Raw genomic sequence first — 57,671 nt, 5'->3', positions numbered from 1 at the left:
GAGGGGCTTATTTTCAATAATAATTATTTAGAGGAGCGGGGGAGTAATGGAATTCACAGTTCGTAAGATAAGAACAAAAATATTTACGGGTTCCCCAAGTGATGTCGAAGAACAGGTTAATGTTTTTTTAAATACAATTGAACAATTAAATTATGTGGATATTAAGGTGACCACTTCTGATGTCGGCAGGATTTCAGTAGTTGTCGTTTACAAGGTTGTACAAAAACTTTAACGGGTCTGAGGGACTATTTCTTAGTCCCATCTGTACCTTGTTTTTTTGACAGTGACTTCAAATTAAGAACAACTTATGACCTTATATGTACACCCCGGCATGAGGATTTCTGTTTGTTGATACAAGCTGCGCAGCAGGTGTGGATGCATATGAAAAAGATTATTATTCAAGGTGCTTTGAGGATTCTATAAATCGGTTTTTTCCAGGTAACGGGATCCATTTGGGTGCTTTGGGGATTTTTCCTATAGGCTGCATTTGTTGTTTGTATCGGGTAAAATCAATGGTTTATTTTTACCGCTTGCCTCCCTTTCTCTTCTCTTCGGGCAAATTCAACGCTTCTTTTTTTCCGCTGACTTCCTTTCCTCTTCTCCTTCGGGTAAAATCAGACCTCTTTTTTTCCCGCTGAACTCCTTTTCCTTCTCTCTCGGGTAAAATCAGTATCCCATTTTTACCGCTAGCTTCCTTTTCTCTTCTCTTCGGGCAAAATTAGGCCTCTTTTTTTACCGCTGAGCTCCTTTTCCTTCTCCTTCGGGTAAAATCAGCACCCCATTTTTACCGCCGGCTTCCTTTCCTCTTCTCTTCGGGTAAAATCAGACCTCCTTTTTTACCGCTGAACTCCCTTTCCCTCCCCCTCGGGTAAAATCAGCACCCCATTTTTACCGCCGGCCTCCTTTCCTCTTCTCTTCGGGTAAAATCAACGCTTCTTTTTTTACCGCCGGCCTCCTTTCCTCTTCTCTTCGGGTAAAATCAACGCTTCTTTTTTTACCGCTAGCTTCCTTTTCTCTTCTCTTCGGGCAAAATTAGGCCTCTTTTTTTACCGCTGAGCTCCTTTTCCTTCTCCTTCGGGTAAAATCAGCATCCCTTTTTTACCGCTGACTTCCTTTCCTCTTCTCCTTCGGGCAAAATCAACGCTCCTTTTTTACCGCTGACTTCCTTTCCTCTTCTCTCCGGGCAAAATCAGACCTCCTTTTTTACCGCCGGCATCTTTCCCGCTTTTCTCTCAGGTAAAATCCCCGCTGTTCAAATTATCTAAAAAAGGCCCACAATCAACAATATGCCGGGGAGCCATCTCACTAATTCACATTTGTTTTATATTTTTCTCAATGGTTTTCTTCGTTTGTTCCAATGTTTTAACACTGAGGTCATTTAAATCTTTCTCTAACTCGTCTAAACTTTTTCCAACGAAATTATCCATGGCCTTATCTTTTTCCTGCAGGTAATTTTCCTGCTCCTTCGTAATCAGATCCTTGATAAACAATTCTTCAATAAATGAATCCAGGTTGTTTCCTTGGTTTAATTGCTTAAGGTACCAGTCATTTGACAATCCTAAAACTTCAAAATATCTTTCTGTTTCTTGTGAATCTGCATCTGACATGGCCTTGTCTTTCCATTCTTTCCAGTGTTCCAAAAGTTCCTTTGCTTTATCGAACTATTGCAGCAGTTCCTTTTGATTATTGACTGTTGTGTAAATACCATCGGCTGCATCTGCTACTTCCCGCATCTGCTTTTGACCTTCTTCATCTACATCAAAACCAATGACATTTACAATTGGGGCAATCTTTGATTCCGCTAACTGTTTTGCAGCGGACACAGGATTGCCGCCGCAGGTTTCAATCCCATCACTTACTAGAAAAACTAGATTGGTATTAGTCTTACTATCAAATGGGGCTAAATCTTCCTTTGCCTTTTTTAAAGAATCTGCAATGGGCGTCCAGCCGGTTGGTTGGAACTTTGCGAGTGCATCCCCAAACTCGTTTTGGTTATATACCTTTGAGCCATATATCAACTCAGTGCTGGAGCAGGATAATTTCTTATCGGTATCCGTATTTGACCCCTCATGTCCATATACGCGCAACGATACTTTGGCATCTTTGGGTGCAGCCGCAAGAAAATGATTAATCGCCTCTTTCGCAAGCTCCATTTTGCTCTTTCCATTCACCTTTGCTGCCATGCTTCCGCTCGCATCCAGAATAATTTCGATATGATTATTTTCTTTAAAATGATACCGGTCATCCGGCAGATTGGGGTTCCCAAAGGAATACAGCTGCCATTTTTTAATAATCGTCTCAGGATCAGGATAGTCTTCGGCAACGAGACTGTACATATAATTAAACAATTGATCAAGGTCTTGTTCCGACGCATCTTTAGGAACAGGTTTGAATTCCTGTATCTTTTTCTCAAGATCAGCCTTAAGGGTATTGGAATAAACTCCATCACCTGAAAATGGGCCGGCATATTGGTTAATCAAATCATTTATGTTTTTTGGAATTTGAGGAGCCTCTGTGATTTCCTTCTCAATTATGGATGTGCTGGCTTCTGCTGATTCTGTCGTTTTCTTATCGGGAGATTGTTCTTTTGAAACTTGAACAGCATTCGTATCGGCCTTCTTTGGCTCTTCTTTATTAGAGCAGCCTCCCATTAAAAAGAAACCCGCAGCCAATACTAGAAAAAACCTTTTCAATCTTAACACCCCATAGTACATAGCAATATTCTTCGATGTTCATAATTCTGGCATAACTGCCAACGGATGGTATAGTTAAATCCTCCTGTTTCTGCAAATATTTAAACTATATGACGAAATCAAAATCCCCAGGCTGCTTTTAATAATTGAATTCCCCTATCAATCTCAAATTCTGTTAAACCTCCAAAACCCAATAAGATTTTAGAATCCGGGCTGCCTTGGGTATCGTGAAAATAAGTAGACAAAGGATATACTTTAACGCCCGAGGCTATTGCTGACTCAATTAATGGTGCCTCTCCTATCTGTTTCTTTATTTCTAAAACAATATGAAGCCCTGAATCAGCACCAATGACGTTTACATTTTTTCCAAAATACTTCTCAACTGATGACATCAATAAAGCATGCTTTTTCCGGTAAAGAGTTCTCATCTTATTCAAATGACTCTGCCAGTATCCATCCTTCATAAAATAATAAAGGGTTTGCTGATGGAGGCGGGAGGCTGTCTGCTTATAGATCGTAAAGTGTTTCCTGTATCTTTCCAGCAAAATCGGAGGTAAAACCATATAGCTGATGCGGAGAGATGGAATCAATGATTTGGAAAACGTCCCTAAATAAATAACCTTTCCTTTTCCATCTAACCCCTGCAGCGAAGGTATCGGATTCCCTTTATATCGATATTCTCCGTCATAATCGTCCTCAATTATATAACCATCGTTTTCTTCCGCCCATTTTAACAATTCCATCCGGCGTGAGATAGGCATGATCATGCCATAAGGGAATTGATGGGATGGTGTCACATACACAACGCTTGCATTGCTTTGTTTCAATTTACTCAGGTTTATTCCATCTGAATCAAGGTCTATAGGAATGGTACGGACCCCAAGGTCTTGCAGCACCATTCTTGTTCGGTGAAATCCGGGGTCCTCCAACGCATAAATTTGCTCTTTTCCAATTATCATACCTAGTAATCCAATCAGCATTTGTGTCCCTGCACCAATGATAATTTGATCAGGTGAACACCTCACACCTTTTGAAGCAAATAGGTATTTTGCAATCTGCTCCCTTAAAACCCTCTCCCCTTGACGATTTCCATTGTAAAATAACTCGCCTTGATCCTCATATAATGATTGAATGGTTAATTTCCGCCATATCGCATATGGAAAATGGACCAGGTCAACTTTACCGGAATTGAAATCAATCAACACACGGTTCGTTTCCTTTTCCTCTTCAATTAGGAATGGCTGTGAATAGGGATAGTCAAACTCCAGCTCTTCTTCTATCACTGCTGCATATAATCCTTGCCGCGGTTTGCTGACTATAAATCCCTCTGCACTCAATTGGTCGTAAGCAGCCAGCACTGTATTGACACTTATCCCAAGATATTGGGCTAAAGATCGCTTAGATGGCAGCTTTTCATTCGATTTGATTCTGCCGGATAAAATTTCTTGCTTTATATAATTTGATAACTGCATATACAACGGTTTTTCACTATTTCTATCTAAAAAAGGGGTCATTTCAATCATTCCGGGTTCCTCCAATCATACTGGTACCATCTAAATAGTAAAATCTGATTCTTTTAATTATACCAGTTTACAGGTAAATTTTTGTAAAAAGGAGGGGTTTTGATGAATGCAAAGATTGATTACAAACTGAATACATCGATTACAGCGAAGGAACTTTCACAGCTTTTCAAAGCTTCAGGTATTAAAAGACCTGCAGATGATTTGCCAAGACTGCAAAAAATGATTACCAATGCAGATCTAACCTTTAGCGCATGGGATGGCGAAAAACTAGCGGGGATTGCGAGGGCGATAACGGATTTTAGCTATTGTTGCTATTTATCCGATTTAGCCGTTGACAAAGACTATCAAAAATGCGGAATTGGAAAAAGATTAGTAACATTACTACGAGAGGAAATTGGGGATGAGGTCACATTACTCCTTCTTTCTTCCCCTATTGCCATGGAATACTATCCACGAATCGGTTTTGAAAAAGCAGATAATGGATTTAAAATTATGAGGAGACGATGAACACAAACAGATGGTACCAAAAGAATTTCTTCTCAAACAAAAGAACCCTATAGGACAAGACAAAATATCCTGCCTATAAGGTTCTTTCTTCTCTTCTTAAGCTCCTTATTTCTTAAGCACTTGGAACGTTCGGAAGTAAACCATGAAGAGATTGGAGAAGGTTGTTAATAATGGTTGTTTGCTGCGTATTAAGCGCCCCGGTACCGTCTGTAAATACACTTACACAGACTGGACAAACTTCAACATGAATTCCCAGCAGGTTAATAGCTAGTCCACCCGGAATGTCAACAGTAAGAATCGGTGTTGAACCTTCAGGAGGAGTACACGTTTCACAGTCAGTTAATACCGCCATAAAGTCACCCCCTTTCATTCAAACTACTATATACGTATGAAAAAAGGATGGACAAGGTATAGGTATTTGGACAAGCCTTTCGAAAATAGATTTTCACCTATACCAGGAACAAGAATATGAAAAATAAAGCGGACTGCCATCCCATTTGGCAGTCCGCTTTATGGACAATATTATTTATTCAACGCTTGTAACGCCTTTCTCCTAAACCCGCATTGTTCCATTGCTTCTGAAAGCTCTGCTCTTAACTGTGCCAAATCAGCATCCGCTAATTTCTTCCCTGACACAACCTGTTTTCCATCGATAAATACGTCTCTAACATTACCGGCATTAGCGGAGTAAACCAACGCAGAATAAGGATCATAAATCGGAAACATGTTAACCGAATCGGTTTCTACCAGAATGAAATCAGCTTGTTTCCCTGCTTCAATCGTGCCGATTTGTTCTTCCAAACCTAAAGCTTTTGCTCCCCCAATGGTCGCAAGCTTTACAATCTGTTCAGCAGGGAAGGCGCTGCGGTCGTGTAAATACGTTTTATGGAAGTTTGCAAACATCCGCATTTGGCTGAATAGATCCAATGTGTTCCCGCTGCTTGGACCGTCTGTGCCCAGTCCAACAATTACACCGGCATTAATTAAATCCCGGACCCGGGCCACACCTTTTGCCGATTTCGTATTCGCACCAATGCAATGAGCCACTTTCACATCATATTTCTTCAACAGTTCAATATCATGGTCTGTCAAATGTATACAATGCGCCGCCACCAGCCTTGAACTCAACACCCCAATCTCTTCTAAAAATTCAACAGGGGTTTGGTTTCTTTCCTTCCGATACTTTTCTAGTTCAAAATCCATTTCACTGACATGCATCATCCACGGAACATCGTATTTTTTGGATAGAGCATCTGCCTTCTGCAGTACTTCAATGGTATTCGAATAGGGCGCATGCGGGCCTATAGATGCTTGAATACGATGATGTCCCTGCCATTTTGGCAGGAACTCTTCGGCGTATTGTAAACCTCCCATTGGATCCGGCACATCTACCGTTACCGTATCAATCACTGATTCCGCCAAAAGGGCACGGCTATGCATTTCATCTGCGGCTTCAGCCAGCTGCTGTTCAAAATAATACATATCAAAGAACGTTGTCACACCTGCCAGCTGCATTTCCGCAATGGCATATTTTCCGCTTGTATAGGCAAGCTGTTCATTCATACATTCATTTTCCAACGGGAATAAGAATCGGCGGAGACGGTCCGGATAGTCATCCCCTAATGATCGGAATGGAATCATGCCGATATGTGTGTGCGTATTAACCATGCCTGGCAGCAAAATTGCTCCCTTGGCATCAATACACCGATCATATGAAACAGCCTTTGGCAGGGAATCCATCGTGCCTGCTTCTGAAATTTTTTCATCGTCTACCATTAAGTAGCCATTTGGAAACTGCTCCATTTGTTCATTCATGGTTAAAACCCAGGCGTTTTTAATCAATGTCTTCATTTTTACTCACCCTCCACCAATGGAATCATCATTTGTGAACGGACATCCATCATTCCTTTGTCGGTAATTTTAATGACTGGTGAGACCGGTAAAGACAGAGTCGAAAAGGACATAATCTCATTAGTGTTGCGGTACCCCAGAGCAATCATGGCTTGGCGGACATCCTTTAATTGGGTGCCCAATTCTTGTATTGGCGCATCACTGATAATGCCCCCGACCGGCAGCGGACACACGGCCTGTACCTTTTCATTCTGTGTCACGACATAGCCGCCCTGCATGTCCAATAACTGCTTTTGTGCTGCTAAAATATCAGCTGCACTGGTTCCCATCACCATTAGATTATGATGGTCATGTGCCCAAGTAGCAGCGACAGCCCCTTTTTCTTCTAACGCATTTTCTACGAACCCGAAAGCAATATCACCTGTTTTTCCGTACCGCTCCATAACCACAATCAAGGACAGCCCGCTATTCTCCCAATCTAGATATCCATCAACCACCCTCATCTTCCGCTGAACATGCTCAGTAAACGTACCAACTTCTGCAATTTTGATCACATTAACAATGGCCTTTTCTGATTGCTTTACCTTGATACGTAAATCTTCCGGCGTTAAGGGTCGACATTGGATAGATTGATAAAAATGCGCAGGAAAATGAGGTTTTTCAGCAGGATACTGGATTTCCCTTCCACGTTCATGCACTAATTTCCCATCCTTATACACTGCAGCAATATCCAGGGTTTCAACGTCATCCAGCAAAAGAAAGTCTGCTTTAAAACCGGAGGCAATTGCTCCGCGGTCCTGAAATCCCATCCGTCTCGCCGGTGTATAGGTAGTACAGTATATGGCTTGTTCAGCCGGCATACCGTTTGATATCGCCAAACGAACATTTGCATTTAAATGTCCATTTAACAAGTCATCTGCCATCACATCATCCGTAATAATAGCCACATATTCATAGAAGTTATTTTCCACAACCATTCGGACATTTTCCGGCGTGATCGATTTTTTTTGGAATTCTAAAAACATTCCACTTGTGACCTTCTCATAGATGGATTCTGGTGTCTGATGTGTATGATCAGCTGTTAAGCCAGCATATAAAAATTTAGCTAAATCTAACCCAGAAACCCTTGGTATATGGCCTTCTAAAGGCATAAATGGCCTTTCGGTCTGAACCGTTCGTAAAATTTGCCGAATTAAAGAATCCGGTTCATTGACAATGCCATTGAAATTCATTGCCTCTCCTAAAGCAATTACTTTCGGATGCTTTAAAAGCTGTTTTACTTCCTCCACACCTATAAAACCGCCCGTCGTTTCTAATTCCGGTATTGTAGAAGGAACAGAGGAAGGAATGGCAAAGTAAATATCCATCGTACTTGGCTGTGAAAAAAACGCCCCCAGCCCTTCCATGCCAAATACATTGGCAATTTCATGGGCATCTGCCACAACTGTAGTCACCCCATGTGTTAACACGGCTTCGGAAAAAATAGCCGGAGAGGTCATGGAGCTCTCAATATGCATATGGATATCGATTAAACCCGGAGTCAAAAATTTATTGGATGCGTCCACAATTGTATCAGCCTCTAAATTTTCAAATTCATCGGCCGTAATATAATAAAATTTGCCGTCCACAACAGAAACATTTTTCTTTTCAAATTTTTTGGTGAAAGTGTTGAAAACTTGCCCATTGATAATGGCTAAATCAACTTTCATTACCTTAATCCCCCCATCTCTATGACTGTAATGGCAGAGAAAAAGGCCAAGATTTTCCCTCAGCCTTTCTCCTTACATTTTTTATTTATTTAAGATCCGATTCCATTGATTAATCCATGATGCCAGGTTTTTATTAACAAATGCTGAATCGACTTTGTTTGTGCGTTTGGCAACGTCGCCATATGTCTTATTCTGCGCTGTTTTATCATCTAATACTACTTCTTTATTTGTAGGAGCTTCGTTGAGAGAAACTGCTGTCTTTTCTTGGATTTCTTTACTTAAGCGCCAGTTAATATATTTATAGGCCAAGTCTTTATTTTTAGAGTTTTTGTTGATATTAATGGTATTAAAGTTTGCATATGTTCCTGATTGCGGAACAACATAGGCTACATCTGGATTGGCTTGTGAAATAATCGGAATCGCAAAGTCACCTACAACCGCTGCGACAATTTCTCCCGATTGGAACATGTTAGCTAAATCAGATGATTTGCTATATGTTTTGACAACGTTTGGTGCTAAATCAGTGATTCCTTTGAAAGCTGCTTTTCCATTATCTGTTGTAATATCAACATTCTCATGCTTACTTGCGACATAAAGCATGGCCGGGCCAAATGTAGAGGCAATATCAGGGATAGAGATTTTTCCTTTCAGTGAAGGATCCCATAAATCATCCCATTCCTTAATTTCCTTGCCAACTGCTTTTTTGTTGTAGATAATCCCGATACTGTTTAATGTATAGGCAGGACCTGAACCATCCGCTGCTAAATCCTTCGCACTGTCAATTAACTTTTCCATATTAGGGATTTTAGAACTGTCAATTTTTTCAAACACTCCTGCTCCTACGCCTTCTGCTGCATTGGATTGAGATAATTCAATGACATCAACCGTTGAATTCGGATTGCTTTTTAACTTAGTATAGCGCTCTGAGCTTGTCCCAGATTCTAATACAATATCTACATTGTATTTTTTCTCAAACGGTTTGAAAACATCCTGCTCCATTTTGTCTTGTTCCAAACCAAAAGTGGAGATGACTAATTTTTTCTGTTCTCCCTTTCCATTGCCGCTGTCACCGCCGCCGCATGCAGCAAGCACACTGGCAGATAAAAGTGTTACCCCTATTAAGCCTATTCTTTTCTTCATTTTTTCCTCTCCCTTTTTTCATATAATATAGAATTTATTTGCTTTGAAAATTGTCTAGCGCAAGCGCCCTAGCGGCTGGTATCCTTCGCTCTCCGCCCTGCGATAAGTCAAGCACGGATGCGCCTGCGGCTCCCCGTGTTTCCTTTATCTCAGCTGGAGCGTTCCACAAGGAAAGCCCGGCAGCATAAGCATCGCACGAAGAAAATGCGATAGCTTTTTCGAGGAGGCCATACGCCGCTGACCAGGGCGCTTCCGCTTTTCTAATTTTCATTACACAATAATGAGCTTATGGGATGGAATCGACAAGGTGATGGTATCCCCAACTTGATAGATTACATCATCCACTTCATTAACCAGTAAGGTTCCAATAGACGTTTCCACTTCATATTGGTAGGACTTTCCTAGGAACGTACGAACTTTAATTGTTCCAGATACGGTATTGGCGTCACCAGCTTCTGACACAATTTCAATATCGTCCGGCCGGATCGTTCCGGTCTTTTTTTCTTCTTCCCATTGGCGGGTACTTAGAAAAATGGTTCCATCAACAGCTTTATATTTCCCTTTTTCTATTAATGTTAGATCAAAGAAATTTTCAAAGCCGATAAAGCGGGCGACGAATTCCGTTTTTGGGTTTTTGTAAATCTCTTCAGGTGTGTCAAACTGTTCAATCACTCCTTTATTCATGACAGCAACTTTGTCGGAAATAGAGAAACATTCCTCCTGGTCATGCGTCACGAATACGGATGTAATTCCTAATTGGCTTTGGATTCGTTTAATCTCAATCCTCATCGCAATCCGCAATTTAGCATCCAAGTTACTCAGCGGCTCATCCAACAATAATAACTTAGGTTCAATTACTAAGGCCCGTGCTAAAGCGACGCGCTGCCGCTGTCCGCCGGAAAGCTGCTTTGGATAACGGTCACCTAGTTCTTCTAAGCCTGTAATCGCTAGAATATCTTTTACCTTTTGATCGATGACACTCTTTTTTTCTTTGCGTAATTTCAAACCAAATGCCACATTTTCCTTAATCGTCAAATGGGGAAACAATGCATAGCTTTGAAATACCATCCCAAATTCACGCTTATGAACCGGCACCTTTGTTAAGTTATGACGATCAACCAAGAACTCGCCGTCATTTGGTTGAATTAAGCCTGCAATCACACGCAGGGTGGTTGTTTTTCCACAGCCGGACGGACCTAATAAAGAAACCAGCTCACCTTTTTCTATTGATAGATTCAAATCTTTTAATATATCAGTCTTATTATCATAACTCACACGAATATCTTTTAATTCCACATAAGACATGATGTTTATTCATCCTTCCTTACTGTTGTAGTCTAAAGGTTTCTATGAAATACTTGCTAACCCTAATGTCTTTTCGATAATAAACATCAGAACAATCGTGCCAAGCATCAAAACAACTGATAACGCCGAAACGGATGGATCATAATTGTACTCAATATAATTCATTAAGCTTGTTGGAAGCATGGTTACACCCGGTCCTGATAAAAACTGTGACACTGGGATATTATTGAAAGAGTTGATAAACGCCAGCATAAAGGAAGCAAAAATTCCTGATGTAATGTTTGGAATAACGATTTTGAAAAACGTCTGTAATTTTGTACAGCCTAATGTCCATGAAACCTCTTCAATTGAAAAATCCAGCTGCTCTATTGTCGAACCAACCACCCGAATGACGTAAGGAAGACAAATTAGAAAGTGCCCAAGCATCAACCCCTGCAGAATAGGAAATTGAAATTGGATCACGACAAATTGGTATACAGCATAACCAACTACTAATCCCGGCACGATAGTCGGTGAAAGGAAAAAGCTTTTGATCCAATTCCGTCCGAACACCTTATGACGGGCTAAAGAATAAGCGGCCGGCACACCTATAATCAATGCAGCGAGTGTCCCTATAAAGGCTACTTCTAAACTAAGAACAAAACTGTCCATAAACGATTCATTTTGAAATACTTTGCCATACCAGTTAAACGTAAACCCTTTAATTGGAAATTGAATCGTTGAATTGGTTCCAAAAGAAGTTATGACAATAATGAGCAATGGAATTAATAGAAAGGCAAACACTAACCAAGCAAAACTTTTCAAACCGATATTTTTACGCACTTGCCTCACCTCTCTTATCCATGCGCTTAGCGACCCAGTCAAATAGCTTCATAACGATAACCGTTGCTGCGATCATAATCAGCGCAATCACACTTGCCCCTTTCCAGTTCCCTAATGCTGTAGCATTTTGATACAGGAAGGTAGCTAACATGATGTTTCGGTTTCCTCCTAATAATTGCGGGGTGGTATAGGCCGTCATGCTTCCCGTGAAAACTAAAATACTGCCGACAATAATCCCTGGTACACTTAATGGCAATATTACCTTCATAAAAGCAATAAAACGGTTGGCCCCTAATGTTTCTGCTGCCTCCATCATTTCAGAATCAATGTTTTCTAAAATCCCTACTAAAGTAATGACCATTAATGGTAAAAACAAATACACAGAGCCAATGATGATAGAAAACTCTGTATAAAGTAATGTAAGCGGCTTTGAGATGATGCCAAAATTCATTAAAGCAGTATTGATAATCCCGCCCTGTCCTAAAATGGTGATCCACGCAAAACTGCGCACCACTGAATTTGTTAACAACGGAAACAAGGTAATGGACATTAACAAACCGCGCCATTTCTTCGGACTTTGTGAAATATAATAAGCGGTCGGCACCCCTAATAATACACACACCAAAGTCGCTATCAGGGAAACACGGAGCGTCCGCCAAAAAATACCCAAATTATACTCATCCTTGAAAAACGAGATATAATTCGCGAAGGTGAACCCGCCATCAAAAAACGTAGGAAAAATGATGGAAATTAGCGGCAGCACCAAAAATAAAATCAATAGAATCATTCCCGGAGCCAGGATGATATATGGAAGTCTTCGTTGAGTCATATCCGTCCTCACTTTCCGTTTTTTCATTCTTACACAGTAAAACCTTCAAATATTCGACTATATTCACCAAATTTCGTTCTATTTCATTATAATTAACACCATCCATTTTGGCAATACAAAATACGAATAAAAAAAATAAAATCTTATACAATATTCGTGTTTTGGCTCCTGCTTATCTTTTATATTTAATAACCATCTCTAACTTATATTATTTTACGAAAGTTACTTTTAGTTACAGACTTTTCAGACTCTTATTTTAATAAAAGTGATTCTAAACCTTTCAGCCCTAAAAATGGGGGACTTTCATTCATCTTCCAAGGCAGTTTATGAACATTCCCTCAGCCTTTATTCACGTATAAAGAATGAAATTTCGTATATTATAAAAACAATTACGTTAGATACATACGAGGAAATAAAAAATGAAGATTCGGTTTGGCTATGTTGCAAATGCATTAGGATTATGGAATGCAAGTCCCTCAAAAACTGTAACTTTTACCCGCTATTCTGCTCTTCCGAAACATGAACGGATGGAAAAGCTTAGGGCGATTACTGCGGAGAATTTACTGCATACGAAGAGGATTTTATATTATAACATCGCACATGAGATTAAATTATACCGCCTTTCAAGTTCACTTGTCCCCTTAGCTACCCATCCAGAAGCCAAATGGGATTTCATTACTCCATTTAAAAAAGAATGGGAAGAACTTGGGGAAATCATCCAACAGGCCGGAATTCGGGCGAGCTTTCACCCCAACCAATTTACTCTTTTTACCAGTCCGAAAGAAGAAGTGACAATGAATGCCGTAAAGGACATGGAATATCATTATCAAATGCTCAAAGCGATGGATGCTCTAGAATTGGGACTTATTAATATCCATATTGGCGGGGCTTATGGGGATAAAAGCAGTACCTTGCAAAGATTCCATCAAAATCTAAAACAATTACCTAGTGAAATTAAAAGGGTTATGACACTTGAAAATGATGATAAAACCTATGATGTTCTAGAAACACTCATGACTTGTGAACGTGAAAACGTTCCTATGATTCTGGATTATCATCACCATATGGCGAATCCTGGAGAGGTTGACCTCCCTCTATATTTGCAAAGAATATTCCAAACGTGGAAAACACGTAATCTTATTCCAAAAGTCCATCTCTCTTCACCAAAGTCAGACCAAGCCTTTCGTTCCCATGCCGGCTTTGTTTCCATTGACTTCGTGCTCCCCTTCTTAAAAATGGCAAAGGAACTGAATCAAGACTTTGATATTATGATTGAAGCAAAACAAAAGGACTTGGCGATGCAAAGATTGGTGGAAGAAGTAGCATCAATTCGGGGAGTAAAGCGTATTACGAGCTCATCAGTGGAATGGTAAAAGGGAACCGCAAATTTATACCTTACGTCATAAGGGGTGAAAAAAATGACAATTGTCCGTCTTGGTTATGTTGCAATGAGTATGGAACTAAAAAACGCATCCCCCTCCAAAACCATGACATTTGCTCAATTTCAAAAAATTGAGGACCGAGAGGCAGCCATTCGCAAATTGGAACGGATTGCACAAACGAATTTACACAATACATTAAGACTGCTGAAACATAATGCTGCTTCTGACATCCATTTTTATCGCTTGACCTCGCGTCTTATTCCATTAGCTAACCATGAAGAGCTGCTTGATTGGGATTATATAAAGCCATTAAGGGGCCTACTTCGCGAAATTGGAGATTTTGCAAAAGAACATAACATAAGAGTTGATTTTCATCCAGATCACTTTGTTCTTATAAATTCAATGCAAAAACACATTTTTAAAAATTCTATAAAAACGTTAAAACTTCATTACCTGCTATTAAAAGCGATGGGGATTAACCCAGTCCATCGTTGTGTTATGCATGTAGGCGGGAATTACAAAGAAACTGAAAAATCACTGGAACGTTTTATTGATAATTGGATGGAGACCCCAAGGGCTATTCAAAAAATGATTATGCTTGAAAATGATGATACTTCTTTTACATTAAAAGACACCCTTTACTTATGTGAAAAACTAGACATACCCCTTGTATTTGATTATCATCACCATCTTGCTCATCATCAAGATCTAAATTGGGAAGCGGACTGGGAGCGGGTGGTGCAAACTTGGAGACATTCTCCTCTCCCCATTAAAATGCATATATCAAGTCCGAAGAGTGAAAAGGAATTTCGCCATCATGCAGATTATGTCAACAGTGAAATGTTTTTTGAATTCTTAAAGGTTATAAACGGCAGTGTCCCGCAAATTGACTGTATGATTGAAGCGAAGAAAAAGGATGAAGCCCTTTTTACACTAATGGAGGATATCAAAGCGAGGAAGGATATAAAATTAATCGACGGTTCCTCTTTCTACTTAAAGTAACACCACCTATGGATTAAAAGGTGCAGCAGCCAATACCGGTGAAGCCCCCGGCGTTACTGGCGGAGAATAATTTCCTAATACTTTGGTTTTCCCTTCATCCCAATCCCCCAAAAAAGAACCACGTTCATATGAACTGGTTCCTTTTTTGGATAGAATTATTATACTCCGTACCAATTTAAATCTGCTTCGCGTACTCTAGCCAATCATTTTTTTGTTTCTGTCTACATATCCATTGCCTGAATATCTAGTTTTCTTCCAAAACCGCTTTGTTTACTGCCGCCAAATGGGGCCGCGCCATACTAAAAACAGGACCTGCCTTTAATACCTTTGCCATACTATTTACCCACTTCCAATCATTTGTCCATACTCTAAAGGCTAAACCATGGAGGGTATCATTTGCCTTTCGAAGAGCATCCTATACATCCTTAAAACAAATGACAGATAAAAGATTTCCGCCCTGGCAATTGTCGTTTCATTAGTGACATTTTCAAATACAGTTGGTGTAAAGAAAGTTTCTGTTGCCATCCTCTCTGTTCCGCTGGCCGTCGATTACAAGATTCGCTCCTTCTTCCAGCCTTCAAGCTTCATATCGTTGAATTCTTTCTAATTGCTGTAATAAAACTATCTATGATATTTAAAAATAGATTGACCAATTACTTTCGGTCATATTGGATCCTCAATAGTTAAAAACATGAAACAGCCCGCCCTTTATATTCACCATTAACATTTCTCTTCTTTACCTCTATATATTAAATGTAATTTTTTAACACTAATTAATTGCATGAATCTATGATTTAGATATAAAATTACTGAGTATATTGAAGAATCAGTAATCTTATATCTAATAGATTTAGGAGGATCGTTATGTTTTTGATTAAAGAATTATTAGAGGGTTATGCGGGCAAAAAGTTTTCACCCGTGGAAATCACCAGGCAGTACCTTGATCGTGCCAACGAATATTCTCATTTAAATGCTTTTATCACGATTACTGAAGAAATTGCTTTACAACAGGCTAAAATTGCCGAAAAAAGATGGATGCTGGGAGAAGCAGGACGCCTGGAAGGAATTCCAGTTTCGTATAAGGATAATATTCATACAAAAGGAGTACCAACTACAAGCGGGTCCATAATTGATCGAGAGTTTGTCCCGAATAAAAATGCGAAACTGGTAGAGAACTTAAATCGAGAAGGAGCTGTAATGATTGGTAAAGCGAATATGCATGAATTTGCCTTTGGCATCACGAATAACAATCCGTTTTATGGCCCTTCAAGAAACCCATGGAATTTAGAACTTATTTCTGGCGGATCCAGCGGCGGTGGTGCAGTATCTGTTGCAGCTGATTTAGTATCAGCTTCAATCGGAACGGATACTGGGGGTTCGGTTCGAATTCCCGCTTCATGTTGCGGGTTATTTGGTTTAAAACCGACTCACGGATTGTTAGATAGTAACGGAGTAACACTTATTTCCTGGAATCTAGACCATCTTGGCCCGATTACCCGCAATGTATCTGATTTGGCGATTATGGTGGAGGCTTTGACAGGTAAAAATGTAACAACGAATCTTTTAAATTCTCAAATTACAAATTTACGAGGTTTGAAAGTTGGAGTTCCTATCAACTACTTTACAGATCATATTGAGGATGAAGTATTACATCTGTTCAAACGTACATTGCAGCAGTTTGAAGAACTAGGGGCAGTCCTAATTGATGTGGAGGTTCCTTATGCCGAGGAGGCCTTGCCGCTAACCTTTACCTTAGCTGCAGCAGAGGCTGGCTTCGTGCATAAAGAACGGATGGCGTTACATATAGATAGGTATGGTCAAGATGTTCGTCATGTGTTGGAATCAAGCTCAAGCATTTCTGCAGTAGATTATATTGAAGCACTACAAAGAAAACAAGAAATTACCAAGGCTTGTGATGAACTGCTTGAAAAAATTGATGTGCTGATCACGCCTGCTTTACCTGCGTTACCTAAACCAATCGGCCAGGAGGAAGTGATCATAAATGGTCAATCAGAACCAATCTTTAATTGTATGATCCGTTATACCTCTTACTTTAATTTAACGGGACATCCGGCCTTATCCCTTCCTGCGGGTTTAACTAACAGCAAGCTTCCGGTCGGAGTGCAAATCGTTGCCGGCAAAAGGAAGGAAAAACAGTTAATAGAAGCGGCCAAGGTTTATGAAGAGCATTATTTAGATGAGTTTTATCAACAAAGACCGCACAAAAGTCTTATTTTATAAATTTCAGAACTGCTAAAAGATAAAAGGCGCTGTTGATTGTTTGATCATCAACAGCACCTTTATTCAGCACTCTAATTTCTTTTTTAATAAATAAAAACATAAAAAAGATGCTTTCCAAAGTTTGCTTAACCTAATGGAAACCTTATATTTTGGATTTATTTTCCTTAGAAAGGGAATTATAATTTTTTAACTGCGGAGGCAGCTTTTTCTTTTTTAAATATTTTTCGTTAAGTACAAGTACTTTCCCATCCTCTGCGATATCGTATTTTCGATAAACAGATTTATATTTTTCAAATGCAAGGTTTCCTAAAATATAAGTGGGTAAAATCATGCACAGGAGAATGACTAATTGAATCATCAATTTTAATTCTTTCTCGAAGATATAAGTTGTCATGACAGCATTTGCTGCAAAAGATACCATTAAGACAATTACGACGTTACATATATGAAAAGGGAGAACAGCTTTTTTTTCATGAAACAGCTGCTCTAGTTCAAGCTTAACCAAAAGTGTCGTAAATACTGATATTGTCATCACAAAAAGAGTAAATAAATATGTAATAACAGTGGACAACTTTTACACCCCCGAACTACAATTTTATCCACATTATAACCCATTACAGAGGTTAGAATCATATTACCTTTATAAATGAGCTCTGTAAAAGTATTATCCCTCCCTAAGCCGAGATGATCTTTTACTAATTCCCTATTTTATAAATCATTACTTTATTTAAAAATATGAGAAAAAATCATTTTACATACGGTATATAGGGTGTAAGAGATTTTCACTAATTAAGGGGCATGGTTCACAATACAAATCTTATACAGCGCCTGCAGCGGTAAGACGAAGATACACTATAGCAATATCCAGGGGGACCTATAAAGTTTCTTGTCCCCTTAATAACAATGGCTTCATGGAGAATGTATCAATGATATTATGCTATCAATCTGGAGCAATTCAAAAAGGTTTAACCGAAAGGCAAATGATTTCAAGAAATGGGTCTGTCATCGTCAAATTAAAAGCGATTGATTATTACAGAAAAACCAAAGAAGAATTCAACTCAAATAAAATGGACTTGAATCCAGATAAATCGGCGGAAGATGAACTTATAAAGTTCGAAGAGCTGTCTTAGTCTTTAGAATTAAAATGAATCCCAGACAAAATATAAGGAACTGCTGACTTAATAAATTCTTCTTCAGGTACCTCTAGACCCTTTCTTCTCCATTCTAAGGAGACTCCGTAAATTCCCCAGCTTAACATGACAGCAGTAATTTTTAAGGATTCATCCTCTTCCTTTGCATTTCGTTTTAATAACATTCTGTATAAAATAACTTCGAGCTGTTCCCTAATAATACGGGCAATAGTATCCTCGTAACCCCTGTAACAGCGATTGGATAAGGACTTTTGGAAATTCGTGATTGAAATGAACATACTGACAATTGTTTCTTCATTTAGTTCATTTTCCTCGAAGATCTCAACATCTAAATTAATCATCAATACTTCTGATAGTACTTTTTCCAATAAATCATATATATCCTCAAAATGATAATAAAATGTTGCACGGTTAATCATAGCCTCTGTTGTAATATCCTTTACGGTAATATCCTTAAATTCCTTTTTACCCGAAAGTTCTATAAAAGAATCCATGATTAATTTGCGGGTGCGCTGAACCCGGGGATCCGTTTTCGATTGAGGCATTTCATTTCCCTCCACTTTTTCAACAATTTTTACAATGTGTTGGATAAACGACAAATTCAATAAACTATTGGTATTGAGTATTCTCATTATTTACTAAAATACAATTGTAGCAAATAGAAGGCTTTATTTGAAATTTAAATGTGTCCAAACAATATCTAGGAGGAGAATGAAATCGATGAACAAGAATAATATGATTTGTGATTTGGAAACAGGTGTATGCGGCGTATCCAGCGAGGCGGAGATGGAGATGATTGACTTTATTCAATCAAAAAAGTCCATTGATGTTTATTATGTAACGGATCCCATTTGCTCTCATTGCTGGGCGCTGGAACCGGTTCTCCGCCGCTTTGTTGAGCAGTATAGTCATTATTTCCATTTCCATACAGTGATGGGCGGCCTGCTGGAAAAATGGGGCGGGGGCCCGGTTGATCCTGCAAACGGTATTAGTGGACCAGCTGACGTTGCCGGCCACTGGAGGGAAGTCGGTGAATACTCCCGTATGCCGATTGATGGATCACTCATGATTGATAATCCTGTTCAATCATCTTACCCTCCTTCCCGCGTTTTTAAAGTGATCCAAAAAAATCATCATGATGAAATGGCATATGAATATTTACGCCGTGCAAGAGAGGCACTTTTTGCATTTAATCAAAATATCTCTGACCCATCCATTATGATTAAAATCGCAAATAAACTGGGACTCGATGGAGAAGCCATTGTAAAGGAAGCAGAGCAGCCAATTGGGCAGGAATTATTGAATGAAGATTTTAGTCTTGCAAGGAGCCTGGGGGTCAGAGGATTTCCAACCATTATCATGATAAATGAAGAAAACAAAGGCGTAAAAATTGTTGGCGGCCGCCCGCTGGAAAACTATGCTGAGGGACTAAAGCAAGTACTAAACAAGGAAAATCTGCAGCCAAAACAGCAGCCATCCCTTTCCATCCTTCTTGATAAAGAAAAACTTTTGTTTTCAAAAGAAATTGAAGTCATGTATGATGTTGAAAAGTCGGAAATTCCCTCATTTGTTGAAAAAGAATTACCATCAGGCAGTTTTGAAGCAAAAGAATTGCTTGGAGAAACCTATTTAGTAAAGAAGTAAATAGGATGTACAGTAAAAACCACTTCATTTTTCGGAAGTGGTTTTTACTATTATTATATGGCTGTCTTCTGCTGCATGGCTTTTGTTTTTCTCGCCTTACCCGCTTTCCTGCTCAGCCATTGATACATGATTGGGATCACCAATAAGCAAATCAGAGTAGAACTAATCATGCCTCCTACAACTACAACACCAAGTGTTTGCGAGACAATGGTATTAGCGTTGCTGGAGAAGGCTAACGGGATTAAGGTTAAGATAGTTGTTCCGGCTGTCATGAATACCGGCCTTACCCGGGAAGCCGTTCCTTGCAGGATCGCCTGCATAGCCTCCATACCGCTTGCAAGGTTTCGCTCAATCTTATCAACCAGCACAATCCCGTTAGTAACAACAATCCCTGCCAGCATTAAGATTCCGATTAACGCTGCCAGATTCCATTCCAACTCGAAAATGGCCATGCTCCATACTGACCCAATAAACGCCAGAGGGATGCACATCAGTACAGCAGCAGGGGCATACCAGCTGCGGAACACGCTGCTTACAATCATTAACACAAGCAGAATCGATAATGCCAGTGCAAGACTCATCTCAACCACCATTTGCTTCACCTGCTGTGAAATGCCTCCAAGTGAATATTCTACACCTTCCGGAAGATCCAAATTGTTCATAGCAGCTTTCACTTGTTTGGTGACCTTGCCAATATCTCTTGTGATAATATTACCCGTTACAGCTGCAAATGGACGGCCATCCCGTTCACTGATGACTGTTTGGCTGCTGGTTTCCAGCGTGGTGATTTCAGCCAGCGAGACCTGCGAGCCATCCTTTGCAGCAAACATTTCATGACCCATTTCCGATAAAATCGTTGTTTCAGGGCTTGGGTCTGCTGCACTAAGCTGGAATTCCTTATTGTCCAGTTTTATTTCAATTGGCGTTTGGATGCCGCCGGAGGAGACAGTTATCCTCACATCCTGCGGCAAATAATTTTGAACCCGTTCAAGAACTTCATCAACATTCAGACCTAAACGTTGAATTTTTTCCTGATTGAGCGACAGATAATGTTTGATTGGTGCGTCGGCATCATTTGCCGCTCCTTCGATACTTAGCCCGGGAATCATCTGCAGCTTGCTTCTCACTGAAATGCTTGCTTTGTTTAGCGCTTCCTGGTCAGCTCCCGTTAAAATCACCTTTAACCGGGAATCGTCACCGGAAATGTTTTGGTTTGAAACCGTATAAACAGCTGTAGTAGATAATCTTCCAATCTCTCCTCGCAGCTCTTTTACAAACAGATCAATATCAATTCCGTCCTTAAGTCCGGCATTCACATAGGCAATATTTTGCTTTTGCATCCAGCCGCCGCCTTCGTCAAACACATCATCAAACATTGGTGTAAAGGTCGAACCAAGTGTGGAAGAATAGGTTTTGACATCCGGATTATCTTTTAAAATGGTTTCGATATTTTTAACCTCGGCATCCACTTCTGAAAGCTGGGCCCCTTCCGGAAGCTCAATCTGGATGGCCACATCCTTCGAGCTGCCCCGCGGGAAAAAATTAACTGGCAGAAATAAAGCTTCGGCAATGGTTGCTGCAAAAACGACGAAAGCGAGTGTAACAACTACTTTTCTTCGCAAAAATGCCCACTGAATCATTTTCTGCGCTTTTGTCTCGATTTCCAAAGTCTTTGTCACAGGCTTCTTTTTCCATAAAAGATAAGCTAAAGCTGGAACAACGATAATGGAAACAGCCAATGAAGCCGCCAAGGCGATGACTACCGACCAGGCAAAGCCGGAAAAGGCGGAACTGATCATACCGCCAATAATTGAAATCGGAATAAACACAGCAGCTGTAGCAGCAGTCGATGAAACAATCGCCGGAATCATTTCCACTGCCCCCTTAGCCAATTCCTGAGCGGTTATCGATCCATTAAGTTTCTCCATTTGCTTCCTATACATATTATCCATTACAACAATAGAATCGTCGACTACCCGCCCCATCGCTACAATTAAACCGGAAATGGTAAGGATATTTAGGCTGATTCCCATTGTCTTCAGGATAGCGGTTGTGAACATAAGACAAATCGGCAGTGCCAACGCAATGATAAGGGTGGAACGAACATTCCGGAAAAAGAAAACCACACAGACAATCGAGAATAAAATTCCCAATAACCCTTCTTTCACCAATCCTTTTAAAGCATCATTGATATCCTGTCCCTGATCCACTAAAACAGAAAGCTGAACATCTTTCGACTGGATTTCTGGGATTTCTTTGATTCGTTCATTGATACGTTCCGTCACATCTGTGATGTTGGAGGAAGGTGTTTTTAGAACATCCAGCAGGACACCAGCCTGCCCGCCTGTTCTGGAAATCGTTTGTAGATCAACGATACTGGTCTTTATGTCAGCTATCTCCGATAAACCAACGGATCCGCCTCCATTAACAGGCAGAGTGACTTTTTTTAAATCATCACTATTGACCGTCCAGCCGGTAACCCGGACTGGCATCGTTACTTGGCCTGCCGGTCCGCCTTGCTCTTGGATAGTTCCTTGCGGCCAAACTGGATGCATGGATTCAAGTGCAGCTTGGACATCCTTCATGGTGATTCCATATTGTTGCACTTTATCCGTCTTCAGGTTCAATACATAACCAGAAGCGCCCGCCCCTGTTACACGAACTTCCCGTACTCCAGGGACACGTTCAATTTCATTTGCCACTTTTTCTTGAACGGATGTCCGTAAAAGATTTTCATCAATATTCTCTGAACTCGACACCAAACTTAACCGCATGATGGGAAAAGAGTTTGTACTTAATCTAGTAATCAAGGGTTCTTTCACGTCTGCAGGGAAATCAATCGCTGCCACAGCAGCCTGGATATCTTCTTCCGCTTTTTCCATATCGGTATGACCAGGAAAATAAAGGCTCACCATTAAACCGCCGTCAAATGAGCTGGTCTCAATATAGTCCAGCTTATTAACAGACCGAACTGCTTCTTCCACTTTAGCCCCCAGGATTTCCTTCACCTGATCGGCTTGATAGTTTTCAGCTTGAATGGTGACCATGAGTGCTGTGTTATTAATAGGCGGCAGGTAATCCCGCTGCATCTGAAACGCTGACATGACTCCCCAAGCAATAATCAGAACGACGCAGGTTAAAATCAAAATGGACCGTTTCATGGTTCCTTCAATAAACCGAATCATAAAATTATGTACCATCCTTTAGAAATATATTAAAAAAAAAGGCCCAGGATCAGGCTAAAAATGTGAATGACGGATTTATCTTTATCCGTATTTTCAATTAAATTCTGTTTAGATCTGCCTGGGACACTCAAGTTTTTAGTTTCAAGTCTTTATTTCACTATTTATTATGGCCCTTTCTTTCACCTGGATATGGCTTATCCCCTTTTACAGCTTTCCATAGAATCTTGTTTAATTTTTCAGGATTTGCATGGTCGACTCCTGTGAAGTCAAGTTCAGCTGATTCTTTTGCCATTGGAGCATTTTCCCCATTTTTGCGGTCAAGCGGATATCTTGGCTCCTCTACCTTAAATGGGTTAAAGACTGGCTTATGAGTGAACGAATTCAACATTGGGACAGCAGAAGCATCGAATTGGGTCATTGGCTTCATGCCCAGAATCATTTCCATTGTACGAAGCATGGAGGTTGTATCATACAAAGTGCTGTCCACTTTGCCGGTTTGTGTATATGGGCTGATCACAAGCGATGTGGTACGGTGAGCGTCAACAGAATCCCAGCCGTTTTGGGCGTCGTCTTCTGTTACAAAAATAGCTGTGTCCTTCCAATATGGAGAATTGCTGACTGTCTCAACCAGTTTTCCTAGTGCATAATCGTTTTGGGCAACCATGGCTTGAGGTGTGAGTTCTCCTACTCTTGTTCCGAGCGTATGGTCGTTCGGCAGACGAACAATCTGCAGCTGCGGCAGGTTCCCATTCTTTTCATATTCCTTAAACTCCTCTTCCCAAGCATCATAGCGGACAAGGTCAGAGATTTTAAGATTATAAGAAGGAAAATCCGGGTCATAGTTATTGCCCATGCTGGATTCAGCCGCTACATATTTTCCTGTATTTTTGTCATAGTTGATGAACTCGCCATAGTTTCTAAAGGTTACGCCAGAGCGAAGTGCATTGGTCCATAAGAACCCTGCTTTAGGATAAGCCGCTTCATTTCCCCCTTCATAATCATAGCCTCTATTCCTTCCTGAATAGTTGGCCATCCATGTCTTTTCTACATAGTCATTGGCTGTTGCCGCTGTAGTCCAGTTATGACCCTGAGCGCTGATTTCGGCATTGGCATAAAAATTATCCAATAAAACAAACTGATCAGCGAGTTTATGAATATTTGGTGTAACATCCTCACCAAAGATGGTTAAGCTTGGATCACCATTTCCTTTTTCCATATCACCGAATACTTGATCATAGGTACGATTCTCTTTAATCACATAGATAACGTGCTTGATGGGTGATTCTTGCCCCTCAAAGCGAGGAATTGGGAATTTCTCACTGGCACTGAATCCCTTCGGTTGATAGATTTCATTATTCTTTTCTACCTGTTTCGTATACCTTTTCAACTGCGTATTATCAGGGACATCGATAAACGACATGGTTCCTTTCATCATATTCCCAATGTATTGCCCTTCCCGGTTGGAACCTGCTCCAAGACCTTTGGCATTTAAAACAAGCAGTTGATTCTCATGTGTATAGATGCTGCTTGGATACCAGGCAGTCGGAATTAATCCGGTTACTTCTCCCTTTTTCAAATCGACAACTGCCACATCGTTATTCCCGCCATTAGCAACATATAATGTTTGTCCATCCTCACTTAATGAAAGTGCATTTGGCTGGCTTCCCATCGGTGCATTTTTGTATGGGCTGAGTGAGATCGTTTTAATTTCTTTTTGTTGGTTAGGATCCACCACAGAAATCGAATCGCTGTCAGAATTGGAAACATAGATCATCCCATTCGCTTTATTTTCAATAATGGCATTAGGATGCAGACCGACTGGAATGGTCCTTTTGACAGAAAGATCAGACGGGTCGATAACGCTGATGCTGCTTTCTCCCCAGTTGGTAACGTAAAGGGATTTCCCATCTTGACTTAACAGTGTTGTGTAAGGATTTTGACCAACTGCCGTTGTTTTTTGGATTGTCTTTGTTACAAGGTCTATCTTGGAAACAGAGTGGTTTAAGTTATTGGCTGCGTAGAGCGATTTCCCATCCTTCGAAACGGAAATTCCTGCTGGATAGAAATTTGTTTTCTTAGCGTCTGTCAGCATTATGGACGCTTGTTCCGTTAAAGTCCCATTCTCAAATTGGAAAGTGCGAATTTTGTTATTGCCTCCTGCTGATGCATAGACTGTTTTCCCATCCGGGCTGAACGCTACCCCTAAATAGAGGGATTCAGGAGATTTGTAAGGAATTGTCTGTACAACCTTCTGAGTGTTTAGGTCCACTACCTGAAGTGATTGTTCCCCTTGGCCATCATTGGAAACGATTAGATATCGGTGATCTGGGCTAAGTGCACCGCCCATTGGGAAATCCCCCAGGGTTACTTGTGTTCCCGCAGGTGTCACTTCCCATCCATGAGGCGTGACGGCTGTGTCATCTGTTTTCGGGCCAACCAATTGCGTATAACCGGCATATGCTGAAGTGGAACCAAGCATTAATGCCGCTAGCGATAATGCTGCTATCTTTTTCTTTTTCATGAAAACCTCTCCCTTTTTGTAAACTTATTACAGTGTAAATACTACTCCCGCTTTGTAAATTAGAAGTTAAGTAGAGTTAAAAAAATATAAATTTAAATAGGAAAATTGGGGGATTGATTCTTCCAATTAGTACTTTTCGCTCAGTTTTTATATGCTATGATGCCTAAAAGTAATTAAAAAAATAACGATAGTTTCCAATTCGGAAATAAAAAAGGTTTCCCATAAGTTTGCTTAACTCATGGAAAACCTTTTGTTTTCATTTTATTTATTTTTCAGCCGTGTTGTAATTTTGATTAACAGTTTTATACCGAACCAGAGCGTTATTCAACATTTTATCTTGTCATTTTTATATAAAACAGATAGAAATAGGATATTAAAGAAGAGCCTCATTAAGGCTTTGGCCGAGATTTCGACTAAGGAGGACTTACTTGTTGTGGAGAGGCCAGCCATATTCAATGGTATAACGGAATTAATACCGGAGAATTTCCATCTTTAGACTTTTACTCTTATGAAAAGCCACTATACTTTGTCGATATCCACTCATAATTTGTAGATATTTCCCGGGAATTTGTTGAAATTTGAAATATAGTGAACCCTAATAATCTGAACAAAGGAATTTCTCCTTTTTATTTCGACTACTTAGATTAACCACTTTGATTCAAAAGAAGAGCTTGGAATTTCCATGCATATCGGGTATTACAATCTCTTGTCTTGTATTCCTCTAACGATACAGAAGGTCTTTAGCTGTAAAAGCCCAGCAGTATACCCGTATCGCCTAACGCTATAAGCGCTATCATGTCTGTTTGAACAAAAACCAGCAATCACCATTTCTCAAAAACTATATCCATTCACTCTAAGATTTAGCTATTGATATAGATCTTATCTCATATCAGAATCCTCTTTCTTAAAGGTGAAGGTTCTGGGGATTTATTATATAAGTTATATCGCCCGGCGATACAAATCAAAAAACGGGGTCGATACGCCCTATTCTTGTGGACTCTAGCAATGACCAATCTTGTCCTTTTTAGGACCTTTCTTAGATATCACAATTGCCTTCTTTTCGAAAAGGGAAGAAATGACATCCCCATTTTTAATTTTAGCATTCGTTTTTTATGCCGAGCTTCCAATAGTAGAACTTATTACATGATGATCTTGCTGGGGACGGGAAATGGTTGTTTTAAGCTGTGTTATATCGTTTGTCAGTCGTTACCATTTTACGCGTAACTGCGAGGTCATTAACCCATAGCATGAAGAGCTTTTTAGTTGATTGGGGTATGCGGTAAATTTCCATATGAATCTATTCTCTAGTTTACTGGATTCTTCTAATCCTTTTTGCCGATACACAGGTTTTTTAGCTGTAAAAGCCCAGCACCCAGCAGTATGTCCATATCGCCTAACGCTATAAGCGCTATCATATCTGGCTGAACAAAGACACATCCATCATCATCTCTCAAAAACTTAAACCGATTCTGCTCTAAGATTGGTCCTTACTGATATAATTCTTATAGCATATCAGAATCCTCTTTCTTAAAGGTGGAGGTTCCGGGAATTTATTTTATAAGTTATATCTCCCGGCGATACGAACAAAAAAATGGGGTCGATATTCCCCATCCTGCGGAACCCTATTAAGGACGGCTCTTGTCTTTTGGAGAATCTTCCATACATCACAACTGGCTTATTTTCCAAAAATAGAGAAAAGCCATCCTCGTTTTTCTTTAGGCTTTTGTATCGCTTCTTCCAATCGTTTATTAAAATCATTTTGTGAACTCCATTCTTTTTTCTGTTCATCCCGCATATTTTGTATTTCCTTTTGTAAGAGCTCACTTTTTTGTTTTTCTAGCTGCAACAATGCCTCGTAATTGGTATTTTGCTGATCTTTTAACTTTTCAATTTTAGCATTCGTCTTTTGTGCTGAATTTCCAATAGTAGAACTTATAACATGATGATCTTGCTGAAGCCGGGAAACGGTTGTTTTAAGATGGGCCATATCGTTTGTCAGCCGGTCATTCATTTCGCGTGTAACTGCAAGTTCATTGACTAAAAACTTTAAGAACTCTTTTAATTGATTGGGATCATGCGGTAAATTTTCATATGTATCGGGTTTCGCAATCTCTATTTCATTGGAGCTTTCTAATCTCTCTTTTTGTTGATGCACAAGGTCTTTAGCCGTATCGTCCAGCGGCTTGTCCGTATCGCGTAATGCTTTGAGCGCTAAGACGTCTGACTGAACAAAGATACGTCGATCACCATCTTTCAAAAACTCATATCCATTCCGCTCTAAAATCTGGCTATATTTCCGTACAGTGGGAGTTGCAATCCCTACTTCTTCTGCAACTTCCTTAGTAGAGAAAGCTTGTTCATTCGGTTGTATATCGCTTCGCATATCGAACCTCCTTTTCTATTAATATGAAGGTTTTTAGAGTTATTTGCAAGTCATATCGCCCGGCGATATGAAATAAAATAGGCTTCTTCCGTCTTTTATTAAGAAATAATAAGAGATAAGAGGATTGACAGCTAAGATTACATGATTAATAGGAAAGGAGGATTCTATTCAAAAGTTTTATTATGTTTTAGTCCAACTATTACTAATAGAAAGGGGTTAACACTTTGCAAAAAACGATTCATCCGATTTCCCACATATATAAATTAATCATTTCCTTGCTCATGCTTTTGAGTACAATCCTAGTCCTTCCAGGCTACTCGTCGGCTGCAAATCAGTCCTCTGGAAAGAATGAAAATATCGCCAATATGGGTTTCTCCAGACTCTACTTACAAGATATACAGTGCATTGTTTGGATTAGAGACTAGTTCCATTACGAGTGGAAATTCCACCATTCATTGGAATGGAAAGCAGTTCCCTTTGAATCCTGGAACAGGGACCAAACTATATCAGCAGCTATGAGCAATTCAGTAACATGGTATTTCCTAGAGTTGGATAAAAACACCAGACGGAATTCTATACAAACGTATCTAAATCAAATAAGTTATGGTAATACAGATCTCTCAGGCAGTATCACACAGTATTGGTTAGAAAATTCTTTAAAGATTTCACCCATAGAACAGGTACAATTGCTGATAAGAATGTATCTTATGTTAATGAAAGGAGGAGGACGAAAGTGGCCATAGAAGTTCCAAGTATTTCAGGCGCAGAATGGGAAGTTATGAATGTGCTAGCAAAATACCACTTCCAAATTTTAAAGGAAGTGGTGTATGCAATTGAAATAAGATTTTTACATTCATTACAACTTCACAGAATGACAGTTGATGTTTATTACATCATAGTGCTATGGCACTGTTCACCTTTTTAAAATCAGATGCCATTAACAGAATTGAATGTCAACAATTCCTTCTGCACAAGTAAATTGCTCAAAAGTATGGCCGTTTGCAGTTATAGCTGCTGCGCAAACTGCATTTCCAAAGGGATCAACGTTTTCAAGAAATTGAATCTGGGAGAGAGTGGCTGATCCTTGAAATATTTCTCCTGCAGCAGTTCCTTGAGCAGTAATACCCACCACTTCTCCGCCCTCTTCAAGTGAATCGCAGAATGGGAAACTGGTATCCATAAAAGCAGCTGTAAAATTAAAGGCTGAGTTATTCGTGTCAATATATTGAACTTCTATTAAATTTTTGCTAAATCGACAATTAGGGCAAATGGTTCCAGTAACGGTAAAAGTACCGCTTGATTCTTGTCCATCAATCCTTGTTATAATGTCACCTGATACAGAAAAAACTGCGCTGCAAGTGCAACGTAAGCCCACAATACATCACATCCTTACAATAAATTACTACTAAAATATGTAAAAAATTTGCTATTGCTTGGACTTTTGTAGAATATTAGAATCACATTTGACCGGAAAGATGAAAAAAGCTTTCCAAGAGTACATAGAACTCATGTAAGATTTTCCTTTAAATCCTTATTTAAAGGAAAAATTAACCCCATTCCTTTTTTATAAGCATGTTTAATATATGATTTAAGGCAAATTCTTTTTGCTTTTTTGCTGTGAGGAATCAGTATTTATAAAAAGGCTATGTTAAACTAGGCTGTTGATTTTCTCTCTAAGCACTTCACTTTCCGAGGGCGTTCCGTGGAGCCTCTGCGCTAACGCCTGCGGGGTCTCCCCTGGCACGTACTCCCGCAGGACACTGAATTGACATCTTTGAATGCTTAATAAACACACTATGAGGAATAATAAAAAAAGACTACTTCCTTAAGATCAGGAAGCAGTTATACTTTAGAGAAGAAATCATTTACCTGACAAATTTTCAAATAATCATTAAACCCTTTGTTGGACAATTAGACAATACTGAAATTCTTGTTTTATTCCTAATAAAGTAAAAAATACCAGGCAAATCTTACTGGCATTTTAAAAATAGAAGTACTTTTAAACCATTGCTTCCCGCTTATTTCTAAGGGCAATCGCTCTTTCAGGAAAATCGGTAATAATCGCATTGACCTGCAATTCTAACAGCCGGCCTATTTGATCAGGATCATTGACCGTCCAAACTCGTACTTGTTCATACAGCCCTTTTAAACTCATTGTATTGTCCTCATGAAGCGTTTTTCTGATAGAATGTCCCACTTTTTTTGACAATATGATTTTCTTGTTAAGATGTAAAGCTTCGAAATCAAGCGTTTCGATATAATCAGCCGGAAGGGAGATTTCCTCATTTAATAACCAGGCAATGTGTGCCTCTGGGTTTACCTTTTTCATTCGTAATAAAGACGGCAAATGGAAAGAAGAGTAAACCACTTTTCTATCGTTTCCACATTTTTCAACAATTGATTGGACTTTTTCTTCAATCCCTTTATAGGAGGCTGCATAAGTTTTTAACTCAATATTGAGTTCTGTCGGATAGGGGGCCATTAATTCCAGTACTTCTTGCAGGGTCGGCACCTTTTCCAATTCCCACGCTTCATGATAGTCAGGTAAATGTGCAAAGGGGCTTCCAGCACTAACCTGTTTTATTTCTTCTAATGTCAATTCTCTAATCTCACCAATCCCATTTGTGGTACGGTCAAGTGTTTCATCATGAATAACAACCACTTCACCATCTTTAGTCAGGTGGACATCTAATTCAAGACCGTCAACACCTTGGTCGATTGCCTTTTTGAAACTTAACAGTGTATTTTCTGGATAGCTGCCTTTGGCACCTCTGTGACCGTAAATTTTGGTCATTAAAATTCACCCTTCCTTAAACATTTCCGCCTAATAATATGGAAAAGGGGAAAAAAGCATGGAGGCCCACACTTTTTCCCCTTTCATATGGAGGTTTATTTTCCTCTTGCTTTGTTTGCCTGTTTAATGGCTTCGTTAAATTGTTGTACAGCTGTTTTATAGGATTTATCAACATCTCCACCATTAAATACGGTTTCAAGTGCTGTTTCCATAATTTTGCGACCCTCAGGAAGCATGTCCATTAATGCACCTTGAGTGGCATAAGATGGCTTAGTTGATTGTAATTGGTCTACTGTTACTTGTAATTGCGGTTTTTCAGCCCAAGCATCTTTAACCACTTTCTCATCATAGGCTGCCGGATTTATAGCAAAGTAACCTGTTCCGACATGCCATTTTGCTTGAACTTCAGGTTTTTGAAGATATTTCATGAATTCCCAAGCAGCCTGAGATTCTGCTTTTGGTTTACCATCGATCATCCATAGGCTTGCACCGCCGATTACAACACCTTGACGTTCCTTGTCCTCAGGATGTGGAAGGAAAGCAATCCCTACATCGAATGGAGCATTATCTATTACGTCTCTTGCACTTGCGGAAGATTGCAAGAACATTGCAACATCACCAGATAAGAAGCCAGCAATCATGTTATCACCATTTGTACCATAATTTGCAAAAGTATCATCATCAACCATTTGTTTTACCCAATTAAAAATAGATTTTCCTTCTTCTTCATTCCACCCGATTTTAGTCGGTGTATCAGTGCGGCCATTATCTTTATTTAACAATAAAGCACCTTGGTTTGCCAGAAGCTGTTCCCATAACCAGCCATAAGCCTGTAGAGCAAATCCCTTCATATCTGGATTCGACTTTGTGATAGCTTTTGCTGCTGTTTCTACTTCTTCAAATGTAGCTGGTGCTTTATCAGGATCTAGGCCAGCCATTTTAAATGCGTCTTTATTATAGTACATAACCGGTGTTGAAGAGTTAAATGGCATTGAATAGAACTTACCATCTAATGAATAGTAATTCGTAATGTTTTTTTCTAGTCCACTCATATCATAATGATCTTTATCAACAAATTCTTGGATAGGGATGATATTTCCACTGTTTATCATAGATTTTGTCCCAATTTCAAAAGTCTGAATCATAGTTGGGGCACTATTTGTACCTGCGACAGCATTAAATTTAGTCAATGCCTCATCATAGGTCCCCTGAAATTCGGCATTTACCTGGATTTTATTTTGGGAATGATTGAAATCCTTCACAATACTGTCCAATGTTTCTTGACCAGCGCCACTCATCGAATGCCAAAAGGTGACAACTTGTTTTTCACCGCTTTTAGTTTTTGTGTCTTCCGCGCTGGATTTGGATGTGGTATTACTGCCAGAACAGGCAGTTAACAGCAATAGAATACCTAGTGTAAGAATTGACATGATTTTCTTCATTTTTTCTTCTCCTTCTTTACGATTGAATGATGGATACATTGGATCCCGTTATTTAACTGCACCTTCTGTTAACCCTTTTTGCAATTTCTTTTGGCCTAAGAAAAGCAAGATTAAGGTTGGAATGATGACTATGACAGCTCCTGCCATAATAACCCCCCATTGATTCAATTGTTCCTGGGTCTGCAATTGCTTCAAACCAATTTGAATAGTACGTACAGTATCATTTGTTGAAGCCAATAGCGGCCATAGATACATATTCCATGAAGTTAAGAATCCATAAATACCGAGTGTTACCAAACTTGTCCTGGAAACAGGCAAGACAACCGTTAAAAAGAATTTAAAATCGCCCATTCCAGCAATTAGGCTTGCTTCACGTAATTCTTTTGGGATTTGTTTGAAATTCTGCCGCAATAAAAAGGTTCCAAACGTTGTGGCAAAAAAAGGTACAGTCAGCCCGGCATATGTATCAATCCAATTTAAATCACGGATAATGTGAAAGTTCGGAATGACTGACGCTTCAAAAGGAACCATCATGGTTGCAATAAAAAGATAGAACAGGAAGTCTCTCCCTTTAAACTCCAAAAACACAAACGCATAAGCAGCCAATGACGACAAAATCAGCTGGCCAAGCATTATAACAATTGAAACTATTAAGCTATTAAAAAGAAATTGAAGCAGCGGCAAGCGGTCAAAGGCTGCGATATAATTATCAATAGTAAAGGCCGTCGGCAATCTTCCAGTCAAAATATCCTGGTTCGTCATAAAACTCATAACAATTGCCATTATGGCAGGACCAGCAAGCAGCAAGGCCGAAATGATCAACAGCACATAAAAAACAATCTTTTTCCTCATTGACAGCATCATTGATAATGAACCTTCCTTTCGACCAGCTTAAATTGCAGGGCCGTCATCAATAAAATAAGGATGAATAACACAACGGCCTGGGCACTAGCGGCTCCAAACTGATAATTCACAAAGGCTTCCCGATAAATCGAATAGACAATTAAATTTGTCCCATTTGCAGGACCGCCTTGGGTTAAAATATCAATCTGTCCAAAGGTTTGGAACGTATTAATAATCGATACAGTGATCACAAAGAAAAAGGTTGGTGAAAGCATTGGAATGGTAATTCTTCGAAGCTTGTAAAAATAGCCTGAACCCTCTATATCAGCACTTTCATAGAGTGAAGAATCGATCGATTGCAATCCGCCAAGTAAAATTAAAAAAGTAAAGCCAATATTCATCCAAATGGTCGTTGCAGACACAGCTATCAGCGCCCACTTTGGATCTGTCAGCCATTCAATGGCATCTAGTCCGGATGTTTCAAGGACTTTGTTCAAGAGGCCCATGGTTGGATTGAATAAATACAGCCAAAATACGGATGCTGCTGCAACCGATACCCCCATGGTAGAAGAGAAAACGGTCCGAAAAAAGCCGATTCCCTTTAATTTTTCATTCGCAATAACAGCTAAGATTAAGCTGATGATGACAGTTGGCGGTACCGTATAGAAAACAAATAAAAAGGTATTCTTAACACTCTTGATAAAAATTGGATCCACAAACAGTGCCTTATAGTTATCCCACCCTGTAAAAACAGTCGTTGCCCCCTGCGCATTTGTCAGGAAGAAGCTTAAGTAAATAGTCTTAAACATGGGGTAGAACACGAAAACACTAAATAAAATAATGGAAGGAAGTAAGAACAACATTCCTTTTAAGAAACTCTTCATCTGGTTTTGCCTTTTTACGCGTTCTGCTTGATGGAGATAAGTTTCATTGGTTTCGATTGTCGGATAGATCATACTCATACGGATACAGCCCCTTGGCTCTTTCCAAGTTCCGCGGATTTTATTAAGTTCCCTGAATCTGCATCAAAGAATAAAAGGAATTCCGGCATAATTTGCACAGATACTTTCTGTCCTAAATCGATCTTCCATTGTCCCGGCCATTTTGCCGTCCACAATTCTGAACCAAGTTCAAAAGCAATTGAGGTTTCATTTCCCAACTGTTCAATATTAACTGCTTCGAGATAATGCAAGTTTTCTTTTTTCGATATACCAGGCATTAAATGTTCAGAACGAATGCCGACTTTTAAATTCCGATCCCTTGGAATATGACAGAAAACAGATGGATCAACTGGAATATGAAGCTGGTTTTCTACTATTAGATATTTGCCGTTTTCTGAAAAAACAGCGTTCCCTACGTTTATTTTTGGAGAGCCGATAAAAGAGGCAACGAACAAGTTTACCGGTTCATTATAAAGTGTAATGGGTTCGCCGACTTGCTGTATTTGCCCATCATTTAACACCATGATCCGATCACCCATCGTCATCGCTTCGACTTGGTCATGGGTCACATAAATCATTGTCAGCCCTAACCTTTTTTGCAGCCGGCGGATTTCTACCCGCATATGTGCCCGAAGTTTTGCATCTAAATTCGACAGAGGTTCATCCATTAAGCAGAGAGGGGCATGGCTTACAACGGTACGGCCAAGTGCAACCCGCTGTCTCTGGCCTCCTGAAAGTTCTCTTGGTTTCCGTTTTAATAGTTCTTGAATTCCCAACATTTCTGCTGCTTCATTGAGTCTTCTCTGTTGTTCTTTTTTATCTATTTTCCGGCCTTTTAAGCCAAAAAGAATATTCTCTTGCACCGTTAAATGTGGATATAAGGCATAATTTTGGAAGACCATTGATAAATTCCGATCTTTCGGAGGAAGATGGTTCATGGTTTGACCGTTGATTTTCAAGAAGCCTCCGGAAATTTCCTCAAGTCCCGCAATCATTCTAAGCAATGTGCTTTTTCCAGAACCAGAAGGACCAACAAGAACAAAAAACTCACCTTCTTCAATCGATAAATTAATGCTGTTTAGTACGTCCTTTTGTTTATCGTATGATTTCGATATATTTATCAGTTCTATCTGACTCATACTTGTCCCCCTTTCTAAATACAACATTATTAAAACATAATTTTTTCTAAAAAATGGGCAATTTACAGATTAATTACAGCAAATTTACATTCCATTTATTATGGGGAAATTGTGTATTCTTACCTATCTATCTGCAGCGGATATAGATGTGAGGATTTCCAAACAATGCTTGAAACATAACAATGCCGAATGACATAACAGCAAATGTGAAAGAAAAGACTTCCGCCAATACTTTAAAAGTAAAATTATATAAAAAAAAAGACTTCATATTTATCTGCGCGATAAATATAAAGTCTCTATGTGTTATTATTTTACCCTCATCTTTTACAAACCCATTCATAAAGGGTTGGAGAGGTTTATGATAACATGCCATTAATTGGGTAAGATGATGTGTGTTAAAAGTGCTATATATCAAGGTTTTGCTAATGCCCAGCATAAAATCTTCGTTCCATATTAAGCCCTTTTTTGAAGATGAATACACAACTCGCGATAGGCATTTGATTCCTGAATCATACCCATTTCCCGATAGATTTTAGATAACCATTGTATAGGATTTGGATCATCGGGTTCCAGCTCCATTTTCCAGCTAAAGCACTCAATGGCTTTATCTAACTGCTTAAATTCATAATACATCTTTCCAAGCGTCTGCATTTGGTCTAGATCCTCACTAATCTGAAGCATCGACTCAATTTTTTTATATATCTCAAGATTTTCATGACTCTCTGTCAACGGCTTGAGCCATTCTTTTATATAAGCTAACTCATGTGTTTTTAGCAATAAAATGACGTATTTAGTTAGAAGCTTTTCAGCCTTTTCGGGGAACAAATGGACAACCAGTTTTAGCAAGGTTTGAAGTGTTTCTGGCTGTAATGAATGAGTTTCTATATCCAAATGTTCTAACATGTCTTCAATGATACGTACTTGGGAGTTGCTCAGCTTGAAGTCATAGTCATGGATCATTTTAAAAACTCCATAGATATTACCGCTTTTTAGATAGTTTTCAAATAACTCTTGCTGTATAGGGAGAAAGGATGGTAATTGACAGGACAATTCTTCTAATATATATTCTATTTCATTTTCGTTTAAATGCTGTTCAAGCTGCTTAAGGAGAGAACTGAAGCAGTCAGCAGAAGGGGTTGCGTTTAACTTGTCAATATTCAAAGCGATTAAATCAATCCAACGAGACTCTTTTTCCAGAATGGCTGAAAGCTGATGAAAGCATTGGTCATTATCTTTTTGAGAAAATAAGGTTTTTTCAGCAAAAATCAGATCTTTAGCAAACAGTTTCTCCGCCTTTTCATTATACAGAACGGCAAATTTATTGAACATATGGTCTTTGGCAAGTTGTTTTACTAAACTCTGTTTCGGTGCGAAATCCATTAAAATGCGGATAATTCGATAGCCTAAAAACATCTGTCCATTTCGACGATATCCATAATAAATTGATTTCATTTCTTCAAACAATTGCTTTTTTGGAATTACGGATTCAAAAAAAGTTAGAATAAATGCCTTTTCTTGCGGAGTGTACAACCTATCCAGCTTTTGTAATAAGGACTGAAAGCTGATGATTTGACAGGGGTTATTAGAAGAAAGCAATGCATGGATCAGAGGATGAGGGGATTTAAAAACGATGCCTTTTTTAAAAGCATGTTCAATATATGAATCAAGGGAAATTCGTTTTGCCTTTTTCGCTGTGAGGAACCGGGATTTATAAAAAAACAAATAATACATTTCACTGTTCTCACTAATCGCTTCTATAATTTCACCTTGTGTAAAGAATGCAATTCTTTCTGCCTGCAGTCGGATCTGTTTATGATGATCATACAGTACAAACTGATTTTCCTTCATATCTATACCCCCAACTATTTATTATCTCAACTATAACATAATATAGATGAAAACACATTCCTCCTAGTATGAATAGCATATATTGTCATCCGCCTGCTTACTAGCTTATTTAGTCATCAAGAACGTGGTCATGCGTATTTGCAGTTAAAAGAAGCAAAGGTAAAAAATGATTCCCCTCCCTCAGAACATTTGGTAATGACAAATCATTAACACATTACCATCTTCAACGAGAGGTTAATAAAACATGTTCTGAGGGATTCAATTTAAAGCATGGATCGGAATGTGTGATCATCTAAAATTAGAACGGCCAGTGAAGTAACAAGGAGATTGCAAACGGGAAGTTGACTTTATCTTTATTAAAGGATACCCAATTAAATCACTGTACCATTCAGCAGATTTTTTTAACCACTAACATGTATAGAGGCTTGCACTTTTCAGAAGAAAGTAATGCACTCTATTTAGAAGACGGAATAGGTTTTTCCATATGATTCTGAGTTTTATCATTTGGCATTAAAAAGATAAAAAATACTGCTAAAGCAGCAGGAATTAGTGCAGCTAAAAATAATAAGCCAATTGAAGATGCTAGAGTTTCAGCCACATTTTGAAGTACTCCTTCTGGAACTTTTGCCCGACCTTGCGGAGTCAACAAACTGCTTGTATTCCAAGACAATTCATTTAGTCTTCCTAACTTAGATTCCATTTTATTTGTAAAGTTAACTCTTTGAATGATTCCAAAAACAGTAATTCCAATCGTCATTCCAAGATTAATAGAAAATCTGTTTGTTGAAGATGCAGATCCTCTTTGATAATAGTTAAAATTATGCATAGATGACAAACTTAATACAGAAAATGATAATCCAGCACCACATCCAACGATAGTCATGTAACAAATTAAATTTAAAAAGGATGTCTCTGAATGGAGTGTACTTAATAAAAAGATTCCAGGAACAAAAAATATACTTGCCAATAACATAATATTTTTAAAGCTGATTTTTGCCGTCAACCAACCGCCAAATGAACTACCCACTACTGAACCCAGCATCATAGGCATTAAAATTAGACCAGCGTTCTTTGCTGTATCACCCCAGACCCCTTGAACAAAAATTGGAATAAAGGTAATAGCTGCTATATAGGAAAAGCCAATAAATAGGGATACTAAACAGCTTGTTGTAAACAAACGATCTCTAAACAATACGAAGGAGATAATTGGATCAGATGCTTTTTTTTCAATGAATAAAAATGCTCCCATAAAAATAATGAACGTAATAAATAGTCCAATAATCACTGGAGAACTCCATAATAATTCATTCCCGCCCAGTTGAAGTGCCAGCATGAGAGAAATGACAGCCAGCACAAGAGTGGATGCGCCCCACCAATCTACCTTCTGTGGAGTGGATTTAAATGGTTCTAAATAAAAAAAGAATACTAATAAAAATGATAATAAACCAATTGGAAGGTTGACAAAAAATACCCAGTTCCAGCTTACATATTCCGTAATAAAAGCACCAAGCAGCGGTCCAAATATACTCGAAATACCAAAGACGGCACCAACAATCCCCATCATTTTCCCTCTTTTATGAGGTGGGAATATATCAGCCACAATTGTGAATGCAATTGGCATTAATGAGCCGCCGCCGATTCCTTGAATTGCACGGAAAATAATTAGTTCAATCATGTTGTTGGAAATCCCACAAAGGACCGAACCTAGTAGAAATAATATTAATCCCAACACAAAAAACCGCTTGCGTCCATACATATCTGATAGTTTTCCGAATATTGGCGTACTAGCCATCATCATAACCATGTATGCAGAAGTTACCCAAATAAATATATCAAATCCCCCTAAATCACTTACTATAGAGGGCAGCGCTGCAGCTACAACTGTTCCGTCCATTCCAGCCATAAGTAATCCCGCTAGCAGCCCAATCAGAACAATTTTTTCATTACTTTTACTTACACTCACTCTTAATGCCGCCTTTCACATTAGTAGTTTTAAAGTATAATCCAAATCATAATCGAATAAAGCTCTTGTCCTTAAAAATCATTAAATTTTACCAAAATGTTTTTTAAAAAAGGCTATGTTAAACTTGGCTGTTGATTTTCGCTCCACAAGGAAGTCTTCGTCAGCATGGGCATCGCAGAAGGAGGCACAAGCGGTTCGCGGGCGTTCCGTGAAGCCTCCTCGGCGCTAACGCCTGAGGGGTCTCCCCTGGCACGTACTCCCGCAGGACATTGAATTACTTCCTTGAATTCTCCCACTCACGAAGGAAATGCGTTAGCATTTACGAGGAGTCTTCGTGCCTTCCACTACAATCAACAGGGATATAAAAAATCAACAGCGCTCTTTAATAGAGCCTTAAAAAAAGGAACCAAAGTGATGTCTTCATTTCATTATTATTTTTTTATCTTAACTAACTGTACTGAGGACCTTGCTGTGACCAAAGATCTCCAAAAAAGCAGTGATGCTATAACTAGGTGGAATGCTGATAAATAGGGGCTTGACGCTGAAAATACGATGGTAATATATTGCAGTACAGTCATGAAATAGAGTGCTAAACATTGCCACCGTAGTGTTTTAAGGTTTCCACCAAAGAAGGACAATACGAACAAGACAAGCGGAATAAGCTCAAAAAAGTGAATAAAATTGGTGTGATAACCCCAATTGCCTTGAACGAATAGGCCGATTCCTGCCAAAAATATTTGAATGATAATGCTGCTGAAAAATAATATGGCTAAAGTTACAAATAGGAAGCCAATTATTTGACTGCGGTTTGTCCGAAGTTCTTGTTTCACAAGATTCTCTCCTTTTTAATTAGCTTTTGGTTGTCTTCTTCCCCATGGTTTAAAGACTGAAAGGACAAAAATGAGAAGAAGCGAAATAAGTTGAATGATAATCCCAATCCAAAGGTTCGATTGCAGGATAGTTATATTTGTTGTTATTCCTCTGTTATCCAGCTGTACTAATGCCTGATTAGTCCAGGCATTCATTCCCCAGATATTCAACCCTAATAACATGAATGTCAGAACTTCTTTTACGATTATCCAGTAATATTTGAATAATCCCCATTTCGTCCAAATGGACAGGAATACGCCAGTGACTGTTGCAGCAAAAGTAGATGCTCTTACGGAAGTATTAGCCATTAAGTTCATCACTTGATAACAAGCTTCCATTAGCGGTTTATTTTCTGTTACGGAAGCAGTAATGCTTAGGATGAAAAAGGTCACGATATTGCCAAACATAATCGCACCAAAGAGTATGTGCAGCGTTAACAGCCATTTTTTTGATCTTATGGATAATTTCATTGCCTCACCTCTTTCATTTCCTACAATGTAAAGATATCAAGGAGATATAAACCCGCTCTAAACCATTTATAAAATTTTTATAAACAAAGAGGGAAAATAAAAAAACCACACTTAAGTTGTTTCCCTTTTAGACGGTGCCCTGACCCCCAAACGTTCACAATATACTGAGGCGCCATGTCAAGCAACATGGGCTTTTTGAAGAATAACGAAAGAAATCTATAAATAAAAAACGTAGAAAATAAAAAAAGAGAGTTTTAATTATCCAAAATTCAGTGGGTAACCCGGCCATTGAACAGCTTGTGGAAGAAGAAGTGCCCAAGTATCTTGAAAAAGAAGAGCTTTCCCTATTTTTAAAAACAGCAAATGATTTTATGGACTACTTAATAATGCAATTGAGTATCTACTTGCTGATTATCTAAATGAAGATTTAACACCACATAATATAAGACTCACTCATACATCACTTCTTGCCGTGGCAGGTGTCTCACTCCAACAGATTATGGACAGGCTGGGTCATATTGATGATCAGATTACGAACAATGTGTACCTCACTATAACCCAAGAAGTGAAAAAGAGGCTCCCCATAAGTTTGCACAACTTACGAGGAGCCTCCGTTAATTTACCTTAATATTAGCAAAATGTTATTACACTCTCATCTTTCATGAACCCCGTATATATCAAGGGGTGATGGCTTGTATTGTAAAATGATTTGACCTAAATAAATAACATTCTAAAATGATAGTATCAGAAGTTTTTCATTTCCTCCAACCTTGAAAAAGCCCTTCCTAGCGGATTTCAAGGAGCCACCACCAGTCATTGTCGTCACGGCTGCCAAAGCCGGTTACCTCTTGTTGGCCGGCTGTCCAACGCGAGTCGCTGTGCCCGCGATGAGAGTGGAGTGAATGGTTGGTATTTATATGGACAAGCCGGAGTCGTCGCTGAGCCGTCCATTGACCACCGCCATCGACCTCAACCCGCCAATTATCGTTGCTGTCTCCTTGACCATCAGAGCCAAAGCAGGTCACCTCCTGCTGATGAGTAACGGGGGATGGATGTCCCGAGTGGCTGTGCAGGTTGCGTTTCGTTAGCACATGCTCGAGCCTAATTATATCCCCATGTTGAACCACTTCATTGGCCCGATAGTTCGCTTGTGTACCATGTGGTCCCTTGATCCTCCAGAGGTCATTGTCATCAGCTCCATTGAAGCAGGTTATCTGCTGCTGACCTGAACTGCCGCTATGGCCGTAGTTTAGTGCATGCGAATGAAGAGTCAGTCCCGTCATGAGATGACTGATCTTAATAGTCTGACCGTATCGGACGGTTGCATTGGCAGCCGGCGGTTTGGTCGTGAACACGGGCGGAGATTTCTGCTGGTAATCGATAACGAAAAAGCCCCGCCAAGGGTCTGTGTTTGTGGCGTCAAAGTGAGGGTTGCCTGGTTCGGAGGACAATACTACTTCTCTTCCTACCGTGTTATTATCATACACAAATACTTTCATAATGTCAGCCTTCGGGTGCCACTCATATCCATAAGCTAAAACCTGGTGATTCTCCGATCCGATCTGTGCAAGGTTGGCAGCATCTACCATTCCGAGGGCAACCGGCTTACCAGCATCGATGCTCGACCGCAGCTTTGGAAATTCTTCTTCCTTCGTCCAGCGGCTGACTCCTTTTCCTCCAAGCCAAGTAGAATGATCGGATGCCGTAGTCCAATGAACATACTTAATGGAGGAAGGCACAAGGAAGCTGTCCATAAGTCGAGAGTAAATATAATCTGCAAGCCAGTGCCCATCTGGGGGAACCTCCCCGTTGAATAGGTTCCCTGTGTATTTTGGAACCGGCATGCCTTTGAGGAAGTAATCAAGTGCGGCAAAAGCCATTCCACCGCACCGTCCAAATGTTTTCACCTCCCCATAACCTGGAATCTTAGCTACAGTATTGACAAAACGGTTTGGAAACAAAAAACCGTGAACCGCTGGATCAAAACCAAGCTTTCGACTATGGCGCCACGTTCCTGAGTCCCAAAGCGCTTTTCCCTGGTTTGTGTAAATCACCGCGTTCCCATCATCCTGAAGAACAAGGGAGGCCCCCGGGTTCCCTGCGGTGCCGGCAGAATACCAAACTGCCTGGCCATTAGCCTTACAGACGACAAGGCTGCCATTATCCCGCATGACTGCTTTTACGCCGCCGCTGCCATTGGTATCTGACGCCCAGACAGGAATGTGTTTGCCTTTATGTACTTCATAGAGTACGAAGTTCCCATCTTCCTGCATAATCAGGAATGCCCGCCTATTGTTCGCGGTAATCTGCTGGCCGGCTGGGAGTTCCTGCCCTGGCATAAGCTGGTTAGTCATCCTTTACTCACTCCTTTTTCCGAGTTGGAATCATTGCTAAAGCTCATTTTATAGAATTGAATAATGATGCAAATTACCTTAAATAATATCAAATATTTTGTGAAAATATTCCTATTATTTTAGTCGTACCTTTAAGTTCTGCAGGCCTTTGAAGTTTAAAAATGTCTTTTGTGAAATTATTCGAATGATAAAGCTTAGAAATTATTCAGCAAATATTTTAGAGGAAAGGCCACACCACCAGGCTTTCTAGGTGTAAAGGAGTATAGTAGTTCCGCTGAGTCCTAAGCGGCTACTTTTAATGGACTTTTGGGTAAAATAAAGTTGCATTCTTATTTAGGAAAGACAGGTAAAATTTTGGAGGGAATTAGTATGAAACATTTTACAGATGAAGAAAAGATAAATATTTTATCTGACATTATAGCGATTAAATCTATTAATGAAAACGAAATCGAAGTGGCAAATTACTTGAAAGCTTTATTTGCTGAATACGGTATTGAATCTAAAATTGTCCCAGTTACAGACACTCGTGTTAACTTAGTGGCTGAAATTGGAAGCGGGAGTCCAGTCATTGGCGTTTCTGGTCATATGGATGTCGTTTCTCCTGGTGATGAAAGCGAGTGGACTTCAGATCCGTTCACATTGACAGAAAGAGACGGAAAATTATACGGACGTGGAACAAATGACATGAAAGCAGGTTTAGTAAATCTTGCTATAGTGATGATTGAACTCAAAGAAAATAATGAACTAGAAAATGGCACTGTCCGTTTTATGGCAACGACTGGTGAAGAAGTCGGCGGCGCAGGTTCTAAAAAAATATACGAAGAAGGCTATATAGAGGATGTAGATTATCTATGGGTAGCTGAACCTTCTCATGACACAATTATTTACTCTCACAAAGGATCACTTAACTTGCGTGTAACATCTATTGGTGAAGCAGCACACAGTTCTATGCCTGACCAAGGTTATAACGCAATTAATCCATTGATGAAATATCTATTAGAAATAGAAGAAAAATTGAATGGCGATAATCGTAAAAATGAAGTTCTAGATAAGTTGGTTATGAGTACAACTATTTTTAATGCAGGGAACCAAGTAAACTCAGTTCCGGAAAAAGCAGCAGCTGAAATAAACGTGCGTACTATTCCGGAATTTGATAACGATGAAGTCATTGACTTATTCCACACAACAGCTGACAAATACAATAAAGAAGGCTCTGATATTAATGTTGAAGTGACAATGTCATTACCAAGTGTTTTCACCTCAGGACAGTCTGAAATGATTGATCTTGCTAAAGAACTCGGTAAAAAATATTTAAATTTGGAAATTTCTGTTAAAGACTCGCCAGGGGTGACGGACGCATCAAACTTATTACGAGGTAAAGATGCCAACTTCCCATTCATGATGTTTGGTCCAGGCGAAACAAAAATGGCACACAAAACAGATGAATACGTCTACAAAGATTACTACTTTGCATTCTTCGATATCTATAAAGAGCTAATTTTAGGATTATCGAAATAAAAGAGGTTTTTTATATAATAAAGAGGTGACTGCCATTTTTGGTGGTCGTCTCTTGGTGCTTTGGTTTTTATTAACTCTCAAGATGCACATAAACAATTAGCAGTAGATGAACGAAAACTTTTGATTGAATTAAACCCTCTATTTCTTAATAAAGTATCGCACTCTCTTAAATCTGTTCAAAATAGAATGGCAAGACTAAATCCTGAGTTAACACCTCAAACACATACATCGGTTCTTGCTGAGGCTAAAGCTGCTTTAGAACAGCTTATGAATCCACGGAACGGTTAGGGCATTCCGATAAGCAAATTACGAAAAATGTGTACATCCACGTTACCCAAGAAATGAAAAAAGAGGCTTCCCATAAGTCCGTGAACTTATGAGAAGCCTCAATTAATATCCTCAATATTTGCAAAATGTCAGCATTCCACTATCATCTTACATAAAACCCTCATATATCAAGGGGTTTGGGCGATGATTACATCATGCCGCCCATTCCACCCATGCCGCCCATGCCGCCCATATCAGGCATTCCGGCACCAGCAGGTTCTGGTTTGTCAGCAACAACTGCTTCAGTTGTTAAGAACATAGCAGCAACAGATGCAGCGTTTTGAAGTGCAGAACGAGTAACCTTAGTTGGGTCAACGATACCAGTGTCAATCATGTTTACCCATTCGCCGGTAGCAGCGTTGAAGCCTACGCCGATTTCTTCACGTTTTAAGCGGTCAACGATAACTGATCCTTCAAGTCCAGCGTTTTGTGCAATCGTGCGGACAGGCTCTTCGATTGCGCGAAGAACGATGTTAATACCAGTTTGAACGTCGCCCTCTTCTTCAAGCTGTGCTACTTTATTGTAAACATTTAGAAGGGCAACGCCTCCTCCAGATACAATACCTTCTTCAACAGCAGCACGAGTAGAGTTCAATGCGTCCTCGATACGAAGTTTGCGCTCTTTTAATTCAGTTTCAGTTGCAGCACCAACTTTGATTACTGCTACACCGCCAGCTAATTTAGCTAGACGCTCTTGTAATTTTTCTTTATCAAACTCAGAAGTAGTTTCTTCTAATTGAACGCGGATTTGGTTTACGCGAGCTTGAATGTCTTCAGTTGAGCCAGCACCTTCAACGATTGTTGTGTTTTCTTTTGTAACAACAATTTTCGCAGCGCGGCCTAGTGAACCAATTTGAGTTGATTTAAGGTCACGGCCAAGCTCTTCAGTGATTACTTCACCGCCTGTTAATGCAGCGATGTCTTCAAGCATTGCTTTACGACGATCACCAAAGCCAGGGGCTTTAACAGCTACTGCATTGAATGTTCCGCGAAGCTTGTTCACTACTAATGTAGCAAGTGCTTCACCTTCAACATCTTCAGCAATCAAAAGTAATGGTTTGCCTTGTTGTACAACTTGCTCAAGTACAGGAAGGATTTCTTGGATACTAGAAATCTTTTTGTCAGTAATTAAGATATATGGATTATCTAATTCAGCTTCCATTTTATCTGTATTAGTTACCATGTATGGAGAAGCATATCCACGGTCAAACTGCATACCTTCTACTACATCTAATTCAGTTGTGAAGCCTTTAGATTCTTCAATCGTGATAACACCGTCGTTGCCAACACGCTCCATTGCTTCAGCGATTAATTGGCCGACTTCATCGTCAGCAGCAGAGATAGATGCAACTTGAGCGATTGAAGATTTGCCTTCGATTGGTTTAGAAATTGCTTTTAGCTCTTCAACAGCCGTAACAACTGCTTTTTCAATCCCTTTACGAATTCCCATTGGGTTCGCACCAGCTGTAACGTTCTTTAAGCCTTCACGGATCATTGCTTGTGCAAGAACAGTTGCAGTTGTTGTACCGTCACCGGCAACATCGTTTGTTTTGCTTGCTACTTCAGCAACAAGTTTAGCACCCATGTTTTCAAAAGCATCTTCTAATTCAATTTCTTTTGCAATCGTTACACCGTCGTTAGTGATTAATGGTGAACCGAATTTTTTCTCAAGAACCACGTTGCGTCCTTTAGGTCCAAGAGTTACTTTTACTGCATCTGCAAGTGTATCAACACCGCGAAGCATTGCGCGGCGAGCGTCTTCACTAAATTTAATCTCTTTAGCCATTGTTCAAAAACCTCCTCATATTTTAAAACATGTCAATAATTCTATTAGTTTTGATAACTGTTTAACTCCAGTGCCCAGCGTCTATTGTCCTTCGCTCTTCTCCCTACGATAAGTCAACATCGAATCGCTATGCTCTTCGTGTTTCCTTTATCTATGTCGAAGCGCTCCAAGCCATACGCCGCTAAACGGGCGCTTCCGCTTTTCTTATTCAACGACAGCAAGAATGTCGCTTTCACGTAAAATTAAGTATTCTGTGCCCTGATATTTTACTTCTGTACCAGAGTATTTTGAGAAGATAATGCGATTGCCGACAGAAACTTCTAGTGCCACACGTTCTCCATTGTCAAGGACGCGGCCAGTACCTACAGCAACCACTTTCCCTTCCTGCGGCTTTTCTTTTGCTGAATCCGGTAATACGATACCGCTGGCAGTTTTTTCTTCGGTTTCTACTAGTTCGATGATAATACGATCACCTAATGGTCTAATCACTTAAAACAACCTCCTCAAATATGTTTTTCGGTCATTTATTAGCACTCGGTAACGATGAGTGCTAACACAATTATTATAATAAAGAATCTTACAATCTTTTGCAAGTGAGAAGCATAAAATATTTTCAGAAATTACTCCTTTTTTTCCACCTTATTAAGTATAGGAAAAACCTATCTTTCTATACCTCTTAAGAATTGAAAAGTTTTCAAAATTGAATAGGGCTTTTTTTAAGGGTAAAATGGTTTTTATATGAGTTTAATTAAAGGGGACTACATATTTGAAAAAGGAATATTGGATTATTTTGATTGTTTACATCGGTATGCAGTTTTCGACCTTTATCGGAATTCCGGCACTGGTATGGATTTTTAAATATTGGGGGATGAATAAAACTTTGGCTGTTCCGGTCTGGCTGATTATCAGCTTTACCGCTGCCTTAATTATTATTCTCTTTCTATTAAGAAGTGAAAGACATGGGCCAGGTTTAAGGGGAAATGACAAAAGTTCGTTCGGTCTCTCACTTACATGGGCTGTTTCAGGTTTCTTCCTGGCACTGTTTTCCCAGTATGCTGCAGCCATTATCGAGAACCTGCTTGGTATTAAACCTGGCTCAGAGAATACACAGCAAATCTTAACGATTATTGATATTCTGCCTTTAACGATCATTGTAACGAGTATCATCGGTCCTATTTTAGAAGAAATTGTATTTCGGAAAATTATCTTCGGCAGCCTATATCGGCGTTTTAACTTTATCATTTCGGCGCTTATCAGTGCCGTCATCTTTGCTTTAGCCCATATGGACTTTCAGCATATTATCATTTATGCAGCAATGGGACTGACGTTTGCCTTCCTTTATGTAAAGACTAATCGAATCATTGTCCCTATTTTTGCCCATGTTACCATGAATACCATGGTCGTTATGGTCCAATATGTATTCAAAGATGATATCGAAAGATTGCAGCGGAATATTGATGCTGTGCAAAACTTTATCGGAGGATTTTTATGAGACGTTCACCTTTGTTTTCAGGTATAATCTATTTTATCTTAGGCGCATTGTTTACCTACTTTGCCATTGACGATGTCCAAAAAGGAGGCTGGGGATTTTTCAGCTATCTGCTCGTCATCCTAGCCACCTTTGATTTTGGCTCTGGTTTAAAAATGTTCTTTTTCCATTTTAAATATAAAGATCGGCTGAAAAAGTAAACGGGTGTTGGGCTCATGTAGATTACATGGTGCCTGACACCCGTATTTTTATCCCTTTGTTTTTGTTTTTATGGTGGATGACGGATGGAGGCTCAACTCATTAACATACTCTACTAAGCCGATTTGGCAGCCCGGGCCAATGTTCACCATGTTTCCGCGGACAATTTCAGCGGTTGTATTCTCTAAATAAATTTGATCGCCTTCAATAAGTTTGGCAGATAAGGTGCCAGTCTCTTTACCGAAGGGAAACAGCGTGTTTTTCTTTCTTTTCACGATAATTTTCCCGCCGCCGATTTCTTCAGCAGAGCTTTGCCCGAACCCTAATGCAACTTTAATGTTTTCTGCTGTTAATAGTCCTCTGATTTCAAACCCGCCGCTTGAATCAAATGTTTCATATTCTACATTCCCCTTCACTGCTATGCTCCCCTTGATGATAGCTGTTTCACCAGTCAGGGGTCCATCCGTTTCCAGCAGCCCCATAATCTTCATTTTTTTCAAATAAGCACGGTTCCTTACCGCCATGGTTCCCATGACAAGTGTTTCATCTGATTCGACTTTATCTTTAAATTCAGCCTCGCCAAATATCTTGATAAATCCAGTTTTGACATGTTTCATCGCTTCACTTGTACCATAGACATGAAAGGCAGAACATTCGACTTCATTGATTATCGTTCCTTCACCGCGGATGCTTATTTTATTGTAATGACCTCCAGGGTAACTTCCCGTTCCATTTATCGCTAAATTCCCGTTCTTTTCCATCCTTTTCTCCCTCCATTAAACCTGTTTGGCGTCCTTTACGACAGTATTTCGGTCCTGATGGAAATCCTCCGTATACTCAACAACATCAATCTGACAATTAGGGCCGATTTTCACATGATGGCCGCGCACGATCTTAGCAGTTGTATTTTCGAGTTCAATTTTATCGCCTTCAATAATGTCTGTTTCCAATTGTGTTTTAAAAAATGACTTGAGCAGCATCCCCACAAAGGATCCCTTGTGTTGTTTTACGATAATGGTCTGCCCGCCTATTTCCTTCGCTTTGCATTCACCATAAATTTTCATATCGATTTGTTCCGCATTTAAAAGTCCGCCAATCGTAAATCGATACCCGCCTTTAAATATTTCTGTTTCGCAATCTCCGTTCACCGTTAAGTATCCGTGAATATTCATTTCTTCACATTTAACTTTACCGCCAACCGTTGCTTTTCCTGACACCTTTAAATGTTTCGTATTCAGATTTTGCTCAAATTTAGCCGTTCCATCAACCGTTATGTTCTGACTTTCAACATTTTCTTTGAACCTTGCATTCCCATTAGCCTTAACAGTGTCAGCCATTACGCTCCCCAGCATCGTCCCTGACCCGTTACATTCTAATTTTTTACACTCTAAATGGCTGTTTACCGTTCCCCTGCCATTTAACTTGACAAGGTTAAATTGTCCGCCATTCGATGAACCTAATCCATTTATGACTAAATCTCCTTTGCTCTGAATATTCATGGCCAATCCCCTTTATAATAGTTTTGATTTCATTTCTTCCATACATGTCATCAGCGAAAGCTGAATCACCTTTTTTGTTCCCGGATCAAAATAAAATGCTTCTGTATTCACCAATATCATGCAGGATGACACACCCAGTTTACGGGTAATGATCAGCTCGCAGTTTTTTTGCTTGATTTGTTGTGCAGCTTCTTTTAGAACCTGAAGGAGCATTTTCCCCTCTTCTAAATTAATTTCCCCTGATTGCAGAAGCTTTTCTAATACATAAACTTCAAGTAATCTTGAAAAATTAAAATTGCTGCCGCCTTTTTCTACATCCAAATATAAATTCATAACAGACTCTGAAACAATGTTACGTTTTATAATCTCGTCCTTTGTTATTTGTAAATCAGAAACATTAGGTGAAAACATAGATGCCAGTTCATCTAACGAAAGATGATCTTTCATTGTTTGGATTTTCTCAATTCTCTCTAAAATTTTTTCCTTTGGGAAAAAGGTTTCCTGGCCAGTAAACGTTGATTTACGAATAAACCATTCTTCAGGAATCAGGTCCTTCCGCTTCCAGCGATATAACTGTCCGTACGAAATTCCTGTCATATCCAGCAGCTCTTTCTTTGAAATTAACTCCTCGCTCATGTAAATGAACCCCTTTCTGATTTATAATGTAACATAACACTGTTACGCAGTAAAGGAAAACTTACTTCAAAATTTATATAAATGGCGTCCAACGATCGCCACTCGGACTTCTGAATAGAAAAAAAACGCCATTTTACATAAAGGCGGTTTCCATAAAATAATATTGGAAAAAGAACACTACTTTCTTTGTTTAAAAAATAAAGAGCCTTCTAAATTTAGAAAGCCCCTTCTCTTTATTCTTCTATTTCTTCAACATTAGGATAATGCTTCAAAAAGTACACGAGTGATTGAAGTTCCACTGCCAGGTCAATATGATGGACCCGGATGTCCTTTGGAACATTGAGTCTCGCTGGAGTAAAATTCAAAATCCCCTTTACATTTGTTTTAATAAGATGGTCCGTAATCATTTGTGCAGCTGGTGCTGGCACCGTTAGAATGATTACTGTAATCTGTTCCTCCAGTAAATACTTTTCCAGCTCATCCATTGAAAAAACCGGAACTTCTCCGATGAATGTTCCAATTTTGGCAGGGTCTACATCAAAGGCACAGGTGATTTTTGTATTGTTATTTTTTAAAAAGTTATAGTTTAAAAACGCGGTTCCAAGATTACCTACCCCAACCAATGCTACTTTTGTTAATTCATCTTGGTCTAAAGTTTTACGGAAGAAGGTCAGCAGATAATTCACATTATATCCGTAACCCTTCTTTCCCAATGCTCCAAAATAGGAGAAATCCCTGCGGATTGTTGCCGAGTCTACTTTTACAGCTTCACTTAATTCAGCAGATGAAACCCGCTGTTTGCCGGAAGAATGCAGATTTTTTAAAAACCGATAGTACAAGGGCAGCCTTTTCGCTGTTGCCTGTGGGATTTTGGTTGTTTCATTTGTCATCTCTTCTACACCCCGCTTTTAAGATCATATTCTTCAACACCCCGTATGAATTTGGGCGCAGCCGCTTGTTTAATTATGTATTACATCTCTTCGATTCTTTTAAAATCACCGTTTTTACCACCGGTCTTTTCCATTAAATAGGTTGGTCCTATGATCATGCCCTTATCTACGGCCTTGCACATATCATAAACTGTCAGGGCACATGCAGAAGCAGCTGTTAACGCTTCCATCTCTACGCCGGTATGACCCTTTGTTTTGACAGATGCAGCAATTCGAAGCCTGAATTGATGGTTGTCAGCCTTCTCCCATGAAAAGCTGATATTGACACCTGTTAAGGGAATGGGATGGCACATCGGAATAATCTCCCATGTCTTCTTTGCCGCCATAACCGCCGCAACCTGTGCAACTGCCAGAACATCGCCTTTTTTCATTTCATGGTTGGTAATTTTTTGATAGATTTCTTCACTTACTGTGATACTGGAATAAGCAAGAGCTGTCCGTGCCGTTTCCGGTTTATCACTCACGTCGACCATCTTTGCTCTTCCTTCTTCATTAAAATGAGTAAAATCAGCCATAAAAAATGCCTCCTAACCAATATACTATATTTTTGTATGTCTGTGTGTGAAACTTTGAACTATCGGTATATTTTTTTATACTAATACGTCTCTTCCCCTATTATTGCCGTCATTCTGGGAATACGGTACACTAATTCTAGTATAGAGGTGAATAAACATGATTTTACTGCAAGTAAACCAACTACAAAAATATTATGGTGCTGACCTTATTTTATCGAATATAAAGCTAGAATTACAAACCAGGGACCGCGTTGCCCTTGTCGGCCGCAACGGCGCTGGGAAATCAACATTATTAAAGATTATTGCCGGACAATTATCGTATGATGGCGGCGAAATCATCAAACCGAAAGATGCAGCCATCGGATATTTAGCCCAAAATACGGGTTTGGAATCGAATCTGTCTATCTGGGAGGAAATGCTGAGTGTATTTGACAGGCTGCGGGGCATGGAACAATCATTGCGGAAACTTGAAGAACAGATGGCCGATCCTGCTGTTTTTAACGATTCGGAAAAATATGAACGGATTCTGCATGAATATGACCAGCTCCAGGTTCAATTTAAAGAACTCGGAGGGTATCAATTTGAAGCAGATATCCGCTCCGTCCTTCACGGATTAAATTTCCGTGATCATTCATTGATGATTTCAAGCTTAAGCGGCGGACAAAAGACGCGTCTTGCACTTGGAAAATTACTTTTAACAAAGCCGGATATTTTAATTTTGGACGAGCCGACTAATCATTTGGATATCGAAACACTCTCCTGGCTTGAGCAGTATTTACAAGGATATGACGGAGCCATTTTAATTGTCTCCCACGACCGTTACTTTTTAGATAAAGTAGTGACACAGGTTTATGAATTATCACGCAACCGGATTGCACGCTTTACCGGCAATTACAGCGCCTATCTTGAGCAAAAGGCAGCCAATTATGAGCGTGACATGAAGCTTTACGAAAAACAACAGCAGGAAATTGCCGCATTGCAGGATTTTATTCAGCGGAACATTGCACGGGCAACTACCACCAAACGGGCACAAAGCCGCCGTAAAAAGCTCGAGAAAATAGAGATCATGGACCGACCCCTTGGAGACGAAAAATCTGCTAGTTTTTCGTTTGAAATTGAAAAACAAAGCGGGAATGATGTTTTATCAGTTAACTCACTGGCAGTAGGATATGATGGTGAAAAGGTATCAGAAAATATCTCTTTCCGTGCATTTAGAGGGGACAGTATTGCTCTTGTGGGACCAAATGGAATTGGTAAATCTACCTTATTAAAAACGGTCATTAAAAAATTGAAGCCTCTTGGCGGGGAAGTGCTGTATGGGACCAATTTATCAATTGGCTATTATGACCAGCAGCAGGCAGAATTAACCTCAAACAAGCGGGTACTAAACGAGCTTTGGGATGACTATCCATTAAAACCCGAAAAGGAAATCCGGACAGTACTCGGGAACTTTCTTTTTTCCGGTGATGATGTGTTAAAAGTCGTGTCATCCTTAAGCGGTGGTGAAAAGGCTAGACTTGCTTTAGCCAAGCTGATGATGGAAAAAGCCAACCTGCTCATTCTGGATGAGCCGACCAACCATCTCGATCTTGACAGCAAGGAAGTCCTAGAGAATGCTTTAATTGATTACCCAGGGACACTTTTGTTTGTATCCCATGATAGATATTTTATCAACAGGATCGCAACAAAGGTGGTAGAGCTTAGCCAGGAAGGCAGTACAGAATTCCTCGGTGATTATGATTATTATGTTGAGAAAAAGCTGGAACAGGAAGAATTGGCAGCATTAGAGCAGGCTTGTTCGGCAAATAAGACAGCCGCTTCGGAGAGTTCGGAAAAGGTTAATTATCAACAGGATAAAGAAAATAAGAAATTGGAACGCAAACGTCAGCGGAAGCTGGAAGAGATTGAACAGCAAATTGAACAATTGGAAGAGCAAATTCAAGAGTTTGATCAGCTTCTATGCGATCCAGAGGTTTTTCAAGATCATGAAAAGGTCATGGACATTAATCAAGAAAATGAAAAGGCCAAAGCTGAGCTTGAAAAATTGATGGATGAATGGGCTGAGCTGGCAGAATAAATAGTTAAAGCATTACAATATGGCTGCCGTTTTTCATAAGTATGGCAGCCTATTTCTTTTGTTTGGGACTTCTCCACAGGTTTAAATAAACTTTAAATGATAAACAAACAACTTCTCCACAAACTTATACACAATATGGATAGCTTAATAACAGATATGAACTAGGTTTTCCACATTATCCACAACAAAACTCCACTTTATCCACATTATCCACATGAATAACATAGTTATCCACAATCATCATATTTTGATAAAAAAATTATCCACAAAATATCTTATTCAAACGTTTGTTTAACCTATATATGACCAATGTTTTAAGGGCTTCTGTTTAATCAATTAAACGTTTGATTAACTTTTAAGGGATTTAATCAAACATTTGTTTAACTTTTAGTATGATTTAATTAAACGTTTGTTTAATTAAAAGACTCTATTTATACCAATACTTCCACCGTTTCAACTAAACGTTTGTTTGACTTTTAGCTTATTGCCATTTTTTTAATCAAATGTTTAATTAAAAAAACCTCCCCTGTTTAGGAGAGGTCGTCGTTATTAAATAATTCAATATCCAGTCCTGGAATGGCATTCAAAGACAAATCTGCCCTGATTCCTTTATCAAACATCACACTTCCGGCTGCACCGATCATTGCCGCATTATCGGTGCAAAGGGATAAAGGCGGTATGACCAATTCTACCTCTAAACTAGAAAATGCCTCTTCTAATGCATTTCTTAACCCTTTATTTGCCGCAACACCACCGGCAACCAGCACCTGTTTTACCCCATACTCTTCAACTGCATCTACTGTTTTCTTCACTAAAACATCAATAACACTTGCTTGAAAGCTTGCAGCCAAATCTTCAGGAGCAATGGTTTCGCCGCGCTGCTCCGCATTATGAACAGTATTGATGACCGCTGATTTTAATCCGCTAAAACTGAAATCATAGGAGCCATCCAGCCAAGCTCTTGGTAAATCGATGGTTGGACTGCCTTCATGAGCTAACCGGTCTATATGCGGCCCGCCTGGATACGGCATATTCAATACCCTGGCTACCTTGTCATAGGCCTCTCCAGCTGCATCATCCCTTGTCTCGCCAATCACTTCAAAGTGTCCATGCTCCTTCATATACACAAGCTCTGTATGTCCCCCAGAAACAACCAATGCAATCAGAGGAAATTTCAGTTCAGCTACCAGCCTATTTGCATAAATATGCCCAGCTATATGGTGAACCGGCACAAGCGGCTTTTGATGAGCAAACGCTACTGCCTTTGCCGCATTAACCCCTATTAAAAGAGCACCAACTAAACCAGGTCCTTCTGTGACAGCAACCGCATCGATATCAGCCATTGATACATCTGCCTGTTTCAAAGCTTCATCCAATACAATGGTAATCTGCTCAACATGATGTCTTGATGCAATTTCCGGAACCACACCTCCGAACCGCTTGTGGCTTTCAATTTGCGATGCAACTACATTTGCTGCAATTTCCCGGCCGTTTTTAATAACCGCCACGGCTGTTTCGTCACAGCTTGTTTCAATACCTAAAATTAACTGATCTTTTTTCATAAGTTCACCCACATTACTAAGGCGTCTTCCTGATTATCCGAATAATAATTTCTTCGAATGCCGCCATTTTGAAATCCCATTTTTCTGTACAGGGATTGTGCAATATGATTTGTCACTCTTACCTCTAGTGTCATACTCTTTGCGCCCATTTGGCGGGATACATCAATAAGCTCCCTCATCATGGCATCTCCAAGCTTTTTCCCCCTGTATTCAGGGAGAATAGCCACATTTGTTACATGAGCCTCGTCAATGACAATCCATACTCCACAGTATCCAATCACCTTTTGCTCGTGTTCAAGCACTATATAAACTGCAAATTTATTATTATGCAGTTCATTATAAAAAGCTTCCCTGCTCCAAGGTAATGTAAAGGAAGCATGCTCTACTTCCAATACCTGATCGATATCCTCTTCCCTCATATAACGAAAAACATACGAATCTTCCATCTTTCAAAGTCCTATCCATTTAAGATTTTTCCTTGTTTTTCTAACCATTTTGCCTCTGCTTCAGCTAAGCGAATATAATTCGGTACAAAAGTATGTACATCTTCACCTGGCTTGTCTTTTCCTAACCATGCTAATTCCGATGGACGGGGGTTTTGTTCTGTTGCATCCGCAAAGATAGCCATTGAACCCAATCCCTCTTCAAATGTTGTTTGATGAAGAGGCACATCATTTCCAACAAACAAAATCGGCCGTTCCATTTTTGCTAATTTTGGTGCCCAATCGACAGCCATCGTCAACTGATCTGGTTCAACAGCTGTAAGCTTGCCATTTTCGAAATGGTATAAACCCGTATAGACTTGTCCCCTTCTGGCATCAAATATAGGGGATACATATCCTTCGAAGCGTCTTGCCGGTCCAGCTGCTAAAACTGCCAAACTGGAGACCCCCACTAATGGTATATTTAATGACCATGCTAATGTCTTAGCAATCGTAACACCGATTCTTACTCCTGTATAGGAGCCTGGTCCTTTGGCAGTGACTATTTTTGTTAAATCAGCCGGACTCTTTTCACAATCCTTCAAGAGTGTCTGAATGGCTGGCATAATTCGAATGGAATGGTTCTTTTTTAAATTTGTTATATATTCGCCAATTACTTGATCCTCATGGAAAAGCGCTACCCCCAACGGATTGTTAGACGTATCAATCGCTAAAATTGTCATTGAAAAATCTCCTTACATAATTGCTCATAACGCGGACTTTCAGGACGCAGGGCAATTCTCCTTTGATCGTTTTCTTGATGATAAATATAAATAGTTAACAGATCACTTGGGAGCTGCTCTTTAATTAAATGAGCCCATTCCACTACTGTGACACCATCACCCTCAAAGTATTCATCAAACCCCAAGTCCTCTAATGAATCGGCCACTCGGTATACATCCATATGGTATAAAGGCAGCCGCCCCTTATACTCCTTAATAATGGTAAAAGTAGGACTATTTACGGTCCTCTTAATGTTCAATCCTTTGGCTAAACCTTTGGTAAAGGTGGTTTTACCTGCCCCTAAATCCCCTTCAAGAGCAAGGATATCACCCGGTTGCAGCAATGCAGCAAGTCTTTCCGCGAATTGAGAGGTTTCCTCAGAATTATGTGTTATTAGTTCATATTCAGCCATTTAATCACCTATTTACTGTTTAAAAATCTCTTATTATCATTTTACCTTATTTTTATACAAAAAAACCTTAGGATGTTTCCTAAGGCGGTATTTTTCAGTATCTAGTTCAAGTAAAAAACATAATCAAACATAAAAAAAGCCGAAACAATGTTTCGAACCCGCTTTTTTATAAAAGTGGCGGTCTGGACGGGACTCGAACCCGCGACCTCCTGCGTGACAGGCAGGCATTCTAACCAGCTGAACTACCAGACCAGATTGCGGGGGCAGGATTTGAACCTGCGACCTTCGGGTTATGAGCCCGACGAGCTACCGGACTGCTCCACCCCGCGATAATATAAATTATAAAGTTTTCATTCTACACCATTAAGGTAAGAAATTAAACAGCCCGGCAGCGTCCTACTCTCACAGGGGCAAGGCCCCAACTACCATCGGCGCTGAGAAGCTTAACTTCCGTGTTCGGTATGGGAACGGGTGTGACCTTCTCGCCATCACCGCCGGACTATTTATTTGTTGAGGTTTCATTCCCTCAAAACTAGATAATAGAGAAGAAGTATGTTAAGAACGAGTTCGCTTTAAGAATTGCTGTCTAGCTGCGGCTCCTAACTTCTCGGCCGTTTCGGTCCGTCCCTTCAAATCCTAAAACCAGGATTTGCAGTGCCAGCCCTCCAACGTCTGTCGAAGTTGAACAGTCGCCTTCGCTTTTCGCTTTGGTTAAGTCCTCGATCGATTAGTATCAGTCAACTCCACATGTCACCATGCTTCCATCTCTGACCTATCAACCTGATCATCTTTCAGGGATCTTACTAGCTTACGCTATGGGAAATCTCATCTTGAGGGGGGCTTCATGCTTAGATGCTTTCAGCACTTATCCCTTCCGCACATAGCTACCCAGCTATGCCTTTGGCAAGACAACTGGTACACCAGCGGTGCGTCCATCCCGGTCCT

General features: G+C 39.7%; 51 protein-coding genes, 2 tRNA genes and 2 rRNA genes. 14 read left to right on the top strand and 41 right to left on the bottom strand.

Features of this window, described 5'->3' with window-relative positions; translation table 11 throughout:
- The first annotated feature begins 46 nt into the window (after positions 1 to 46).
- A complete protein-coding gene (locus tag M3183_RS17840; protein WP_251471841.1) occupies positions 47 to 232 on the top strand; it encodes a sporulation protein Cse60 in 186 nt (61 codons plus the stop codon).
- A gap of 1,078 nt (positions 233 to 1,310) precedes the next feature.
- Here M3183_RS17840 and M3183_RS17835 read toward each other — a convergent pair.
- The 3 genes from M3183_RS17835 to pdxR all read right to left on the bottom strand — a co-directional run bounded on the left by M3183_RS17835 (position 1,311) and on the right by pdxR (position 4,216).
- Positions 1,311 to 1,607 (bottom strand): hypothetical protein, encoded by a 297-nt coding sequence (locus M3183_RS17835; protein ID WP_251471840.1) that lies wholly within the window; start codon positions 1,605 to 1,607, stop codon positions 1,311 to 1,313.
- A gap of 54 nt (positions 1,608 to 1,661) precedes the next feature.
- Entirely contained in the window at positions 1,662 to 2,693 is a 1,032-nt protein-coding gene (locus tag M3183_RS17830) for a VWA domain-containing protein (RefSeq protein WP_251471839.1), read from the bottom strand.
- Positions 2,694 to 2,812: 119 nt separating this feature from the next.
- Positions 2,813 to 4,216, bottom strand: coding sequence for a MocR-like pyridoxine biosynthesis transcription factor PdxR (gene pdxR / locus M3183_RS17825; protein WP_251471838.1), 1,404 nt, complete (start codon positions 4,214 to 4,216; stop codon positions 2,813 to 2,815).
- A 102-nt stretch (positions 4,217 to 4,318) separates the two neighbouring features.
- Here pdxR and M3183_RS17820 point away from each other — a divergent pair, with 102 nt between their 5' ends.
- Entirely contained in the window at positions 4,319 to 4,723 is a 405-nt protein-coding gene (locus tag M3183_RS17820; RefSeq protein WP_251471837.1) for a GNAT family N-acetyltransferase, read from the top strand.
- A 112-nt stretch (positions 4,724 to 4,835) separates the two neighbouring features.
- Here M3183_RS17820 and M3183_RS17815 read toward each other — a convergent pair whose 3' ends face one another.
- From M3183_RS17815 to M3183_RS17785, 7 genes are all read right to left on the bottom strand, one after another.
- Entirely contained in the window at positions 4,836 to 5,075 is a 240-nt protein-coding gene (locus tag M3183_RS17815) for a hypothetical protein (RefSeq protein WP_251471836.1), read from the bottom strand.
- Between the two features lie 170 nt (positions 5,076 to 5,245).
- Positions 5,246 to 6,574 carry an amidohydrolase gene (locus tag M3183_RS17810; RefSeq protein WP_251471835.1) on the bottom strand — a complete coding sequence of 443 codons (1,329 nt, stop codon included), beginning with the start codon at positions 6,572 to 6,574 and terminating at the stop codon, positions 5,246 to 5,248.
- Between the two features lie 2 nt (positions 6,575 to 6,576).
- On the bottom strand, positions 6,577 to 8,283 hold the full coding sequence (locus tag M3183_RS17805) for an adenine deaminase C-terminal domain-containing protein (protein WP_251471834.1): 1,707 nt from the start codon (positions 8,281 to 8,283) through the stop codon (positions 6,577 to 6,579).
- Positions 8,284 to 8,364: 81 nt separating this feature from the next.
- Positions 8,365 to 9,423 carry an ABC transporter substrate-binding protein gene (locus tag M3183_RS17800; protein WP_251471833.1) on the bottom strand — a complete coding sequence of 353 codons (1,059 nt, stop codon included), beginning with the start codon at positions 9,421 to 9,423 and terminating at the stop codon, positions 8,365 to 8,367.
- Positions 9,424 to 9,693: 270 nt separating this feature from the next.
- Entirely contained in the window at positions 9,694 to 10,728 is a 1,035-nt protein-coding gene (locus tag M3183_RS17795; RefSeq protein WP_251471832.1) for an ABC transporter ATP-binding protein, read from the bottom strand.
- Between the two features lie 42 nt (positions 10,729 to 10,770).
- A complete protein-coding gene (locus M3183_RS17790) occupies positions 10,771 to 11,550 on the bottom strand; it encodes an ABC transporter permease (protein ID WP_251471831.1) in 780 nt (259 codons plus the stop codon).
- On the bottom strand, positions 11,543 to 12,379 hold the full coding sequence (locus tag M3183_RS17785; RefSeq protein WP_251471830.1) for an ABC transporter permease: 837 nt from the start codon (positions 12,377 to 12,379) through the stop codon (positions 11,543 to 11,545). The genes M3183_RS17790 and M3183_RS17785 overlap by 8 nt, the downstream gene beginning before the upstream one ends.
- 419 nt (positions 12,380 to 12,798) lie before the next feature.
- Here M3183_RS17785 and uvsE (M3183_RS17780) point away from each other — a divergent pair, with 419 nt between their 5' ends.
- The 3 genes from uvsE (M3183_RS17780) to M3183_RS17770 all read left to right on the top strand — a co-directional run bounded on the left by uvsE (M3183_RS17780) (position 12,799) and on the right by M3183_RS17770 (position 17,004).
- Entirely contained in the window at positions 12,799 to 13,752 is a 954-nt protein-coding gene (gene uvsE, locus M3183_RS17780; protein ID WP_251471829.1) for a UV DNA damage repair endonuclease UvsE, read from the top strand.
- A 45-nt stretch (positions 13,753 to 13,797) separates the two neighbouring features.
- Positions 13,798 to 14,763 carry a UV DNA damage repair endonuclease UvsE gene (gene uvsE, locus M3183_RS17775; protein WP_251471828.1) on the top strand — a complete coding sequence of 322 codons (966 nt, stop codon included), beginning with the start codon at positions 13,798 to 13,800 and terminating at the stop codon, positions 14,761 to 14,763.
- Positions 14,764 to 15,627: 864 nt separating this feature from the next.
- Positions 15,628 to 17,004 carry an amidase gene (locus tag M3183_RS17770; RefSeq protein WP_251471827.1) on the top strand — a complete coding sequence of 459 codons (1,377 nt, stop codon included), beginning with the start codon at positions 15,628 to 15,630 and terminating at the stop codon, positions 17,002 to 17,004.
- Positions 17,005 to 17,146: 142 nt separating this feature from the next.
- Here M3183_RS17770 and M3183_RS17765 read toward each other — a convergent pair whose 3' ends face one another.
- Positions 17,147 to 17,575 carry a hypothetical protein gene (locus tag M3183_RS17765; protein ID WP_251471826.1) on the bottom strand — a complete coding sequence of 143 codons (429 nt, stop codon included), beginning with the start codon at positions 17,573 to 17,575 and terminating at the stop codon, positions 17,147 to 17,149.
- A 355-nt stretch (positions 17,576 to 17,930) separates the two neighbouring features.
- Here M3183_RS17765 and M3183_RS17760 point away from each other — a divergent pair, with 355 nt between their 5' ends.
- Positions 17,931 to 18,134 (top strand): hypothetical protein, encoded by a 204-nt coding sequence (locus M3183_RS17760; protein WP_251471825.1) that lies wholly within the window; start codon positions 17,931 to 17,933, stop codon positions 18,132 to 18,134.
- On the opposite strand, the gene M3183_RS17755 is transcribed toward M3183_RS17760, so the two are convergent.
- A complete protein-coding gene (locus tag M3183_RS17755; RefSeq protein ID WP_251471824.1) occupies positions 18,131 to 18,700 on the bottom strand; it encodes a TetR/AcrR family transcriptional regulator in 570 nt (189 codons plus the stop codon). The genes M3183_RS17760 and M3183_RS17755 overlap by 4 nt on opposite strands.
- A gap of 175 nt (positions 18,701 to 18,875) precedes the next feature.
- On the opposite strand from M3183_RS17755, the gene M3183_RS17750 reads away from it, so the two are divergent.
- On the top strand, positions 18,876 to 19,799 hold the full coding sequence (locus M3183_RS17750) for a DsbA family protein (protein ID WP_251471823.1): 924 nt from the start codon (positions 18,876 to 18,878) through the stop codon (positions 19,797 to 19,799).
- A gap of 53 nt (positions 19,800 to 19,852) precedes the next feature.
- Here M3183_RS17750 and M3183_RS17745 read toward each other — a convergent pair whose 3' ends face one another.
- The 3 genes from M3183_RS17745 to M3183_RS17735 form a co-directional block, all read right to left on the bottom strand.
- Positions 19,853 to 22,984: an efflux RND transporter permease subunit gene (locus tag M3183_RS17745; protein WP_251471822.1), complete on the bottom strand. Its 3,132-nt coding sequence runs from the start codon at positions 22,982 to 22,984 to the stop codon at positions 19,853 to 19,855.
- Positions 22,985 to 23,141: 157 nt separating this feature from the next.
- Positions 23,142 to 25,505, bottom strand: a complete 2,364-nt coding sequence (locus M3183_RS17740; protein WP_251471821.1) for a bifunctional YncE family protein/alkaline phosphatase family protein — start codon at positions 25,503 to 25,505, stop codon at positions 23,142 to 23,144.
- Between the two features lie 1,675 nt (positions 25,506 to 27,180).
- Positions 27,181 to 27,888: an SH3 domain-containing protein gene (locus tag M3183_RS17735; RefSeq protein WP_251471820.1), complete on the bottom strand. Its 708-nt coding sequence runs from the start codon at positions 27,886 to 27,888 to the stop codon at positions 27,181 to 27,183.
- A gap of 515 nt (positions 27,889 to 28,403) precedes the next feature.
- On the opposite strand from M3183_RS17735, the gene M3183_RS17730 reads away from it, so the two are divergent.
- Both M3183_RS17730 and M3183_RS17725 read left to right on the top strand, forming a co-directional pair.
- Positions 28,404 to 28,631 carry a penicillin-binding transpeptidase domain-containing protein gene (locus M3183_RS17730; RefSeq protein WP_251471855.1) on the top strand — a complete coding sequence of 76 codons (228 nt, stop codon included), beginning with the start codon at positions 28,404 to 28,406 and terminating at the stop codon, positions 28,629 to 28,631.
- Positions 28,622 to 28,813 carry a hypothetical protein gene (locus M3183_RS17725; protein ID WP_251471819.1) on the top strand — a complete coding sequence of 64 codons (192 nt, stop codon included), beginning with the start codon at positions 28,622 to 28,624 and terminating at the stop codon, positions 28,811 to 28,813. The genes M3183_RS17730 and M3183_RS17725 overlap by 10 nt, the downstream gene beginning before the upstream one ends.
- Before the next feature lie 12 nt (positions 28,814 to 28,825).
- On the opposite strand, the gene M3183_RS17720 is transcribed toward M3183_RS17725, so the two are convergent.
- The 10 genes from M3183_RS17720 to M3183_RS17675 all read right to left on the bottom strand — a co-directional run bounded on the left by M3183_RS17720 (position 28,826) and on the right by M3183_RS17675 (position 40,198).
- Positions 28,826 to 29,263, bottom strand: coding sequence for a hypothetical protein (locus tag M3183_RS17720; RefSeq protein WP_251471818.1), 438 nt, complete (start codon positions 29,261 to 29,263; stop codon positions 28,826 to 28,828).
- Between the two features lie 624 nt (positions 29,264 to 29,887).
- On the bottom strand, positions 29,888 to 30,682 hold the full coding sequence (locus tag M3183_RS17715; protein ID WP_251471817.1) for a glycerophosphodiester phosphodiesterase: 795 nt from the start codon (positions 30,680 to 30,682) through the stop codon (positions 29,888 to 29,890).
- A 95-nt stretch (positions 30,683 to 30,777) separates the two neighbouring features.
- Positions 30,778 to 32,124, bottom strand: coding sequence for an ABC transporter substrate-binding protein (locus tag M3183_RS17710; protein WP_251471816.1), 1,347 nt, complete (start codon positions 32,122 to 32,124; stop codon positions 30,778 to 30,780).
- Between the two features lie 48 nt (positions 32,125 to 32,172).
- Entirely contained in the window at positions 32,173 to 32,988 is an 816-nt protein-coding gene (locus M3183_RS17705; RefSeq protein ID WP_251471815.1) for a carbohydrate ABC transporter permease, read from the bottom strand.
- Positions 32,985 to 33,851: a carbohydrate ABC transporter permease gene (locus tag M3183_RS17700; protein WP_251471854.1), complete on the bottom strand. Its 867-nt coding sequence runs from the start codon at positions 33,849 to 33,851 to the stop codon at positions 32,985 to 32,987. The genes M3183_RS17705 and M3183_RS17700 overlap by 4 nt, the downstream gene beginning before the upstream one ends.
- A gap of 74 nt (positions 33,852 to 33,925) precedes the next feature.
- Positions 33,926 to 35,047, bottom strand: a complete 1,122-nt coding sequence (locus tag M3183_RS17695) for an ABC transporter ATP-binding protein (protein ID WP_251471814.1) — start codon at positions 35,045 to 35,047, stop codon at positions 33,926 to 33,928.
- Between the two features lie 453 nt (positions 35,048 to 35,500).
- The gene (locus tag M3183_RS17690; protein ID WP_251471813.1) at positions 35,501 to 36,895 is read right to left on the bottom strand and encodes a hypothetical protein; all 1,395 of its coding nucleotides are present in this window, start codon (positions 36,893 to 36,895) and stop codon (positions 35,501 to 35,503) included.
- Between the two features lie 454 nt (positions 36,896 to 37,349).
- Positions 37,350 to 38,858 carry an MDR family MFS transporter gene (locus M3183_RS17685; RefSeq protein WP_311315381.1) on the bottom strand — a complete coding sequence of 503 codons (1,509 nt, stop codon included), beginning with the start codon at positions 38,856 to 38,858 and terminating at the stop codon, positions 37,350 to 37,352.
- A 431-nt stretch (positions 38,859 to 39,289) separates the two neighbouring features.
- The gene (locus M3183_RS17680; RefSeq protein WP_251471812.1) at positions 39,290 to 39,688 is read right to left on the bottom strand and encodes a DUF6220 domain-containing protein; all 399 of its coding nucleotides are present in this window, start codon (positions 39,686 to 39,688) and stop codon (positions 39,290 to 39,292) included.
- Positions 39,689 to 39,703: 15 nt separating this feature from the next.
- Complete coding sequence (locus M3183_RS17675; RefSeq protein WP_251471811.1) at positions 39,704 to 40,198, bottom strand: hypothetical protein; 495 nt, start codon at positions 40,196 to 40,198, stop codon at positions 39,704 to 39,706.
- 472 nt (positions 40,199 to 40,670) lie between these two features.
- On the opposite strand from M3183_RS17675, the gene M3183_RS17670 reads away from it, so the two are divergent.
- Positions 40,671 to 40,826, top strand: coding sequence for a hypothetical protein (locus M3183_RS17670; protein WP_251471810.1), 156 nt, complete (start codon positions 40,671 to 40,673; stop codon positions 40,824 to 40,826).
- Between the two features lie 157 nt (positions 40,827 to 40,983).
- Here M3183_RS17670 and M3183_RS17665 read toward each other — a convergent pair whose 3' ends face one another.
- A complete protein-coding gene (locus tag M3183_RS17665) occupies positions 40,984 to 42,552 on the bottom strand; it encodes an MIR domain-containing protein (protein ID WP_251471809.1) in 1,569 nt (522 codons plus the stop codon).
- 369 nt (positions 42,553 to 42,921) lie between these two features.
- On the opposite strand from M3183_RS17665, the gene M3183_RS17660 reads away from it, so the two are divergent.
- Positions 42,922 to 44,070, top strand: a complete 1,149-nt coding sequence (locus M3183_RS17660; protein ID WP_251471808.1) for an ArgE/DapE family deacylase — start codon at positions 42,922 to 42,924, stop codon at positions 44,068 to 44,070.
- Positions 44,071 to 44,545: 475 nt separating this feature from the next.
- On the opposite strand, the gene groL is transcribed toward M3183_RS17660, so the two are convergent.
- Entirely contained in the window at positions 44,546 to 46,183 is a 1,638-nt protein-coding gene (groL, locus tag M3183_RS17655; RefSeq protein WP_251471807.1) for a chaperonin GroEL, read from the bottom strand.
- Positions 46,184 to 46,387: 204 nt separating this feature from the next.
- Complete coding sequence (groES, locus tag M3183_RS17650) at positions 46,388 to 46,672, bottom strand: co-chaperone GroES (RefSeq protein ID WP_251471806.1); 285 nt, start codon at positions 46,670 to 46,672, stop codon at positions 46,388 to 46,390.
- Positions 46,673 to 46,949: 277 nt separating this feature from the next.
- On the opposite strand from groES, the gene M3183_RS17645 reads away from it, so the two are divergent.
- Positions 46,950 to 47,675: a CPBP family intramembrane glutamic endopeptidase gene (locus M3183_RS17645; protein WP_251471805.1), complete on the top strand. Its 726-nt coding sequence runs from the start codon at positions 46,950 to 46,952 to the stop codon at positions 47,673 to 47,675.
- The gene (locus M3183_RS17640; RefSeq protein WP_251471804.1) at positions 47,672 to 47,872 is read left to right on the top strand and encodes a YdiK family protein; all 201 of its coding nucleotides are present in this window, start codon (positions 47,672 to 47,674) and stop codon (positions 47,870 to 47,872) included. Before M3183_RS17645 ends, M3183_RS17640 begins: the two co-directional genes overlap by 4 nt.
- A 48-nt stretch (positions 47,873 to 47,920) precedes the next feature.
- Here M3183_RS17640 and M3183_RS17635 read toward each other — a convergent pair whose 3' ends face one another.
- The 5 genes from M3183_RS17635 to moaC all read right to left on the bottom strand — a co-directional run bounded on the left by M3183_RS17635 (position 47,921) and on the right by moaC (position 51,470).
- A complete protein-coding gene (locus M3183_RS17635) occupies positions 47,921 to 48,631 on the bottom strand; it encodes a cytoplasmic protein (protein ID WP_251471803.1) in 711 nt (236 codons plus the stop codon).
- Positions 48,632 to 48,646: 15 nt separating this feature from the next.
- On the bottom strand, positions 48,647 to 49,369 hold the full coding sequence (locus M3183_RS17630; RefSeq protein ID WP_251471802.1) for a polymer-forming cytoskeletal protein: 723 nt from the start codon (positions 49,367 to 49,369) through the stop codon (positions 48,647 to 48,649).
- A 12-nt stretch (positions 49,370 to 49,381) separates the two neighbouring features.
- Positions 49,382 to 50,005, bottom strand: coding sequence for a YhbD family protein (locus M3183_RS17625; protein WP_251471801.1), 624 nt, complete (start codon positions 50,003 to 50,005; stop codon positions 49,382 to 49,384).
- Between the two features lie 233 nt (positions 50,006 to 50,238).
- A complete protein-coding gene (locus M3183_RS17620) occupies positions 50,239 to 50,895 on the bottom strand; it encodes a redox-sensing transcriptional repressor Rex (protein WP_251471800.1) in 657 nt (218 codons plus the stop codon).
- Between the two features lie 80 nt (positions 50,896 to 50,975).
- Positions 50,976 to 51,470 (bottom strand): cyclic pyranopterin monophosphate synthase MoaC, encoded by a 495-nt coding sequence (gene moaC, locus M3183_RS17615; protein ID WP_251471799.1) that lies wholly within the window; start codon positions 51,468 to 51,470, stop codon positions 50,976 to 50,978.
- Between the two features lie 157 nt (positions 51,471 to 51,627).
- Here moaC and M3183_RS17610 point away from each other — a divergent pair, with 157 nt between their 5' ends.
- Positions 51,628 to 53,547, top strand: a complete 1,920-nt coding sequence (locus M3183_RS17610) for an ABC-F family ATP-binding cassette domain-containing protein (RefSeq protein WP_251471798.1) — start codon at positions 51,628 to 51,630, stop codon at positions 53,545 to 53,547.
- Between the two features lie 530 nt (positions 53,548 to 54,077).
- On the opposite strand, the gene tsaD is transcribed toward M3183_RS17610, so the two are convergent.
- From tsaD to M3183_RS17570, 8 genes are all read right to left on the bottom strand, one after another.
- The gene (gene tsaD, locus M3183_RS17605; RefSeq protein WP_251471797.1) at positions 54,078 to 55,109 is read right to left on the bottom strand and encodes a tRNA (adenosine(37)-N6)-threonylcarbamoyltransferase complex transferase subunit TsaD; all 1,032 of its coding nucleotides are present in this window, start codon (positions 55,107 to 55,109) and stop codon (positions 54,078 to 54,080) included.
- A complete protein-coding gene (rimI, locus tag M3183_RS17600; protein ID WP_251471796.1) occupies positions 55,106 to 55,555 on the bottom strand; it encodes a ribosomal protein S18-alanine N-acetyltransferase in 450 nt (149 codons plus the stop codon). Before rimI ends, tsaD begins: the two co-directional genes overlap by 4 nt.
- A gap of 11 nt (positions 55,556 to 55,566) precedes the next feature.
- Complete coding sequence (gene tsaB / locus M3183_RS17595) at positions 55,567 to 56,274, bottom strand: tRNA (adenosine(37)-N6)-threonylcarbamoyltransferase complex dimerization subunit type 1 TsaB (RefSeq protein WP_251471795.1); 708 nt, start codon at positions 56,272 to 56,274, stop codon at positions 55,567 to 55,569.
- Entirely contained in the window at positions 56,271 to 56,726 is a 456-nt protein-coding gene (gene tsaE, locus M3183_RS17590) for a tRNA (adenosine(37)-N6)-threonylcarbamoyltransferase complex ATPase subunit type 1 TsaE (RefSeq protein WP_251471794.1), read from the bottom strand. The genes tsaB and tsaE overlap by 4 nt, the downstream gene beginning before the upstream one ends.
- A gap of 175 nt (positions 56,727 to 56,901) precedes the next feature.
- Positions 56,902 to 56,978: transfer RNA gene (locus tag M3183_RS17585), tRNA-Asp, on the bottom strand.
- A gap of 3 nt (positions 56,979 to 56,981) precedes the next feature.
- Positions 56,982 to 57,055: transfer RNA gene (locus tag M3183_RS17580), tRNA-Met, on the bottom strand.
- 54 nt (positions 57,056 to 57,109) lie between these two features.
- Positions 57,110 to 57,225 (bottom strand): 5S ribosomal RNA (gene rrf / locus M3183_RS17575).
- Between the two features lie 208 nt (positions 57,226 to 57,433).
- Positions 57,434 to 57,671: ribosomal RNA gene (locus M3183_RS17570) — 23S ribosomal RNA — on the bottom strand; the annotation flags it as partial.

Origin of the sequence: Neobacillus mesonae, assembly GCF_023715155.1 — a bacterium.
Taxonomy (GTDB): domain Bacteria; phylum Bacillota; class Bacilli; order Bacillales; family Cytobacillaceae; genus Neobacillus; species Neobacillus mesonae_A.
Note: the sequence above shows the minus strand (reverse complement) of the source record. Positions and strands in the feature narration are given on the sequence as shown.

Bases quoted from the DNA above. Each gene is read 5' to 3' on its own strand.
- M3183_RS17840 (WP_251471841.1), top strand. From the start codon at position 47: ATGGAATTCACAGTTCGTAAGATAAGAACAAAAATATTTACGGGTTCC.
- M3183_RS17835 (WP_251471840.1), bottom strand. From the start codon at position 1,607: ATGTCAGATGCAGATTCACAAGAAACAGAAAGATATTTTGAAGTTTTA.
- pdxR (WP_251471838.1), bottom strand. From the start codon at position 4,216: ATGATTGAAATGACCCCTTTTTTAGATAGAAATAGTGAAAAACCGTTG.
- M3183_RS17820 (WP_251471837.1), top strand. From the start codon at position 4,319: ATGAATGCAAAGATTGATTACAAACTGAATACATCGATTACAGCGAAG.
- M3183_RS17815 (WP_251471836.1), bottom strand. From the start codon at position 5,075: ATGGCGGTATTAACTGACTGTGAAACGTGTACTCCTCCTGAAGGTTCA.
- M3183_RS17810 (WP_251471835.1), bottom strand. From the start codon at position 6,574: ATGAAGACATTGATTAAAAACGCCTGGGTTTTAACCATGAATGAACAA.
- M3183_RS17805 (WP_251471834.1), bottom strand. From the start codon at position 8,283: ATGAAAGTTGATTTAGCCATTATCAATGGGCAAGTTTTCAACACTTTC.
- M3183_RS17800 (WP_251471833.1), bottom strand. From the start codon at position 9,423: ATGAAGAAAAGAATAGGCTTAATAGGGGTAACACTTTTATCTGCCAGT.
- M3183_RS17795 (WP_251471832.1), bottom strand. From the start codon at position 10,728: ATGTCTTATGTGGAATTAAAAGATATTCGTGTGAGTTATGATAATAAG.
- M3183_RS17785 (WP_251471830.1), bottom strand. From the start codon at position 12,379: ATGACTCAACGAAGACTTCCATATATCATCCTGGCTCCGGGAATGATT.
- uvsE (WP_251471829.1), top strand. From the start codon at position 12,799: ATGAAGATTCGGTTTGGCTATGTTGCAAATGCATTAGGATTATGGAAT.
- uvsE (WP_251471828.1), top strand. From the start codon at position 13,798: ATGACAATTGTCCGTCTTGGTTATGTTGCAATGAGTATGGAACTAAAA.
- M3183_RS17770 (WP_251471827.1), top strand. From the start codon at position 15,628: ATGTTTTTGATTAAAGAATTATTAGAGGGTTATGCGGGCAAAAAGTTT.
- M3183_RS17760 (WP_251471825.1), top strand. From the start codon at position 17,931: ATGATATTATGCTATCAATCTGGAGCAATTCAAAAAGGTTTAACCGAA.
- M3183_RS17755 (WP_251471824.1), bottom strand. From the start codon at position 18,700: ATGCCTCAATCGAAAACGGATCCCCGGGTTCAGCGCACCCGCAAATTA.
- M3183_RS17750 (WP_251471823.1), top strand. From the start codon at position 18,876: ATGAACAAGAATAATATGATTTGTGATTTGGAAACAGGTGTATGCGGC.
- M3183_RS17745 (WP_251471822.1), bottom strand. From the start codon at position 22,984: ATGATTCGGTTTATTGAAGGAACCATGAAACGGTCCATTTTGATTTTA.
- M3183_RS17740 (WP_251471821.1), bottom strand. From the start codon at position 25,505: ATGAAAAAGAAAAAGATAGCAGCATTATCGCTAGCGGCATTAATGCTT.
- M3183_RS17735 (WP_251471820.1), bottom strand. From the start codon at position 27,888: ATGCGAAGCGATATACAACCGAATGAACAAGCTTTCTCTACTAAGGAA.
- M3183_RS17730 (WP_251471855.1), top strand. From the start codon at position 28,404: ATGAGCAATTCAGTAACATGGTATTTCCTAGAGTTGGATAAAAACACC.
- M3183_RS17715 (WP_251471817.1), bottom strand. From the start codon at position 30,682: ATGACCAAAATTTACGGTCACAGAGGTGCCAAAGGCAGCTATCCAGAA.
- M3183_RS17710 (WP_251471816.1), bottom strand. From the start codon at position 32,124: ATGAAGAAAATCATGTCAATTCTTACACTAGGTATTCTATTGCTGTTA.
- M3183_RS17705 (WP_251471815.1), bottom strand. From the start codon at position 32,988: ATGATGCTGTCAATGAGGAAAAAGATTGTTTTTTATGTGCTGTTGATC.
- M3183_RS17700 (WP_251471854.1), bottom strand. From the start codon at position 33,851: ATGAAGAGTTTCTTAAAAGGAATGTTGTTCTTACTTCCTTCCATTATT.
- M3183_RS17695 (WP_251471814.1), bottom strand. From the start codon at position 35,047: ATGAGTCAGATAGAACTGATAAATATATCGAAATCATACGATAAACAA.
- M3183_RS17690 (WP_251471813.1), bottom strand. From the start codon at position 36,895: ATGAAGGAAAATCAGTTTGTACTGTATGATCATCATAAACAGATCCGA.
- M3183_RS17675 (WP_251471811.1), bottom strand. From the start codon at position 40,198: ATGAAATTATCCATAAGATCAAAAAAATGGCTGTTAACGCTGCACATA.
- M3183_RS17665 (WP_251471809.1), bottom strand. From the start codon at position 42,552: ATGACTAACCAGCTTATGCCAGGGCAGGAACTCCCAGCCGGCCAGCAG.
- M3183_RS17660 (WP_251471808.1), top strand. From the start codon at position 42,922: ATGAAACATTTTACAGATGAAGAAAAGATAAATATTTTATCTGACATT.
- groL (WP_251471807.1), bottom strand. From the start codon at position 46,183: ATGGCTAAAGAGATTAAATTTAGTGAAGACGCTCGCCGCGCAATGCTT.
- M3183_RS17640 (WP_251471804.1), top strand. From the start codon at position 47,672: ATGAGACGTTCACCTTTGTTTTCAGGTATAATCTATTTTATCTTAGGC.
- M3183_RS17635 (WP_251471803.1), bottom strand. From the start codon at position 48,631: ATGGAAAAGAACGGGAATTTAGCGATAAATGGAACGGGAAGTTACCCT.
- M3183_RS17630 (WP_251471802.1), bottom strand. From the start codon at position 49,369: ATGAATATTCAGAGCAAAGGAGATTTAGTCATAAATGGATTAGGTTCA.
- M3183_RS17625 (WP_251471801.1), bottom strand. From the start codon at position 50,005: ATGAGCGAGGAGTTAATTTCAAAGAAAGAGCTGCTGGATATGACAGGA.
- M3183_RS17620 (WP_251471800.1), bottom strand. From the start codon at position 50,895: ATGACAAATGAAACAACCAAAATCCCACAGGCAACAGCGAAAAGGCTG.
- moaC (WP_251471799.1), bottom strand. From the start codon at position 51,470: ATGGCTGATTTTACTCATTTTAATGAAGAAGGAAGAGCAAAGATGGTC.
- M3183_RS17610 (WP_251471798.1), top strand. From the start codon at position 51,628: ATGATTTTACTGCAAGTAAACCAACTACAAAAATATTATGGTGCTGAC.
- tsaD (WP_251471797.1), bottom strand. From the start codon at position 55,109: ATGAAAAAAGATCAGTTAATTTTAGGTATTGAAACAAGCTGTGACGAA.
- rimI (WP_251471796.1), bottom strand. From the start codon at position 55,555: ATGGAAGATTCGTATGTTTTTCGTTATATGAGGGAAGAGGATATCGAT.
- tsaB (WP_251471795.1), bottom strand. From the start codon at position 56,274: ATGACAATTTTAGCGATTGATACGTCTAACAATCCGTTGGGGGTAGCG.
- tsaE (WP_251471794.1), bottom strand. From the start codon at position 56,726: ATGGCTGAATATGAACTAATAACACATAATTCTGAGGAAACCTCTCAA.